Below are 57,671 nucleotides of genomic sequence, written 5' to 3' on the forward strand. Positions count from 1 at the left end.
ACGGCCTGCAGCGCATTCGTCCGGGCGTGGTCGTAGTACCGCAGCCCGTAACCGAAACGCTTGCAAAAAATTGATCGCAGCAGTGCGCGCCTGAAGCGCGCATAAACGCAAACACTCAGCCTAAGCAACCCGCGAGAACACTTGTTCCCGCGGGCCGGGAGAGTCTTTGCCTTCCCGCTTAAGGGGGATAAACAGATGAATTTTTCACGCTTTTTCGTCGACCGCCCGGTCTTCGCTGGCGTTCTGTCGGTCCTGATCTTCGTTGCCGGTCTGATCGGCATGACAGGTCTGCCGATCTCGGAATATCCGGAAGTCGTGCCGCCACAAATCGTAGTTCGCGCGCAATATCCGGGCGCCAACCCAGCCGTTATTTCCGAAACCGTCGCCACGCCGCTTGAAGAACAGATCAACGGCGTCGAAGGCATGCTTTATATGCAGAGCCAGGCGACCGCCGACGGCGTCATGACGCTGACCGTCACGTTTGCGCTCGGCACCGATCCCGATCAGGCCCAGCAGCTGGTGCAGAACCGTATTTCGCAGGCCGAACCGCGCCTGCCGGAAGAAGTGCGCACCCTTGGCGTCACAACTGCCAAAAGCTCGCCCGACCTGACGCTGGTCGTTCACCTTATCTCGCCCGATGGGCGATATGACGTGAACTATCTGCGCAACTATGCCGTTCTGAACGTCAAGGATCGCATCGCCCGTATTCCGGGCGTCGGTCAGGTGCAGATATTCGGCGGCGGTGATTATTCGATGCGCGTCTGGATTGACCCGCAGAAGGCAGCCGAACGCGGACTTTCTGCAAGCGACATCGCCACTGCCATCCGCCAGCAGAACGTTCAGGCTGCTGCTGGTGTCATCGGCGCATCGCCGTCCGTTTCGGGCCTCGACCTTCAGCTATCCGTCAATGCGCAAGGCCGTCTCCAGTCACCGGAAGAGTTCGCGAACATCGTCGTGAAATCGGGCAGCGAAGGTGAAATCACCCGGCTGGGCGATGTTGCGCGTGTCGAAATGGGCGCCGCTGATTATTCCCTGCGCTCGCTGCTCGACAACAAGTCGGCTGTTGGCATGGGTGTGTTTCAGGCACCCGGCTCCAATGCGCTTGAAATTTCCGAAAACGTCCATGCCGCCATGGCCGACCTGAAGAAAACTATGCCGGAAGGCGTGGATTTCGACATCGTCTATGACACGACGGCGTTTGTGAAAGCCTCGATTGAATCGGTCATTCATACCCTGCTTGAAGCCATCGTGCTGGTGGTGATCGTCGTTATCATGTTCCTGCAGACATGGCGCGCCTCCATCATCCCACTGGTTGCCGTTCCCGTCTCCATCGTCGGCACGTTCGCGGTCATGTATGTGTTCGGCTTCTCCATCAATGCGCTCAGCCTCTTCGGCCTCGTGCTTGCCATTGGCATCGTGGTCGATGACGCCATCGTGGTGGTGGAAAATGTCGAGCGTAACATCGAACAGGGACTGTCGCCGGTCGAGGCAACCTATCGCGCCATGCAGGAAGTGTCCGGGCCGATCATCGCCATCGCGCTGGTGCTGGTTGCGGTCTTCGTGCCGCTTGCCTTCATCACCGGTCTGACCGGTCAGTTCTACCGCCAGTTCGCTCTCACCATCGCGATCTCGACGGTGATCTCCGCCTTCAACTCGCTGACGCTTTCGCCTGCTCTGGCAGCTCTGCTGCTGCGCGGTCACGATGCGCCGAAGGATCGTCTGACCCGGATCATGGACAGGCTGTTCGGCTGGTTCTTCCGTGGCTTCAACCGTTTCTTTGGTGCAAGTTCAAACGCCTATGGGCGCGGCGTTGGCAGCATTCTCTCGCGCAAGTCGCTGGTGATGGGCCTCTATGTCGTGCTGCTCGGCGTCACCTTCGTGCTGTTCCGTGCAGTGCCCGGCGGCTTCGTTCCGGCGCAGGACAAGCAATATCTGATCGGCTTCGCGCAATTGCCGGATGCGGCAACGCTCGACCGTTCGGAAGATGTGATCCGCCGCATGAGCGACATTGCCCTCAAGCATCCGGGCGTGGCCAATGCCATTGCCTTCCCCGGTCTGTCGATCAATGGTTTCACCAACTCGTCGAACTCCGGCATCGTTTTCGTGACGCTGAAGCCGTTCGAGGAGCGTAAATCGCCGGAACTTTCGGCCAATGCCATCACGGGAGAACTGAACCAACAGTTCGGCGCCATTCAGGATGCTTTCATCGCCATGTTCCCGCCACCGCCCGTTCAGGGCCTCGGCACGACAGGCGGTTTCAAGCTCCAGCTTGAGGATCGCAACGGGCTTGGCTTCAAGGCGCTGGACGATGCGACCAAGGCGTTTCTCGCCAAGGCCTATCAGACACCCGAGCTGGCTGGTCTCTATTCGAGCTACCAGATCAATGTGCCGCAGCTTTATGCCGATCTTGATCGCACGAAGGCACGGCAGCTGGGCGTGGCGGTGACCGATGTGTTCGAAACCCTGCAGATTTATCTGGGTTCGCTCTATGTCAACGACTTCAATGCCTTTGGACGTACCTACAGCGTGCGCATTCAGGCCGATGCGAATTACAGAAGCCATGCCGAAGATATCGGCAAGCTGAAAGTGCGTTCGCAGTCGGGCGAGATGATCCCGCTGTCGGCCCTCCTGAAAGTCGAGCAGACCGTGGGTGCGGAACGCGCCATCCGTTATAACGGCTTTCTTTCCGCCGATATCAACGGCAACCCGGCTCCCGGCTTCTCGTCCGGGCAGGCACAAGCTGCCATCGAACGGATCGCGGAAGAAACCTTGCCTCCGGGCATCGCTTACGAGTGGACCGATCTGACCTACCAGCAAATTCTCGCCGGCAACTCAGGCTTCCTCGTCTTCCCGCTGGCGTTGCTGCTCGTCTATCTGGTTCTGGCTGCGCAATATGAAAGCCTTGCCCTGCCGCTGTCGATCATCATGATCGTGCCGATGGGGATCATGGCTGCACTCACCGGTGTCTGGCTGACAGGAGGTGACAACAACGTCTTCACCCAGATCGGCTTGATAGTCCTTGTGGGGCTATCGGCGAAGAACGCGATCCTGATCGTGGAATTCGCCCGCGAGCTGGAGCTGTCCGGACGAAGCGTCGTACAGGCGGCGGTCGAGGCAAGCCGGTTGCGTCTGCGCCCGATCCTGATGACCTCGATGGCCTTCATCATGGGCGTGGTGCCTCTGGTGATGTCGACAGGTGCCGGCGCGGAAATGCGCTCAGCCATGGGCGTCGCAGTCTTTGCAGGCATGATCGGCGTGACGGCCTTCGGCATCTTCATGACGCCGGTGTTCTATGTGCTGATCCGCAAGCTCTCCGGCGAACGTCCGTTGAAACATGCAGGCGCAAAGATCGAAGCCCCGCATCTGGCGCCGGGGGAATAGCCCCGGCATCACCTCACGACCTGACCAGAAGGGCCGGAGCAATCCGGCCCTTTTCATGTAATCAGCGGATTTATTTTCTTCGCGTCGCGATATCGCCCGAATCTGTTTCTTAACAGGGAGCTTGTTCGATGCATGAAGGAGAAGATTGTTGCAAAAGTCCGGTTTGCTTGCCCTCGCCCTTGTTGTCACTGCGCTAACAGCGTGTTCCGAAACAACGCCCGGCCCGTCGGCAAGTGCCGCTCCTGCAAAACGGCCTGTCGATCCGGCACCCATCACCGGCAACTGGTGCAGCTCCGATGGCCAGCGGTTCTCCATTTCCGGCGAGCGTTTTGACAGCCGCGACAGCCAGTGCTCCGTAACACGGATCAACAATTACGAAGGCACGTTTACCGTCGCCATGTCCTGCACCGCCAACGGTCAACAGTCGAACGAAAACATCACTATTTCACCTGTCGGCCAGTCGCTGCATATCTCGTTCCTGTCCATGGGTGGCAAGCGGGCAGTGGTGAGCCGCTGCACCTCCTGACCGCCCCCAAAAACACATTAAGGCATAACCATGATTTGGCGCGATTTTCGCGCCAGATGCGTTTTTACGAGCAGAAGCGTTGCGTTTTCCCGACGGAAATTACGGCGAACGCCCGACTAAATCATGGCCAAAATATGGCAGATGTTATTCCGGGACAATGTGATGCGACAGGGCGATCCCGCTCTGCTAAACTTGCCGTTGCAATGCCACACCCAAACTGAAGGGAGACAGACATGAAAGTCGTATTCGTGACTACAGCTGTCCTCGCTCTGTCGGTTACAGCTGCGATGGCAGACTGCACTTATCATAATGCTCAATCCTCCACGAAGATGGAGAAGCCTCAGACAACTGCAAGCATTCAGACAACGGCACCGGAACAAAAATAGCTGCCGGAATGTTTGAAGCTGAACTGCCATATCTTCATTTGTGACGATCGTTGCCATAAGCAACCATCGTCACAAATTTTTATAGGAGCATTTCCAGCAAAACCGCTTCGCACTTTTGCGCAGGATAATGCGTAAAAATAAATAGATAGAGCGGTTCCATGATTCAGTTTAATTGGAACCGCTTTAGAACTTCACGTTGAACGAAGCGTTGAAGCCGTTCCGCACCGCTCCATCACCGAATTGCCCCTTGTAACCGGCAGCAAGTGAAGCATTTTCACTGAACTGGAAGTTCAACCCTGCCTCGATAAGGGCTGCGTCTTCGGCAATCGGTACACCTGCCACACTGAAGGGTTCCGAACCGGCGAAGGCATGACGGGCAACGGGTGTGATGTCACCCGCCGCATGTTGCCAGCCAAGCGTTGCGTGCAATGTCGAGGCTAAACCGCCAAGCGTCAGATCGGTCGCGGCTCTGAGACCCAGCGTCGTATAGGTGACGTCGCTATTGTCGCTGTCGCTGTGAAGGCCAGCGACGCCATCCCCATCATAACCGTCAGTATGAAGCCGCACATGGGCCAGATTGGCAAAAGGCTCGAAGCTCGCGCGACCGGCCTGCATCTTGTATCCGGCCTCGCCGAACAATTGCAGCGCCTGTGCATCATACGAAGTTTCTTCCACCGCTTTGAAGCCGGCAAAGGAAATCGAGCGCCCGGTGTCGATATTGTACCAGCTATGGGTCGCGCCGAAACGAAGCCCGATATCGCCTGCACCAACCTTTTCGATCACAGTTCCGGCGTAGGCACCCAGCGTATAGGAGTCTACATCGGCGCTTGAAAAGCGGTCATCCGCATCGAAGGAAGAATTGCCATAGCCCGCCATCAGACCGGTACGCCAGCTGCCGACCGGAATGTCGGTACCGATCAAAACACCGCCTGCAGAACCGGAAAGTTTGGCAGCATTGCCGTCGCCATCGTTGGAGCCCCAAGCGCCATAACCTTGCAGCCAGAAGGCCGCATCGGCGGTATTGGCACAAGCCTGACCGTAGGCTCCGGCGCTGCCTTTGCCGGTCCACACCGGATTGCCCGCCTTGCAATTTGCATCGAACGAAGCGCGCAAACGGTCGCCGATGGCGTCACGTGCAAACCGGCTTTCATCAATCAGAGCGCCTTTGACGCTGGCATGGATTTCGCCCGACAAGGCGTCGAAACCTGCCCGCGCTTCGGCAGCACTCAAGCTGACGAGCGCATTGTAAACCTCGCCACGGCCCAGCCTGTCGGCAGCGCCCGCCACCGCTTTCTGGTTGCGCGTCTCGCCGACGCTGGCAAAGCTGGTGTCGTTGCGGTCAAGACGGAGATCGAGTGTTGTCGCGCCATAAGTCAGGCTCGGCGTCAGGAATGCCAGATTGCTGTCGATGGTCGCAAAGGTCCCGCTGATGCCACCCGCTGAAGTCAGGATCGTATAGTTGGTCTGCGGTGACCAACTGCCATTTTCGCCAATGATCGAAAGACCACCCGCAAGCTGCGCAGAACCGCCGACCACGAGCTTGCTGGCCTCTCCCGCAGGTGTGGTGTCGATCTGCAGGACGCTGTTTGCCGTCTGCACCAGATTGCCATTGATGGTCAGCGTTCCGACGGAACCGCCCGGACGCAAGATGCCCTGATTGGTTACCGACCCGAGAATGACGCCGTGACCGCGCAAGGTGCCGCCTGTCCCGATGGTGACATCGCCACCCAGAACCGCAGCGGAAGGGTCGGCATCGCCGACCTTGAGCATACCGTTTTCGACGACTGTGGAACCGGCAAAACCTGCACCGTTGCCGTTGAAAACCAGCATGCCCGAACCCTGCTTCACAAGGCTTCCGCTACCGGAAAGGCTACCTGTGAAAATGCCATTGCTCTGCTGATCGAAGACAAGCTGCGCATTGTTGGTGATATTGCCCTGCAGGCTTGCCGTATCGCCCAGCAAGGTGCCGCCGCTGACAAGCGTGCCGCCGCTGTAGCTGTTGGCACCCGAAAGGACCAATTTGCCACCGCCCGATTTGACAAATGTGCCAGTGCCGGACAGATCGCCTGCAAATGCGCCGTCGCTCTGCTGGTCGAAGACGAGCCGCGCATTGTTGATGATATTGCCCTGCAGGCTTTCCGTGTCACCCTGCAAGGTGCCGCCGTTGACAAGCGTGCCGCCGCTATAGCTGTTTGCGCCTGACAGCACCAAGGTGCCGTCGCCGGATTTGACCAGAGCGCCGCTGCCCGAGAGAGCCTGCGACACCGTAAAGCGTGCCGCAGCGTCGGCAATGTCAAAGCCACCGCCATTGCCAGTCATGGTCACGCTGCGGGCTGTTTGCGAGAACCCTGTTCCCGTAATCCGCAGCGTTCCGCCATCAAGGATGAGGCCATCGCTGACAAAGCTCATATTGCTGTCGTTCGATACAGAAAGTGTGCCGGCGCTGATCCGTGTGCCGCCGCTATAGAGATTGCTGGCATTGAGAACGAGCGTCCCCGCGCCGGTCTTGGTGATACCCTCTATACCAGCGATAACGCTGTCGATGGTTGCAGTCCAGTTTGCGCTTGCAGCCGAACCGTCACCCACGCGAATTTCAGGCATTGTCGCGTTCTGGCTCTGAAGGATCAGAATATCGCCGTCTAGCCGATAGCCGTCGCTGGCAAACTGCATTCCAAGCGCGCCAACCGTCCCGGCGTTGTCATCAACCGTGACGGTGCCCGACGCTCCACCGAATATTGCAAAACCCGGTTGCGGAGTCATAGGCCCCGTAAAACTGCCCTGACTATCCGTCCAATTCGCGTTGGCAACAGACCACGTACCAGAGCCGCCGCCCATCTTGGAGGGACCCGCCAGGCCGTTTGCATTCCAGAAATTGAGTTCGACCCCGGGGGTCATGTTGACCAGATTGATCTGCTTGGTACCGGTGAGAATTTGGATAGCACTTCCCGCAGGCGGAAAGAACCCACCGCCATTGAAACTGAGAGCCCCACCATAGCTGAACAGATTGTATAGACCCGGCCCCATGCCACCGCCGTTGATGACATTGAGGACAGAAGCGTTTACGGTCAGATCGCCTCGGACACTGACACTGTCACTCTGACCGAAAGTCGCGAAATTTATACCCGGCGCGCCAAACTCGAAATCAAGCTGGCTGCCCTGCCCAATCGTGAGATTGCCGTCGACCGTCAGGGTTCCGATGCTGGCGCCAGGGCTTAAATGACTGCCCGAGGCGAGGGTCAAATCACCACCAATGCGACCATGCCCGCCAATTGTTGCGCCTGCACCAACCGTAACATTGCCCGCAATCGATGCACTCGTGCCTCTTGTATCTCCGATGATGAGACTGCCAGCCATGACACTGGTAAATCCGGCATAGGTGCTGACGCCGTTGAAAACCTGCTGTCCGCTGCCTTGCTTGACAATGCTGCCCGTACCGCTGATCGCCCCAGCAAAGGTCTGATTGGTCGCATCGCCGAATGTCAGTGTGTTGCCACCGAGCGCTATGGTCGATCCAGCCACACCGCTCAATGCGCCGATGGTTTGGCTGCCTGCTGCACTAATATCGAAACCGGCGCCTGCTGAGCCGAGATTTACAGAGCCGCCTGCCACAAGCGATCCACCGCCTCCAAGTGCCAGTGTGCCTGCATAGATCGTCGTGCCGCCAGTATAAGAGTTGTGGCCGGTGAGTGTCTGCGTGCCCCACCCCGTTTTCGTGATTCCGCCCATGCCGCCGATCGTTCCGCCGAATGTGGCGTTTGCGGCACCACCTAATGTCAGGGAGTTCGCTCCCAGGCTGATCTGGGTTCCTGCCGTTCCGGCAAGCACTCCAATCGATCCGGACGAACCGGCCTGGCTGATATCCAAACTTGCACCTGCGCCTGCGAGGTTCATCGCGCCGCTGCTTGCAAGCGATCCACCGGCGCCCAGCACCAGTGTACCCGCGTTGATTGTCGTGTCGCCACTATAGGTGTTGGGACCATTCAGCCTCAGTGAGGCGGCGCCGTTCTTCGTCAGTCCACCGCTACCTGAAACCACGCCGCTCAAGGTCATGGCGTTGGAGCCATTAAATGCAAGCGTTGCACCACTAATCAGATTTATACGGTTTGAGATATCAAGAGATACACTGCCGTCAAGTCTGGCATTCCCGCTGACGGTAATGCTGCCGCTTCCAAATGCGAGGTTGTTGCTGGCCACTATTTTGCCTGCAACAAGATCTGTGCCACCGCTGAAAGTATTGGAGCCGTTGAGAGTGAGCGTGCTGTTGCCGTTCTTCTTAAGCGAGCCGCCACCAGAAATGACGCCACTCAAAATGAGGTCATTCACGCCGCCGACGTTCATCCCCCCGGCTCCGGCGACAATATCATTGGGAAGCATCAATGCCGGGACCGCCGACATTATATGCCCGCCAGAAAATGTAATCTGGCCAGTACCCAGAGATACAGCACTATCGATAGTTACAATAGCGCTGGCGCCAATGCTGGCACTGGAGGCACTCGATGCCCCTGATATCAGCCAGGACCCGCTTCGAGCATTGAGCAGGTTGAAATTGATGTAACGGCTGACGTCGATTGTGCCAGCTGATGATCCAGCTTGCTGAAGGGTTAGCGTATTGTTCCCACCGGCTCCGCCATCGACATATCCCGTTCGGGCGTAACCGAAATTGCCTTCGGGCACGCTAACGGCTACAGCCCCCTCAGTGCCGCCCGCTGAATTGACCGATGAACCCGTGTTGGCGATGAAATGATTGGCGCCCCCAACTCCCAGCGACACGCTGCCATCAATTGTTCCGGAGTTTGTAAATGTGTTACCTGATGCCGAAGCGCCAAACCCGATGCGCCCAGTGATGGTTCCGAAATTCTCGAAATTGACCTGCCCGCCGCCATAGACCGCAACTACACCTGCGTCAGCCGGATTTATTGTTGTCCCCGAAACAGGCTTGGCTCCAATCGTATGATTATTGGTAATATTGACGCCGCCGCCGCTGCCGCTCTTCACCATAAGCGCCAGACCTTGGGTGGGATCAGATGACGTGCTCCTAACACCATACAGCGAACCGTTATTGGTGATCTTGTTAACACTGGAATCGAAATTACCGACCACAAGTCCAGAAGACACAATACTCAATTGCCCCAGAAGAGCGGGATCGATTGTACCGTTATTCGTGACAGTGAGGTTGCCGCCTGTAAGCCTCATCGCGTCGCCACCAAGACCCAGAAGCACACCTACGCTGGCACCGGATAATACAGTGACATTCAGATTGTCATCAGCGTTCAAGTAGTTGGGTGCCAATGGATTTGCAGCACCTGAACAGGTCACTACCGTCCCGTTGGCCGAGCATGCCGCGTGCGCGGAAGATGCCGCGCACAAACTGGCCACTGCCGTCGTCATCAACAGTATGGATTTGTGACGCAATACGCCTGTCATGTGAATCCCCCCGGATATCCGCCAGCAGTGCATAGATTTTACTGAACGACGCGAACGCGCTTTTTCGCTTTTACATTGCGAATTGCAGAAACAAAAGATGAAACTACAATTTTCTGCGAGTAATATTGGGTTTATTCGATAGCGCACCCCGATGTACTTGCAACCAATAGATGCAGCGGCGCACAACCGAGAATTCGCGAAGCATGACCAAAAAACATTATGCGCTTCAGCGAAACGCCAAAAAAAAGCGCGCCCTCCAGATGAAGGACGCGAAAGAGGTGCAAGCTCGCTCTGATCGAGGAACCCGAACGGCAGGTTCACAAGGCTCGACCAGATGCCAGTCGGCCATTCTTCCCGGAAAGCAACAATGATTGCAGGATCGGTTTTTATTCGTAGCTCGAAACGCATCGCTCCGAGAGTAACCGTTATCGCCGCTTCCGCGCTATCCGGACTGGTTGGCTGCCTATCGACCCCGACTCCCCGCGGTCGATAAGCAGCCCCCGCCCAATTTTTGCGCCAGCCTCCTAAGCCCCAACAGGCCGGCGATCATTTAGTGAACGCTCTAGTAGCGAAAAACAATTCCCCTATTCAGGGGGATAGCTCACAAAGAAAAACCAACCATTTTATCTAAAACTGACGTGTAACCGCCGGTAGAGATTAAAAAATTTCGTGAATCAGTTTGATATTTATTTGGAATTGGACCAAAATTTTTTAGTGTTATGTGTGAATTATCGCTTTTGAAGGGGAATTTCGCTCGGCAAACTCAAGAGAATCTTGAAATTGCGCGCGTCCTCCCGTTTAAGCTTGGATACATTCGCAATTTTTCGCTTCTGGAGATGCCTCACGTGTCATGTGCAAACTGGATGTTCGCTTTCCAGCGTCTTCTGGCGTTCAGGGCACTGATCGCGCTTTTCGCCATCTGCCAAGTCATCCATTTCACTGGCCCGGCTGATGCCGCACCACCCGCTGCGGCAACCATCACACTGACTATTGTCGCTCCGAATGGAACGACGCGCGTGCTGAGCAGCGATGATTTCACGAAACTGCCGCAGAACAGCTTGCAAACCAACACCGCATGGACCGAAGGGCCGCAGAACTTCGACGGCGTATTGCTGCGCGATGTGCTGGCGACGGTGGGTGTCGACGGAACAGAAGCAGGCAGCCACTCGATTACGGTGCTTGCGCTCAACGATTACAGCATCAGCATTCCGCTGGAAGACGCCTATAAATACGACGTCCTTGTCGCGCACAAGATGAACGGCAAGGAGTTGAACCGGCGAGACAAGGGGCCATACTGGATCGTCTACCCGCGCGACCAGCATGAGGAACTGAACGATTCGCGCTATGATCACCGCTGGGCATGGCAGCTGAAGCAGATCGAGGTGAAATGAGATTAAAGCGGGGCTACATTCTTTCCGGCCTAGTCATGGTGGGGTTTGCTGCCCTGCTCGCTTATGCTTTCATTCAGCTTCTCGTCATCCAGAAATCGCTCGCTACCTATGTCGGCGAAAACATGGTCTGGGCCATCACCCAGACCGAGCGTGACGCCGGGCGTCTCGGCGAAACCGCACTGACCCTGCCAAGCGGCAACACAAACACCGCCGATCTCTCACTCCGTCTCGACGTTCTCTACAGCCGTTTTGCGCTGCTGGCCGATGCCCCGCAGAAGAAATATTTCGCCCGCATTCCGGGCGGCGCCCAAACCATCCAGCGCAATGCGGACCGGCTTCCCGAGATCGAGGCGATGATCGATGCGGAGCCTGACAAATTCGATCCGATTACCATCTATGAAGCGCTGGTTCCCATGCGCGAGGAACTGACCAAAGTTGCCAATGATGCGATGATACTGGAGCGTGACCGCGGCGGCGCGCAGCGCGACCAGCAATTGCAGTCGATCTATCTGATCATGTTCGCGGTACTGGGCATCATGGCCACTGGCGCCATTCTGTCATGGCAGGTATTTTCCAACATGCGCAAGGCCGAACGCGCCCACAAGGCGCTGCAGGAATACAAGCAGCAACTGGAACACACCGTCGCTGACCGCACCGCCGCCCTGCGCGAGGCACTGGAGAGTGAACGCAAGGCCAAAGAACTCTACAAGAGTTTCATCACCACGGTGTCTCACCAGTTCCGCACACCCGTATCGATCATCGACATCATCGCCCAGCGTTTCATCCGTCGCGCCGACGAGTTCACGCCCGAAATCATCGTCGACAAGGCAAAGCGGATGCGGAACGCCAGCCGCCGCCTGATCCTGCTTCTGGAGAGTACCGCCAATGCGGAGCGTCTTGATGAGAACGGATTTCAGATCAACCGGCAACCAGTCGATTTTTCGGAACTGGTTCGCAATACCTGCGCCTATCATCAGGAATTGCATCCGGAGCTGGAGCTGGTCACAAACATTCAGGACAGCGAGACCTTCTGTTATTGCGACGGCATTCTGGTCGAGCAGATTCTGGTCAACCTGCTTGGCAATGCCACCAAATATTCCCCTGCCGACAAGCCCATCGAGGTAACCACCGAAGAAGACGAGAACGGGTTCAGATGCATCGTCCGCGATTACGGTATCGGCATACCGGTAGAGGATACCGACCGTATATTCACGCGCTTTTTCCGCGCCAGCAATGCATCGCACATGGCAGGCACCGGCCTTGGTCTCAGCCTGTCGCGCGCTTTGGCCGAATTACACGGCGGAACGCTTGTCTTCACTTCGGTTGAAGGACAAGGTACGGTGTTCATTCTGACCCTACCAAAGGTGGCCCCGCATGCGACTACCTGAAACCCTCCCCATGCCGACCGTCCTCTGCATCGAGGACGAAACCCATATTCTGGAAGAACTGATCGATGAACTGAGCACTTCGGGTTTCAACGCTATCGGCGCGGCCAATGCAAGCGAAGCGCTGCGTATGCTGGACACGACGACGCCCGACATCATCATCTGCGATATATTAATGCCCGGCACCAATGGCCTGCAGTTTCTGGAACAGATTCGCGGCGCTCGTTCTGACCTTGCGGGAACGCCATTCCTGTTTCTGACTGCGCTCGCTGACCGCAGCCACGAGCTGACCGGCAGGGAGGCCGGCGCTGACGATTATCTGACCAAGCCAATCGATTTCGACGTTCTCATCCTCACAATCCGCGCGAGGCTCAATCTGGTCGCTCGGGTGAAAGCCATATCCGCCCATCCGGCGGCAATGGAACTGGAAGGCGAGTTCATCCATCTTTCGCGCCGGGAAACCGAAGTGCTGAAGGAGATCGGGGACGGGCACAAAAATGGTGAAATCGCCCGCAAACTTGGACTATCGGAACATACAGTCAGCGACTATGTGAAGGCCATCTATCAAAAGCTGAGCGTCTCTTCTCGCGCCGAGGCAACCCGTGAAGCAATAAGGCGCGGTCTCGTCGACATGAGATAAGCGAGCAAGTTCAAACATATTTGTTTGGGGATGACCGGCAATGATCTCGACAATCAGAAACCCCCAAACTACGGTTTGCGCATGAAGCAACCGGTTCGACGACGCGCTGTCTTCTTCATTGGCGGCTATGACCCTAAAACGCCCAAGGCGTTTTTTGGTCGATTGAATAGAGAAATCAAAAGGTTCGAGGCACTCTGGGGCGTTCGTTCCGATGTTTCGGATGTCAGCATCTCGCCTGATTGCGAAATCGGCTCCGTGTCGATCAAAACGGTTCCTGCCGACGACGATTGGGACACCGAAACCGACTTTAATTTTCTCGTTCTGGACAGAATAGTGCTGGCGGATTTCGACCGCCCCCTGCCTGTCAGGCTGGCCAAATATCTTGTCGCTTTCGGCGATTTCGTCGTAACCGGCACAGCCTTTCGTTTCTTTGCGAAAGCCTGGCGCTTCGGGCTCTATTTCCTCTACCCGTTTCTCGTGCTCGCTTTGTTTGCAGCAGCAGGCTATGCCGTGGCGCGATGGACTGTGCAATGGCTGGGCGCCGTCAGCTGGCTCCTCGGCCTGGTGGTTTTTTCCGCAGCGCTCGCCGTTCTCGGCAAGCGGTGGTCAACTAACCATCTGATGGACCTATGGTCGTTTTCGCTCAATTTCATTCGGGGGCGGCGGCAGGACGCCGAATCCCTGATGCAGCGCTTTGCAGCCGGTATCGTGGAGCGCATCACCGCAAAACATTACGACGAAGTCATTCTGATCGGTCACAGCACCGGCGGCATGCTGATGCTGGACGTTGCCGCGCGCTGCCTTGCCATCGATCCGGAGTTCAGCAGCCGCGCGCCCAAAGTGACGGTCCTCACGCTTGGTTCAACCGCGCTCAAGGCAGGCTATCACCCTGCAGGCGGACATTTTCGCGAAGGCGTGCAACGGCTCGTGGACGACGGCAAGATCGACTGGGTGGAAATCCAGTGCCTGACCGACGCGATCAACTTCTACAAGACCGATCCTGTGGCCGAGATGGGCCTGAAGCGGGAGCCGCAACGGCCCTTCCCTGTCACAAAGACCGTGCGGATGAAGGAAATGCTGCAGCCGGAAATCTACAAGCGTGTGAAGCGAAACCTTTTTCGCGTGCACTATCAATATGTATTCGGAAATACAAAACCCTATTGGTATGATTTCTTTCAGATTTGCTGTGGTCCGATCTCGCTTAGAGACCGGACGGATGACCGAATAATCGGCGCCCTGCCAAAGAAGGAAACTATTGCCGAATGACACCGACACTGGCCGCAATCGTCTGGGCTATCGGGCTTGTCGCCTGGGTCGTTATCCGCATTCCGCATCAGCGGCGCGCGCGCAAGATCAAGGTTGCTAACAATGCAAAAACGCTGGCCGATCGGCTGGCGCTGGGTGCGGCGAGCGTCGGCCTGTCGCTGGTCCCGATTGTCTATGTCGCAACCGGCTTTCCCGCCTTTGCTGACTATGCTTTCCAGCCATGGCTGGCCTGGATCGGTCTGATTGTCGAGATCGCATTCCTCTGGCTTTTCTATGTAAGCCATCGCCAGTTGGGCAAGAACTGGTCCGTCTCGCTTGAAATCCGCCGCGAGCACAAGCTGGTGACGGACGGGCTTTACAAATATGTCCGTCATCCGATGTATCTGTCATTCTGGCTGTGGGCGATTGCCCAATTCTGCCTGCTGCCGAACTGGTTTGCCGGTCTGGCTGGCCTTGTCGGCGTCGCTATCCTCTATTTCTATCGGGTCGATCACGAGGAGGCGATGATGCGCGCGGCATTCGGCACATCCTATGACGAATATGCAAGCCGGACAGGCCGTGTCATTCCAAAAATCAAGTTCTAGTGATTTGGCTGAAACGGATCGGCGCTCTAGATACCTGTTCCAGTATATCGCGTTCAAAGTCGTTTCATCGTTCTCGAACGTGCTCCAACGAGTAATCGAATATGACTTCAAAGCCGAACAGTTTGCGTCCGAAATCCCTGACCCGTCGCGGCCTGCTGTTTGCCGGGGCTGTACTTGCGCTCTATGGTAGCGCGGCACAGGCGGCACCCAAGACGCCTTCCAGAAGCTCGCCGCAAGCCGATGTCTATCTTCTGCGCGGTTTCGGGGACGTCTTCTCCACCGGCATCGATGAGATCGGCAAGCAGTTGCAGGCCAACGGAGTGGATGCGCATGTCGAGGGGCATCAGGCCTGGCGTTTCGTGTTGAACCAGATCCTCGCCGACCAGCGAAAGAACCCACGCGCACCCGTGGTGCTGATCGGCCATTCACTCGGCGCCAATGCCGTCATCGATATTGCAACCGCGCTCGAAAAGAAGGGCATTCAGGTCACTTATATGGCCACCTTTGCCGCCACGGCGCCAGCCCCTTTGCCCGGCAATATAAGGCGTGTCGTGAACTTCTATTTCAAGCAGCACGGCTGGGGCCTGCCGCTGGCTGCCGGTCCGCGTTTCAAGGGCAACCTCGACAATCGCGACTTCTCAGGCATGAAGGATATCGGCCATTTCAACATCGAGAAGCAGCGCCCGCTTCAGGACGAAGTGGTTCGCAATGTGCTGAGCATCGTACGCTCAAGATGACCTGAAAAGCCGATGGCGGAAGAGAATGGGAGTCGAACCCACCAAAGACCGTCTATCGGCCCCTCCCGGATTTGAAGTCCGGACATGCCACCGGGCATGTATCCCTTCCAGATATTGAATTCATTCCATAAATTCGTATCGGCACGCTGTAGCAACGGGCAGATTTCCAACCTGCTGCTACTCTTTCATTCGCTCCTCATTCCTACAGCACCAGCAATCATAGCGTCAATCTAGAGCATGTCTCCCGAAAGTGGGAACCGGTTTCGGGATAAAGACATGCTTAAAAACAAACAGATAGAGCATTTCCAACGATTCAGTCAAAACAGGAAATGCTCTAGACGGCTGGATCCAGTCGCCGGTCACTGAATGATGCAGGTTCCCGGCCATTCATTGCACGGTCGGTTGGCGCAGCCGCCAATGGCGGCCAGAACGAGTAACAGGCAGATAGTCGTCGACAGAGATTTCACTTCATTCCTCCGGTTGTCCCTGCTTCCCCTTGCGTGAAATCGCCGAACAAGTCCAGCTTGCGGCGGTTCAGGCGGCGCATGTCTCCACGCCTTATCGTGACGCTGTTGCGATCGAAGAATTCCAGTATCTGGATCGCCACCTTGCGACCGCTATCCACCCGGTCGCGAAACCGCGCCGCAATGAACCAGCCACTATCAAATGCCGCATCCATATCCGACAGGATGCCGATCATTTCAGCAATCGTTCCCCGCAGGAAAAAATGGTCGTGCGCCACTTCATGCACCCGGCCCATACGCCCGGAAAGCTTGAGCAGGCGGCGAAAATCTTCCTCCCGCTCATCAAGCAGACCCGCAATATCGCGCACGCGCGGCGGACGAAAACGAGCCTCACCGCCAAGCAGAGGTGCGATACGCTGCCAGAGCGCCTCGTCGGCATCGCTCATCGTCACTTCATGATCACGCAGGCGAAGCCAGGCGCCGTCCAGTCTCAGCAGGTCCGCCTCAACCAGCGCAGCGATGGCAGCGCGAAAGGCGGGCGCTGGCAGGCGCGGTTTCAACAACAGCCGCAGCCGTTCGACACCCATGCCGATCAGGTCTGGATTTTCGTCATGGAAGGTGGCCAGTCGCGCCAGAATATCGTCACGCAGAGCGTCCCATCGTTCCGGCAATAACAACAGCACGGAATTTGCCTGCGGGAGCATTACGGCATCGAGCGCGTGCGCCAAACCTTGCGGGTCGTCCGCCAGCGCGCGGTCGCGCAGGAATGCCGTCGCATCAAGATAGTAAGGTTCAGCAGCCAGCAGTGCGCGTGCCGATTCTACCGGGTCGTCAATGGAATGGGCGTCAAGCTGTGCCATGCGCTCCGGACTGCGGCGCTTGCGTTGCGGCGGGCGCAGATCGAGAAAACGTCCGCCGCCAATGGTGCGTTGTGCGGACACATCGCGGATGACGAAGCGGTCTCCGGCTGCAGCCGAGACAGGACGATCCAGCACCAGTTGCACCCGATCTTCGGTGCCCGGCTGGAGCTCTTCATCCCGCAAAAGCACGATGCGGGCACCGACTTCCGTCGAGGCATGATGCAAGCGAACCGGGAACCACTGACCAAGCGGCTTTTTCTCCGGGGACAGGATTTGCAACGATGCGTCGATGCGATCCGTCGGGCGATGAAGGCCGGGCGAAACCAGCGTGTCGCCGCGATGTATCGCCTCTTTCGATATGCCGTCACCTGCCAGATTGAGCGCGCAGCGATCACCCGCCTGCGCTATTTCGCTTGGCTGGTTCTGCGCATGAATGGTGCGGATACGCGCCTCCTTGCCAGACGGGCTGATGACCAGATGATCGCCAATGGCGGCCTTGCCGGACAGCACCGTGCCCGTGACCACTGTGCCAGCGCCCTTGAGCGTGAAGGAGCGGTCCACCGCAAGACGAAAGCGTCCGTTTGTCCGCCGCTCACCGAATGCATGCGCTTGCACTTCCAGCAGCGCCTTCAGATCGTCGATCCCGGCACCCGACACGGTGGAGACCGACAGCACTGGAATGTCGGCAAGTCCCGTCAGCGCCAGTTCATTGCGGATAGCGGTTTCAACCTCGGCAAGACGGTCAGGTTCGACAAGATCGGATTTGGTGATGACGGCGACACCACGCCGGATACCGAGCAGGTTGACGATTGCCAGATGTTCGCGCGTTTGCGGCATGATCCCGTCATCGGCAGCGACAACCAGCATGACGAAATCGATGCTCGCCGCACCGGCAAGCATCGTATGCACGAATTTTTCATGCCCCGGCACGTCAACAAAGCCGAGTATGTCCTTTTCGTCGCCGGACAAGGGCAGATAGGCAAAGCCGAGATCGATGGAAATGCCCCGCGCCTTTTCCTCCTTCAGCCGGTCCGTGTCGACCTGTGTAAGGGCGCGCACCAGCGAGGTCTTTCCATGATCGATATGCCCCGCCGTTCCGACGATCATGGCTTTTCGTTCAGCGCATTGCGCGCTGCCTCGATGAAAGGAGCGGCAAGCGTGCTGCCGCCCGCCTCAGCGCGCAGCAGATGTTCGTAAGCCGACGAAGGATCGCGCTCCACACCCATGCCAAGATGCAGCGCCGCGCCGAGCATGGCTTCGCCATCCGGATCGCCCGCAGCGGACGCATTCCGCCACCAGTAAACGGCCTGAGAGGGATCGCGCGGCACCCCGAGAGCATTATGATAAATCATGCCTAGCCGCGTCATGGCTGCGGCTATGCCGCCTTCCGCCGCCTTCAACGCCCATTCGCGCGCCTCAACCGGGTCGGCGGTCATTACCTCCCCTTCCATGAGCATCCAGCTCAGCATGTCCTGTGCCTGCGGGTCCCCTTGTTCTGCGGCAAGCCGGTAAAGCCTTGCGGCTTCCGGATAGTCGGCTTCAATGTCTTCTCCCTTGAACAAAAGCGACGCGAGATTGCGTTGGCCGGAAGCATCGCCGGCCGCGGCTGAAAGGACCAGCCAGCGTTGCGCAAGGACGACATCTTTCTCAACGCCCATGCCGCCCGCAAAGCAGGCGCCGATATTGTTCTGCGCGCGGGCATTGCCTGCACGCGCCAGCGGCTCCCAGATGGAAAGCGCCGCTGCGTAATCACCCGCCTTTGCAGCGACAAGCGCCTTTTCCAGCGCTTGAGCTGTCGTATCCGGCTTGGGCTTGCGGGTGAAAAGATCAGCGAGCCGCATAGGATGACAGGTTCCGAACGAAACTGGTCTCGTCATCAAGGCAGCGCAGATCGAGCACGAGTGCGCCCTTTTCGATCCGCCCGATGACCGGCAGAGGCAGTGCGCGCAATGAACCGCCGAGCGCTGTCAGCGCGGAGCCGCTACCGTCTTTCGGCACAATCGACAATCCGGCGCTTGGAACGGTCGAGAGCGGCAATGCGCCGGAGCCGATCTGGCTGGCGCAATCTGTCATCGCCACAACGAAAGCCGGGCCGAGTATTCTCTCCAGCTCCGGCTTGAGCCGTGCCGCCTGCGCGGCAATTTCGGTCTGCGGACGCGCCAGATAGCGAATAGTCGGCAGCCTTTCAGAAAGTCGTTCCGGATTACGATAAAGTTTCAACGTCGCTTCAAGTGCTGCGAGCCTGATTTTGTCCACCCGCAAAGCACGCTTCATCGGGTTCTTGTTAATACGGGCGATCAGATCGCGTCGCCCGACAATGAAGCCCGCCTGTGGTCCACCGAGAAGCTTATCGCCGGAAAAGGTGACGATATCTGCACCTTCGGCGACCGCTTCGCGCACTGTCGGCTCGTGTGCGAGACCGAAGGAAGTCAGATCGGCAAGTGTGCCGGAGCCAAGGTCATTGACCAGCGGGACGCCCTTGACCTGCGCAATGGCGGCCAGTTCCGCCGCTGAGACTTCCCGCGTAAAACCTTCAATCCGATAGTTTGACGTGTGGACCTTCAGTACCAGCCCTGTATCGGGGTTGATTGCATTGTCGTAGTCACGCGGATGGGTGCGGTTGGTGGCGCCCACTTCGACAAGCCGCGTACCGGCGCGGGTCATGATGTCCGGCATGCGGAATGCGCCGCCGATCTCGATCAGTTCGCCGCGCGATACAATGGCCTCCCTACCTGCAGCAAGGCTGTTCAGCACCAGAAGTACAGCAGCAGCATTGTTGTTGACGACGGTGGCATCTTCCGCCCCCGTCAGCTCACAGACAAGCGCCCGCAGATGATCATCGCGCTCGCCACGCCCGCCCGATGACAGGTCAAATTCGAGCGAAACCGCCTGCCGCATGGCTTGTGTGGCAGCCTCGACGGCGGCTTCGGCAAGAATGGCTCGCCCCAGATTGGTGTGCAGGACAGTTCCGGTCAGATTGAACAGCGGACGCAGGCTCGATCGCCCTGACGCTTTAAGCAAGTGGAGAACCCGCTCAGCCAAATGCGTGTTAATGGAGAGCGAGGCGCCGGATTTCACCGCCTCGCGCTCATCGCTCAAAACCTTGCGAATAGCCTCAGTCACCGACGCACGGCCAAAACTCTCCAATGCCCCGGAAAGCTCCGCCATTTGCAGGATGGCATCCACGGACGGCAGGTGGCGCAGCGAAGACTTGATCTGGTCCATGCTTCCTCACAGTCCGGCAAGAAGCGGCGAGAAGCCGCCTCGCCTGTAAGGCGTCTCGCGCATCAATATATCAAGGCCGAGGCTCGCAACATCGTCGGTCATAGGATCGGCATCCGCCGATAGCTGCTGATAGATGATCTTGACCCAGCGCTGGCATTCATCGCAGGTTTCAGCCTTGATAATGCCGCCACCTTCCTCGACTTCCTTGTAGCCGATACCCTTTGTCGAGCCGCAGCACACACATTTGACCCGGACATAGTGCCAGAGCGTGTTGCAGACGGAACAGGAGCAGAAACGCGCGCCATGCGCACCGTGCCAGCCCACGACCATCGAGCTTGACGGAATGCTGCCGCAAGTCGGGCAGACGCCATCGGCAACGGGTTTCAGCGACTTCGGGTCAAGCGCCGCTGCAAGCCGCGTGAAATGGAGCTGCAAGCCTGCCCAGATATAGATATGTTCAGCAATTGCTTCCGGCGGCAGAATACCGGCGAAAACTGCCTCGATCATCCGGCGACGCGCACCCGCATCGCTGTTCGCCACACGTTCCAGCGCATCGGCGGCATCTTGCGGTTTGGCGATCGTGCGGGCATGCTCGAACAGCCGGTCGAAGACAGTCCCGAGTGCTGGTTCCGATATGGCATCCGCACGATCGATCGCTGGCATGCCGAATTCCCGTCCCCGGTCGTTGCCGTGTCGCGCGGCGACAGGACCGAGACCAGCCGCTATTTCAGACTGTGCCTCGCTCAAGTCGGCAATGAACTCCAGATAAGGTTTCAGCGGGCTGACCGAACCCAGAAAACGCAGACGCTCTGCTCTTCTGGCAAAAAGCGCGCCGGGGTCCGGCAATTGCACGAAGGGTGGGGCCGATATTTCGCCGATGACCGTCGGGTCCGGCACCAGATCTTTCTTGCCTGCCATGTCACTCCTCACGAACCCAACGGGTCACGTAAACCACGGAATATTATTACCCTCTAGGACGCCGAGTAAGTTCAGGCGGCAGGCTTGCTGCCGTCCTGCTTCACTTTCTGCTTCGATGTCAGTTCGCGCAACCACTTGCGGTGATGTCGCCAAGCCCAGCCACCGGTAACCGTGCCGCGTGTCATCGCATTGATCGTGCCCTTGACCCAGATCGCGGCATAGACGTGCACGATCCAGACACAGATCGCCGCCACCGCCGCCATGGAATGGACAAGCAGGGCCCAACGCTGCTGATTGATGCTGGTATAGGAGCCAAAATATTCGTTCCAGATCATCACGCCGGAAACAATCAGGATGATGATCAGCAAGGACATGGACCAGAAAACGAGCTTCTGACCGGCATTATATTTGCCGACTTCAGGCAGCTTTTCCTCATTGCCGGAAATCACGTCATTGGCATGTGCGAGCCATTGGCTGTCTTCGCGCTTCCAAAGATTGGCGCTCCAGAAACGCACGAAAAGCCCCAGAAAGCTGAAGAACAGCACCACGCCAATCCATGGATGGATGGCGCGTGTCCATTGTCCGCCGCCGAACAGGCCCGACAGGAAAAACAGCGATGGGTGGAACATCGCAAGGCCGGACAGGGCCAGCAGCACGAGACTGATGGCGGTGATCCAGTGATTGATGCGTGCGCCACCGGAATAGCGATGCACCTTGACGGGCTTACCGAGTTCTATCCCGTCACCGCGTTCAACATCGTCAAAGTCGGTCTTGCTCATGAGCTTTTCTCTCCCGTGAGCTTTTCGGCCTGTTCCTCGTCATGCTCTGTCACGACGTTCGGACCCTTGAAGATATAATGCAGCAGACCTGCTGCCGCAGCCAGCCCCATTGCGGCCATGCCTGCATATTTGGACACACCCTTCCACGCTTCGACAACCGGGCTGATGCGCGGATTGTTCGGCAGGTTGGCGTAGATTTCCGGCTTATCGGCGTGTTGCAGCACATACATGACATGCGTGCCGCCAACGCCCGGCGGATCGTAGAGCCCGGCATTTTCGAAGCCGCGCGATTTCAGATCCTTGATGCGGCCATCGGCCCATTCCTTCATCTCGTCCTTGGTACCATAGACGATGGCCTGTGTCGGGCAGGCCTTGGCACAGGCCGGTCCCTGTCCCACCGCGATGCGGTCGGAGCAGAGCGTGCACTTATAGGCCTTGTGGGTTACTTCCGAAACACGCGGAATGTTGAACGGGCACCCCTTGATGCAATAGCCGCAGCCGATGCAGTTATCGTGGATAAAATCGACGATACCGTTGGAATATTGCACGATTGCGCCTGGCGCGGGACATGCCTTGAGGCAGCCGGGGTCTTCGCAATGCATACAGCCGTCCTTGCGGATCAGCCACTCCAGATTGCCGGTGTCGGGATTGTCCCACTCGGTAAAGCGCATCAAGGTGAAGGTGTTCGGCGTCAGATCGTGCGGATTGTCATAGACACCCACATTGATGCCAACCTCCTCATGCGTGTCGTTCCATTCGGCGCAGGCCGACTGGCAGGCCTTGCAGCCGATGCATTTCGACACGTCGATGAGCTTTGCCACCTCAGTCTGGCGCTCGGCAGGCGGCGTCACATTCGACGCCGACCGCCTGATCAGGTCCTTGTCACCGAAACGCGGCTGTTGCGGCTGGACGCTAGGATTGGGAACGGGTGGAAACATCTCTAGTCCCTCCTAAGCTACAGGCGCGCTTGAGCGCTCGATATTGACCAGAAACGCCTTGAACTCCGGCGTTTCGATGTTCGCGTCGCCGACGAAAGGTGTCAGCGAGTTCGGACCGAAGCCCTTACGGGCAGCCCCCATGAAGCCCCAATGGAGCGGGATGCCGACCACATGCACCGTCTTGCCGTCGCAGATGAGCGGCTTGATGCGCTTGGTCACCACGGCCTTGGCCTTGACCGAGCCGCGCTTCGACCACACCCGCACCCAGTCGCCCTTGGCAATGCCCTTTTCCTTCGCCAGCTCTTCCGAGATTTCCACGAAGAATTCCGGCTGCAGAACGGCATTCACTGTGACGTGCTTCGTCCAGTAGTGGAAATGCTCGGTCAGGCGGTAGGAAGTCGCCGCATAGGGGAATTCCTCCGAGGCCGTTTCCGCGAACTGCTTGAAGTCGTCGTTGAAGACGCGTGCCACCGGATTGCCCCGAACCTTCGGCGCGATCACATTGGCGACAGGCGATTCAAACGGCTCGTAATGGGCCGGGAACGGACCGTCACGCATCATGCCGCGGCTGAACAGGCGCGAAGAGCCTTCCGCATTCATGATGAACGGACCGACCTCGTTCGGCTTGGCGGTCGGCGCGATGTCTGGCACGTCATAGCCCGTCCATTTCGAACCGTCCCATTCGATGAGCTTGCGGCTCGGGTCCCACGGCTTGCCGTTGAGGTCGGCGGAGGCGCGGTTATAGAGAATGCGACGGTTTGCAGGCCACGACCAAGACCAGTTGAGATAGGCGCCTGTCTCGTCCGGATCATGGTTGTCGCGGCGGGCCATATTGTTGCCAGCCTCGGTGAAGCAACCGGAATAAATCCAGCATCCCGATGCCGTCGAACCGTCGTCGCGCAATGCCGCAAAGCCGGACAGAAGTTTGCCAGCCTCGGCAACCACCTTGGTCGGATCGGTTGGATCGGTCACCGTGCCAATCGCACGACCATTCAGTTCCTTGGCCAGTTCTTCAGCCGTCGGTTCGCCCTCATCCTTGTAATCCCACACGAGATTGAGGATCGGATCGGGGAAAGCACCGCCTTCCTTACGATAAAGCTCCTTCAGCCGCAGATATATCTGCGCCATGATCCAGTTGTCGGTCTTCGCGTCGCCGGGCGGCGTAGCACCAGGCCAGTGCCATTGCAGCCAGCGTCCGGAATTGGTGAGCGAACCCTCATCCTCTGCAAAGCAGGTGGAGGGCAGCTGGAACACTTCCGTCTGGATGGAAGCCGAATCCACATCGTTGAATTCACCGTGGTTTTCCCAGAAACGGGAGGTTTCCGTTTCCAGCGGGTCCATCGTCACGAGGAATTTCAGCTTCGACAAAGCATCGGTCAGCTTCTTGCGGTTCGGCACCGCCATCAGCGGATTGAAGCCCTGACAGACATAGCCGTTGACCTTGCCTTCATACATCATGTCGAAGATACGAAGCATGTCGTAATTCGGCACGTCCAGCTTCGGCAGCCAGTCATAGACGAAGTCGTTTTCGACAGTTGCGGCACTGCCCCACATCGCCTTCTGGAAACTGACAAAGAACTTGCGATAGTTCTGCCAGTAGCTCGTCTGGTTCGGGCGCAGCGGCTTGAAACCGCGTGTCGACATATAGATTTCGAGATCGGTTTCCTTTTCAACCGGGATATTCATATAGCCCGGCAGAAGATTGGACATCAGACCGATATCGGTCAGCCCCTGAATGTTGGAGTGACCGCGCAGCGCATTCATGCCGCCGCCACGCACGCCGATATTGCCGAGGATCAGCTGCAGCATCGCCATGCAGCGAATATTCTGCGACCCCTTGGAATGCTGCGTCCAGCCGAGCGCATACATCGACGTCATCGTCTTGTCGGGCGCCGAGCATTCGGACATCATCTCGGCCGCTTTCAAGAATTTCTCCTTCGGCGTGCCACAGATGCGTTCCACCATTTCCGGCGTGAAGATCGAAACATGCTGCTTCAGCAGGTTCCAGACGCAGCGCGGGTTCTGCAACGTGTCATCGACAACCGCATAGCCGTCATCGCCGATCACATAGTCCCAGCTCGAGCGGTCATAATCCCGCTTTTCCTCATCATAGCCGGTAAACAGCCCGTCCTTATATTCGAAGCCATCCTTGATGATGTAGCTGGCATTGGTGAAATGCTTCACATAATCCCACTGCACCTTGTCATTCTGGATGCAGTAATTGATGACGCCGAGCAGGAAGGCGATATCCGAGCCCTGCCGGATAGGCGCGTAGAAATCCGCCACGGAAGCCGTGCGCGTGAATCGCGGATCGACGACGATCAGCCTGGCACCGCGGTTGGCCTTGGCCTCCGTCACCCATTTGAAGCCGCAAGGATGCGCTTCCGCCGCATTGCCGCCCATGACGACGACGAGATCGGTGTTCTTAATATCGGTCCAGGAGTTGGTCATTGCTCCGCGGCCAAATGTTGGGGCGAGACTCGCCACCGTCGGGCCGTGTCAGACGCGTGCCTGGTTATCGAATGCAACTATGCCTGTGCTGCGCACCACCTTGTAGGTGAGAAACGCCGTTTCGTTGGTGGTTGCCGAAGCCGCAAGGAAGCCTGTCGAGGTCCAGCGGTTGACCGTTGTGCCCGCCGCGTTCTTCGCGATGAAGTTGGCGTCGCGGTCGTCTTTCAGATGCCGCGCGATGCGGTCAAGCGCATCTTCCCAGGCAATCTGTTTGAACTCGGACGAACCCGGTTCGCGTACCTGCGGATATTGCAGGCGGGTCTTCGCCTTGACGAAATCCTTCAGTGCCGCGCCCTTGGGGCAAAGCGTGCCGCGATTGGTCGGGTGATCCGTATCACCTTCAACGTGGATCAGCTCGGCCTTTTCGCCTTTCCTGACATCACCCTTGGAATAAAGAATAATACCGCAGGCGACCGAGCAGTAAGGGCAGGTATTTCGGGTTTCGGCCGTGTTGGTCAACTTGAATGGGCGAATGGATTCGGCATAGGCGCTTTCCACTGCACCAAAACCGAAGGACCCAAGCGCCGAAGCCGCCACTACCGCCCCCGTTCCGCCCAGAAACTGGCGGCGTGAGAGCTCCACATTCATTGCGCTGCACCTCCCTGATCGTCAGAAGAAAAACGCCGAAGCATATTCTTCTTTAAATTGGACTTGCCTGACATCAGTTCACCGCAATAAAACCAAGTTGTCAACCGAACAGCAGGCTAAAAAAATTAACAATAAGGTGCATTTATCAATAACATGACTTTAATTGTCATGTATTAATACATGGACTTCATCACGAGAATGACTTGAAAACGCGCTGGCTGATTGACGTTCCTGTGTAAAAACGCCAGACTGATGTCGTGGCTTCTTTTGTTGCTCCCGAGTTTCGGGGCCTGAATTTTGAGTGGCTCTTGCCTCGCGTCGGCTTCTTTGACCCGGTGCGACGGTGTTGTGCGGCCCTCAGCTCAGGCTCTCTTCAATCGAGCAAAGCTGCATCCAGATTTCCTGCAATCGCTGCATACCTGCCGCTTTCCGAACCGAAGGCGGCGGAACGATGTTTCTCGCGCAATCGCAACAACAACAATTCAAAGCAAAAAGGGGATCGTCATGAACCGTCGGGAAGTTCTTAAATCCGGTGCGGCCTGCGCCGCTTTCAGCATGCTGCCGAATTTTGCATCTGCAGCCGGTAACACATTCGCACCGCAACCGTCGGGCTGGCGCAGCTTCGAGATTACCACCAGCATCACGCCCGCCGCTTCGGGGGAAGTCATTCGTGTCTGGGTTCCGATGGCCGGGTTCAATGGCAATGACTGGAACCGTCCCGAAGGCAATCGCTGGACGACAAACGCCAAGGTCGCGCGGCTCGATCGCGATCCGGCCAGCGGCACCGGCTTGCTTTACCTCGAATGGGACGCAAACGAAGCGAAACCGCAAGCCGAAGTCATCAGCCTCATCTCCACCCGAGACCGTGCAAGCAATCTCGATGCGTCAGCAAAGGCCGTGCCGCTGACCCACGCAGAACGCGAACGCTATCTGGCCGGGACGCGCCTTGCACCCGTTGATGGTATCGTCAAACAGACCTCCGACAAGATCATTGCGGGTGCCGCCACCGATCAGGAAAAGGCGCGCCTCATCTATGACTGGGTCGTCGCCAACACCTACCGGCGCGCCTCGACACGAGGCTGTGGCGACGGCAATATCGTCGCCATGCTTGATAGCGGCGATCTCGGCGGCAAATGCGCCGACCTCAATCCGCTGTTCGTCGCTCTGGTCAGGGCGGCGGGAATTCCGGCCCGCGACCTTTATGGCGTGCGCGTTGCGCCTTCCGCCTTCGGCTACAAGAGCCTTGGCGCGAAGAACGAAGTCATCACCAAGGCCCAGCACTGCCGCGCCGAAATCTATCTTGACGGCATTGGCTGGGTCGCAACCGATCCGGCGGATGTGCGCAAGGTGATGCTGGAAGAGGAAAAGGATGGCCTGACCGCCGACGATCCGCGTGTCGCAGCCGTGCGGCAAAAGCTTTTCGGTTCATGGGAAGGCAACTGGATCGCCTTCAATGATGGCAGCGATATCGCCTTGCCTTCTGCTCATGGCCCGGAACTCGGTTTCCTGATGTATCCGCAGGCCGAAGTTGCCAGCGCCCGTCTGGATTGTCTCGATGCGGATGCTTTCCGCTACACGATGACCGCGCGCGAAATAACAATTTAGCTTGAGGAAATAGCATGGATATCGCATCGCCTATTCGTCTCAGCACGCTTGCCCATGGCGGCGGCTGTGGCTGCAAGCTTGCTCCCGCCGTCCTGCAGGATCTGCTGGCTGACCAACCGACCATGCAGCCTTTCAGCCAGCTTCTCGTCGGAACGGAAACCGGCGACGATGCCGCGGTCTGGCAACTGGATGACGAAAACTGCGTGATCGCCACCACCGACTTCTTCATGCCGATGGTGGACGATCCGTTCGATTTCGGATGCATCGCAGCCACCAACGCGATATCCGACGTTTATGCCATGGGCGGAACACCGATCATGGCGCTGGCGATCCTCGGCATGCCGGTGAACAAGATGCCCGCCGAAATGATCCGCGAAATCCTGAAAGGCGGCTCCAGCATCTGCGCTGAAGCTGGCATTCCGGTCGCGGGCGGACATTCCATCGACGCGCCGGAGCCGATCTACGGATTGGCCGTTATCGGCACTTGCAAGCTTTCCAGCCTGCGCAAGAACAGTGGCGCGTGTCCCGGCGATACCTTAATCCTAACCAAGGCAATCGGCGTCGGTATTTATTCCGCTGCCTTCAAGAAGCAGGAACTCGACAGCGCCGGTTACGATGAAATGATGGCGTCCGTCACCTTGCTGAACCGGGTTGGCGCCGAGCTAGGCAAGGATGACGCCGTCCACGCAGTCACCGACGTCACCGGCTTTGGCATTCTCGGACATGCACTCGAAATGGCGCGCGGTTCGAATGCAGGTATCAGCCTCGACTATGCTGCGCTGCCGTTGCTCAAGCACGCCGAAAAGTTGACGCAAGGCGGTTTCGTGACCGGAGCCTCCACCCGCAACTGGGCAAGCTATGGACATGATGTGCAGTTGCCGGACGATTATCCGCTCTGGAAACAGCAATTGCTGACCGACCCGCAGACCTCCGGCGGGCTTCTGATATCCTGCGCACCGGAGGAAGCCGAAAGGCTTTTGAACAGCATCCGCGGCGCCGGTTATCCATCTGCCCGCATCGTCGGAAAGGTGACAGACGATGCAGGCCGCGTGACGGTGACAGGATAGGAATTGTTGAGTCGGCTCATCAACAGCTCGCTTGCCGTTTGGGCCTTTCTTCTCTGGAAATCGCCGCCATGAGGCGATAAAGGCAACAGGATAATATTTTCCAGAGGGACATCATGGGCTATTTTCCAAGTTGGCGTTTGACATCAAACGCCGTCGTGCTTCCTGACGAGCGCCTGCCAGCCGCCGCCGCCATACCGATGGGCGTACAGCATCTTCTCGCAATGTCGGGCTCGACCATCGTCGCCCCACTGCTGATGGGTTTCGATCCCAATGTGGCCGTCTTCTTCTCCGGTATCGGCACGCTTCTGTTCTTCGTGCTGACGGCAGGTCGTGTGCCAAGCTACCTCGGCTCGTCCTTCGCATTCATCGCGGTCGTGATCGCCGCAACCGGCTATAGCGGTTCCGGCCCCAATCCCAATATCGCCATCGCGCTCGGCGGCATCATTGCCTGCGGCGCGCTCTATGCCCTTATCGGCCTTGTAGTCATGGCCATCGGCACAGGCTGGGTCGAACGACTGATGCCTCCAGTCGTCACCGGCGCCATCGGCGTTTCCATCGGCCTTAACCTTGCGCCGGTCGCCGTCGGCCAGTTGAAGGGAAGCGGCACGCATATAACCATCGCGCTGCTCACTGTTCTCTGCATGGCGATGATCGCCGCCTATGGACCGCGTGGAACCAAGCGCCTGTCGGTGCTCTTCGCACTGCTGTTCGGCTATCTTCTGGTCCTGATCCTCGGCAACGGTCTCGGCATCGTGCCCGGCATCGATTTCACCGCCGTCAGCAATGCAGCCTGGTTCGGCCTGCCGCATTTCACCACGCCGGAATTCAACTGGCAGGCGATCACCCTCATCGCGCCGGTCGCCGTCGTTCTGGTGGCTGAAAATCTCGGTCATATCAAAGCACTCGGCTCCATCACCGGCCAGAACATGGATCGCTACATCGGTCGCGGCTTCCTCGGTGATGGCATCGCGACCATGATTTCCGGCTCGGGCGGCGGCACCGGCGTCACCACCTATGCCGAAAATATCGGCATCATGGCGATGACCAAAGTTTATTCGACACTGATCTTCGTCATTGCGGCCGTCATGGCACTGATCCTCGGCATGTCGCCGAAATTCGGCGCGATCCTGCAGACCATCCCTGCCCCGGTTCTGGCGGGTCTTGCCGTTTCAGTGTTCGGCCTGATCGCCTCGGCAATGGCCCGCATCTGGATCGTCAATAAGGTGGACTTCGCGGATTCCCGCAACCTCTTCACCGCTGGCGTGGCGCTGATTTTCGGCGCTGGCGACTTCACGCTGAAGATCGGCGATTTCGCTCTTGGCGGTATTGCCACCTCAACGCTTGCAGCCTTGGTCTTCTACCAGCTGCTCGGCATTGGTCGCAGCGAGAAGCCTGCCGCATAAGACAAAGGGGAGCGGGCGCTTGTCCCGCTCCTTCCATGCTGAAGCAGCTCATACTTGATCGACATCAATTACTGTATTTTTATATTCGTCTATGTCTGTGAACGAAGATCATCCGGATGAGACGGGCTCATGTTATCAGACCTTTTCGAACATAACCGGCAATGGGCAGCGGAAAAGCGCCAGGAAGACCCTGAATATTTCAGCCGGCTGTCATCGATGCAGCGTCCGGAATATCTCTGGATCGGATGTTCGGACAGCCGTGTTCCGGCCAATGTCGTCACCGGATTGCAGCCGGGCGAAGTCTTCGTACACCGCAATGTCGCCAACCTCGTCCATCGCGCCGATCTGAACCTTCTGTCGGTGCTTGAGTTTGCCGTCGAGGTGTTGGAGATCAAGCACATCATCGTCTGCGGCCATTACGGATGCGGTGGCGTGCGTGCTGCCATGGCCGGATATGGCCACGGCATCATCGACAACTGGCTCCAGCCGGTTCGCGATATTGCGCAGGCAAACGAGCAGGAGCTGGGCGGTTTTGCCGATCCCGAAGAACGTCTGAACCGGCTTTGCGAGCTGACCGTCGCCTCGCAGGTGGAAAGCCTGTCGCGCACGCCGGTTCTGCAATCGGCCTGGAAACAGAACAAGGATATCGTCGTGCATGGCTGGATTTACGGCCTCAAGGATGGCCTGTTGCGCGACCTCGAATGCGATTGCACGAAAAGCGTGCTGCGTTTTTCGTGTCAGCCAGCGGGATAATCCGCAAGCAGCTTTTCGGCCCTGACACGCATGTCCGGTCCGAGCTCGGTCGAACGTCGCGCAATCTTGTCGAAACAAACCGTAGTCGTCTCGTTGACCGCGCGCAGTTCACCGTCCAGCGAACCCACCATCATCTGGCGAAAGATGATCGACGAGCGCCCGACTTTCAGCACATGCGAACGGATCGTCAGCAGGTCTCCGGCTGGCACTTCCTGCTTGTATTCGGTTGTCGCGCGCACATCTGCCCAGCCGAAGCTGTCATCGGGAATTTTCCCGGCGATATGGCCCAAAAGCTGAAAGCTCGCATCATCGAACATCCCGGCATAATGCCGGACATTCATGTGTCCCATGACATCGCACATCCACGGATGCGCGACGCCAACAAAGGTAACAAGACCACTCATCGCGCCACCGATTGATAGCCACCGAGGAAAGCCGTGAGGTTATCGCCCAGCGCATCGCAAAGATAGCCACCTTCCTGCACGATAACGGTTGGCAGCCGAAGCTTCGCGATTGCTTCGGCAATCCGGCCAAAACCGCCAGTGGTGACCGACAATCCGCCGAACGGGTCGCCTTCAAACGGATCAAGGCCAAGCGCCACCACCAGCGCATCCGGCGCAAAGGCTTCGATACGGCGGAAGGCCGTGTCGAGTGACGCAAGGAATTCGGCATCGCCGGATTTGCGCGGTAGTGGCAGGTTGAGATTGTAACCAAGCCCCGCACCCTCGCCGCGCTCATCGGCATGGCCCCAGAAAAATGGATAGAAGCGCACCGGATCGGCATGGATCGAGACGGTCAGTACGTCGGGACGGGCATAGAATATCCCCTGCGTCCCGTTGCCATGATGCAGATCGACGTCGAGGATTGCCACGCGCTCCGCTTTCGAGCGCAGGCGCTGGGCTGCGACCGCTGAATTGTTGACGAAGCAGAAACCGCCTGCCACATCGGCAAAGGCATGATGCCCCGGCGGACGGCAAAGCGCATAGGCCGCGACCTCGCCTGCAAGCACCGCATCGGCGGCATCGACCGCGCCCCATGCGCTCCAGCACACGCTTTCCCATGTATGTTCAGCAATCGGGCACGCCGTATCGGCCATGTGATAGCCGACCTGCCCGACTGCGGATGCCGGATAGCGGCCATCACGCGCCAGCGGATGAATGTTCGGGATCACCTCTTCCGAAGCTTCATCGATACGCCGCCAGCGGGCATAGATGTGCTGGAGGAACTCCAGATATTCCGGCGTATGCACGGCTGCAATCGGGCCAAGGCCATGATTTTGCGGACGGATAATCTCACAGCCTGCAGCCTTCGCACCCGCGAGCAGGCGCTCGACACGCTCAGGCTGTTCGGGGTTCGGCTGCGGCGCACCGCTGGAAAGAAAGGCTTTCGGGTCGTGGCGCTTTTGCTCGACAGCGTAAAAGGCTTTCATGATTACTCCCTGATTTGATTGATACGTGCCAAGCGGGCGAAATCATCGCCATAGGCACCATGATCGCGGTCGGCTTCGATCCAGCCGATACCCAACCGGTCATAAAATCTTTGCGCGGCAACATTGTCCCGATCCACGGCCAGCCGCAGATAGACGCCGCCCCGCGCCATCGACCAGGAGGCGACATGGCGCAAAAGCACCTCGCCGATCCCTCTGCCGCGAAAGGCTTCATCGACATAGAGGTCCTGTACGTAGACGCCGGGCTTGCCATACCATGTCGAGAAAATCGGGAAGAACAGGGCCAGCCCGGCAAATACCTCGTCCACCTCGGCAATCAGGCTGGTGAAAGCAGCATAGGGACCGAAACCGTAACGACGGAAATCCTCAACCGTGCTGGAGATTTTGTCTGTAGCGCCGAGTCCTGCGCCCATCGTGCAGATTGCTGCGTGAATCTGTTCGGCATCGGCAAGTTCGCCAAGCCGAACCACGACGCCGGTTTTACTGTCCAACACGATCTTCGGCATCAGAGCATTTCCTGTTTTGATTGAATCATTGGAAACTCTCGATCCTTTTGTTTTTACGCATGTCTTTATCCCGAAACCGGTTCCCACTTTCGGGAGACATGCTCTAGAACGCCACCCTGTCTCCACCTTTGAGACCCAGATATTCACGCGCCTCGTCAGGCGTTGCAACGTCCAGCGACAGGCCGTCGAGGATGCTGCGGATGCGACGAACCTGATCGGCATTGCTCTTGGCCAGCTGGCCGCGCCCGTCATAAAGGCTGTCTTCCAGCCCGACGCGGACATTGCCGCCCATCGCCGCCGCCATGGTAATCATCGGAATCTGGTGCCGTCCTGCCGCCAGCACGGAGAAGGAATAGTCGTCCCCGAACAGCTTGTCGGCGATGCGCTTCATATGCATGAGATTGTCCGGATCGGCTCCGATACCACCCAGAACACCGAAGACGAACTGGATGAACAGATGGCCGGACACCAGCCCCCGGTCGCGGAAATGCGCCAGCGAATAGAGATGGCCGACATCGTAGCATTCGAACTCGAAGCGCGTGCCGCAGCCCTGCCCGAGGCTGGTCAGAATGCCTTCCATATCCGCAAAAGTGTTCTTGAAGATCGAATGGCGCGTGGCTTCCAGCAATTCCGGTTCCCACGCGTGTTTCCATTCACGCGGCTTGTCGAGTGCCGGGAACAGCGCGAAATTCATTGAGCCCATGTTGAGCGAACACATTTCCGGTTGCGCCTTAAGCGGCGCCGCCAACCGGTCTTCCAGTGTCATCAGCGACGAGCCGCCGGTAGAAATATTCACCACCGCCGCGGTCGATTGCTTGATGCGCGGCAGGAACTGCATGAACAGGTCCGGGTTGGCGGACGGCCTGCCGTCGCGTGGATCGCGGGCGTGAAGATGCAGGATGGATGCGCCCGCTTCCGCCGCCGCAATGGCTTCGCTCGCAATCTCGTCGGGCGTCACCGGCAGATGCGGCGACATGGAGGGCGTATGGACGGAGCCTGTCACCGCGCAGGTGATGATCACCTTGCGACGCGTCTTCTTCTTGTCGGTCATGATCCGGTTTCCTTACGCATTCACAGGCAGTTTGAGTTCACGCGCCAGAACCTCCAGCGTATCACCGAGGATGGCGGTGATCTCGTCGACCTGTTCGCGGTTCACGATCATCGGCGGGCAAACGAGGAAATGGTCGCCCTCGACACCGCCGCGCGTGCGACGCGAATAGATGATGAGCCCGCGTTCATAGGCGAGATCGACCATGCGCTGATGGGCGTTCAGTTCCTTCGGCAGCGGCTTCATGGTTTCGGGGTCAGAAACGAATTCTGCAGCCAGCAGCAGGCCTTTGCCGCGTACGTCGCCGATGAAGGGGAAGCGTTTCGCAAGCCCCTCCAGTTCGCCCTTCAGTGCATCACCCATGCGAGCGGCGTTGCCAACCAGATCGAGACGATCAATCTCCTGCAATACGGCCTTGCCCGCCGCACAGGCCAATGGATTGCCGGCATAGGTGAAGCCGTGCAGGAAGCCACCTGCATCCAGAACCGGCTGGACGATGCGGGCCGGCGCCGCCATGGCGCCAAGCGGGCAATAGCCGGAGGCAAAGCCCTTGGAAAGCGCTATAAGGTCGGGTTTGCAGTTCCAGTGATCGCCGCCGAGAAACTTGCCGGTGCGCCCGGCACCGCTCATCACCTCGTCGTGGATCAGAAGGATGCCATAACGGTCGCAGATTTCGCGGATGCGCGGATAATAGCTGTCGGGCGCGACCAGCGCGCCGGTGGATGCGCCACCGATCGGCTCCATGATGAAGGCAAGCACGCTTTCGGGGCCTTCTTCCTGAATCTTCTCCTCCAGCATGTCGGCATATTTCTGGCCGCGTTGTTCCATCGTGAGATTATCGCGGTCGAGATAGGCGGTCGGTGCCGGGACTTTCGGCATTTCGCGCATGATGGGCGCGAAAGGTTCGCTCAGTGCCGCATAGCCCGTGACAGCCAGCGCGCCAAGCGTGCCGCCGTGGTAGGATGGAAAGCGCGAAATCACTTTCCAGCGCTCGCCCTGCCCGATTGCGACCGCCCATTGGCGGGCGAGCTTGATGCAGGATTCGACGGCTTCCGAACCGCCGGAAACGAAGAAAATCTTGTCCAGCCCCTCCGGCATACGCTCGGCGGCCATGCGTGCCAGATCTTCCGCTGGTTCGTTTTCAAAGTGCAGGCGATAGGCGAAGGTCACGCGGTCCATCTGCTCTTTCATGGCATCGAGCACGTTGCGATTGCCATGGCCGATATTGACCACCATCGCGCCGCTCGACCCGTCGATGACACGACGTCCGTCCTGATCCCAGATATAGATGCCTTCGGCACGATCCACCAGCGGCCTGCGCAGGCGTGACTGGTAAAAAAGATGCGATGCCGGGCGTTCGTTCTGTGTTTTTGTGTTGAGCATGGCGTTACTCTGTCAGCGCTTGAGATATTGGTTGAGAACATTGGCGGTCACACGCTCGACCATGCGGTCGCCGCGTTTGAGAGCCGCTACCCACTCGCAGCTTCCGGCGTGGAAGACCTCGCCCTTGCCGCGTGGGAAATTGACGATCATGCCGCAGCCGCGCTTAATGCGTTCGACGGCTGCATCACCATTGTCGCCGATCAGCGTATCGGCAACGAATTTGGCATCGGCATCGGAGAGGAACTGGTCGTCGGCTGGAATATCCGCACTCTCCTCCTTGAGAGACGACATGCCGAGCGCCAGAATCTGCAATCCATCGGGAGCGCCACTGTCCTCCTCCGGCTCCGGCAATCCTCCCCGGATCACATAGTCGAGCCCGTCAACCTCATAGCCGAAGGCATGGCCTTCCGCGCCCAGAAGATCACCGTAATAGATGCCGGTTCCTGCAAAGGCCCAATGCTCGGGGCGATAGACCGGGAAACCGCGCACGCCGCGCGGGGCGCAACCACCCCAGCCGACATAAAGCCCGCGCAACGCATTAAGGCCGAAAGTTTCGGCAGCAGGCCGTCCGGTTTCAGTCGCTTCCCAGCACCCGCTGGTGCGACGCGGATCAGCGGAGCGATAGACCGGGTCTTCGGCGCGGGCGCGATATTTATAGCAGGTCTGGCGCTTGCCATTGTCCTCAAGCCGTGTCTGCCACATGAAATTGCCTGCAAAACGGGCCGCACGACCGCCGCCATCGACATAATTATCGACGGCATCACGCATTTCCCACGTCCAGTATTCGTCGTGACCGACAAAGGCAACGCAGTCATAACCCTCGAGGATTTCCGGCGAGAAATGCAGCTCATGCTGGCTGGCAAGATCGACCGCATAGCCTTCCCGCTCGGCCCAGCGGAAGAACAGGCTGTCATAACTTGCCCAGCCGGAAGAGGTATATTTCTTGGAATAACCGTTGGCATAGGCCCATTCCATATGCGGATAGCGCGGCGGCGCGGCAGGCGGCGTCACAATTTCCAGCGGAACACGAGGCGCATCGGACGGCAGGACAACAAAGCCACGGCAGAACGGGCGCTCGATGCTCACCGTCGTCGCATATTGATCGCCATTCGGCCCGGTGATGCCCTGATAATGGTTGGAGCCGCCCCAGGTATTATAGGCCGTCCATGTGCCGGTTGCAGCCACCTGCAGGATACGACCCGGCTTACGGCCCGCTGCGGGTCGTAGAATGAACAGGTGATGGCAATGGATCGGCTGACCGTCATTGCCATGCGCCTTCAACGTGATGCGATAAGCGCCGGAAGGCCAGTTCTCATCCGTCTTGAAGGCAAATGTCGTTTCCCAGCCGCAACCGACAACCGAACATTGCGCTGGTGTTTCCTGCCATTTGCAGTCGATCCCGCGTTTGGAGAAGACCGGCGTTTCCACCGCCCCGTCCCGCACAATCTCGATATCGAAACGCGAGGCAGTTGCGCTCACCTGTAGATGAACCGTCGCACCCGGAAGATAGGAATAGGCATCGGTATAGCACCAGATTTCGCCGCGAGGCCCATCCATGCCAGGATATTCGTAATAATGGCCAAGCACGGCTTCACGCCGCTGCGCCGGGGTCAGCCCGAAATCGGGAAATTCGTTGAGGTGTCTCTCGCTCATTCTGATACCTCAGGCAGCCAGATATTTCTTGAGGAAGGAGCGGGTACGCTCCTGCACCGGATTGCTCAAAATCTGATCCGGCGGTCCCTCTTCCACCACCACGCCGCCATCCATGAACAGAATGCGGTCGGCAACCTCACCCGCAAAACGCATCTCGTGCGTGACGATCAGCATCGTCATATGTTCAGCGGCAAGCTGCTTCATGACGGCATTGACTTCGTCCACCAGCTCGGGATCGAGCGCCGAAGTAGCCTCGTCGAACAGCATCACCTTCGGCTGCATGGCGAGCGCACGCGCAATGGCCACGCGCTGCTTCTGACCGCCCGACAGGCGCGAAGGATAGACATCGATCTTGTCGGCAAGCCCCACCTTCGACAAAAGCTCCAGCGCCAGTGTGCGGGCCGCGTCCTTGCCCATGCCTTTCAGCTTGATCGGACCGAGCGTGATGTTTTCCAGCACCGTCAGATGCGGGAACAGATTGAAGTGCTGGAACACCATGCCCATCTGCTGGCGCACCGCATTGATGTGCTTTTCGAATGCCTGTCCTGCCAGTGGCTGGTTGACCTGCACGCCGTCGAGCCAGACTTCACCGCCATTCAGTGTTTCCAGATGATTGATCGAACGCAGAAGCGTGCTTTTGCCGGAACCGCTGGGACCGATGATCGCCACGATCTGGCCGCGCGCCACTGAAAGGTCGATGCCTTTCAGAACTTCCAGCGCGCCGTAAGCCTTGCTGGCATCCTTCACTTCGACCATCGGTTTTGCAGATTTGGAGCTGCTCATCGCGTGACCTCCACTTTTCTTTCAATGCGCCGCAGGCCTGCCTCGAGGACGAGATTGACCACATAATAGATGGCCGCGACGGTGATATAGAATTCAAACGGGCTGAAGGTTTCGCTGATGGCAAGCTGGGCGCTGTGCACCAGTTCCGCAATGCCGATGATCGAAACCAGCGACGTGTCCTTCAGAAGAACGATCATGTTGTTGCCAATCGGCGGGATCGTGTTGCGGATCGCCTGCGGAATGACAACATAACGCAAAGCCTGACCGTGGCTGAAACCGATGGAACGGGCGCCTTCCATCTGGCCGGGATCAACAGCCACAATGCCTGCCCGGATGATGTCGGCATTATAGACCGCGAAATGCAGGCTAAGGCCGATAATGCCGGCGCCGAGGGCGGGAATATTGATGCCGATCTGAACCAGTCCGAAATAGATCAGGAACAGTTGCAGCAGAAGCGGCGTTCCCATAAACAGCCACATGAAGAACCGTACCGGCCATGCAAGAATGGCAGGCGCATAAAGCACCACCAGCGCAAATGCGATCCCGAGCACGAAGCTTAAGGATGCGGAGGCGACGGTCAGAACCAGCGTCCACCAAAGGCCGGTCAGAAGCAGATCCGTATAGGGAGTGACGATGCTGAAATCGAGAGCTTGCATCCAGTCCTCCCTCACTGCGCCGCGAAGCGCTTGTCGAGGAAATCGACCCCGCGCGCCACGATATAGATGATGATCATGTAGAGAACGGCTGCAACGCCGAAAATCTCGAACGGTTTGTAGGTCGAACCGATAAAACGCTGCGCCGTATAGGTCAGCTCAACCACCGAAATGGTGGAGACCAGCGCCGAACCTTTCAAAAGGGCAATAGCGTTGACGCCCAGCGGACGGATCATGAGGCGAGCGGCCTGCGGCAGCACGACGAACCGCATGGTCTGGCCACGCCCGAAGCCGATGGAGCGCGCGGCTTCGCTCTGGCCGCGATCGACGCTCTGGATCGCTCCACGGATCGATTCCGACATATAGGCACCGATGTTCAGCCCAAGCCCGATAACGCCAGCAGCAAATGGTTCCAGATTGATGCCGATCTGCGGACCGCCGAAATAGAGAATGAAGAGCTGCACAAGGCAAGGCGTGCCGCGAAAGACACTGACATACGCAGCTGCAAGTCCCCGCAAAATAGGGGAGCGGGACAGGCGGCCCGCCACGAGTATTGCAGCCACCGCAAGGCCCAGGATCAGGGCCAGCGCGGAAATTTGCACAGTTATCCATGCCGCCTCCAGAAAGAACGGGAGGACGCGCTGCATCAACGCAAAATCCATCGGAAAACTCCGGTCAATCGGTTCTCAACCGGCCCGGACATGTGCCGGGCCGGGATGACGACATATCAGCGAATGTCGCTGCCGACCCATTGCATCGAGATCTTCTCGTAGGTGCCATCGGCCATGATCTCGTCGAGAGCTTTCTGCATCGCTGCCTTCAGCTCGGGATTGTTCTTGCGAATGGCGATACCGATTGCAACGCTGCCGCCTTCAATGTCCGGCGTATCGAGCTTGCGGACTTTCTGTCCGGTTTCCTTGATCGCCACCATGACCGGGATGTTGTCGACGACAATGGCGTCGACACGACCCGAATTCAGTTCAAGCATCAGTTCCGGCAGACCCTTATAGGTGCGAATGGTCCAGCCACCCTGTTCACGCGCCCACTTCTCATGGGTTTCACCAAGCGTCACGCCCAGTGTCTTGCCCTTGAGATCGTCGAGCTTCTGAACAGCGGAATCTTCCTTCACGAAAACCGCGCGGCCCGCGTGATAATATGGTCCCACGAAGTCCACTGCCTTCTCGCGTTCCGGCGTAATCGTCATGGAGCCGACCACCGTATCGAACTTGCCCGCCCGTAGACCGGCAACGATACCGTCCCAGGCCGTGGTGATGAGCTGCGGCTTCAGCTGCATGCGCTCGGCAATCGCCGAACCGATGGAGGCATCGAAACCCACGACTTCGTTCTTCTCATTGACGAAATTGAACGGCGGGTACTGGCCGCTCATGGCGATCTTCAGTTCGCCCGATGCCTTGATCTTTTCAAGATCATCCGCCTGTGCGGGTGCAACCGCAAAAACTGCGGTGGCGGCAATCGCAGCAGCGGCAATGAAACCCGTGAATTTGTTAAACATGCTGTTCCCGACTTCCTCTTGTTTGTTTTTCTTGAGGCTATTTGATGCCTCCCAATTTTCATGATTGCTTTTATGGATGCATTTCGCAAATAGATAATGGGAATGGATTGCATAGATTTCATGAATGGATAAAGCCATGTCGCTGCACCGCCCCGAGCGCCTTGTCTGGGATCTGGACTGGAACCTTCTGCGCAGTTTTGTGGTGATTGCTGAAGTGAAAAGCATCACCCGCGCTGCGGAACGGCTCAATCTCAAGCAACCAAGTGTGAGCAATGCGCTGCGCCGGCTGGAAGACCGCATCGGCCAGCGACTGGTGGAGCGTGACGCCACCCATTTCGAGCTGACCGAAGTCGGTAAACTGCTCTATGAACAGAGCATCGAAGTCTTCGGCGCTATTTCGCAACTGCCGCAGCTTGTGCGTGGGGTCGGTGACGATGTAACCGGCCATGTCACCATATCGGTGGCCAGTCACATTGTTTCGCCGATCTTCGACCGGGCACTTGGGCTTTTTCATGAACAGCATCCGCGAGCGACGCTGACAATCAATGTATCCGCCAGCACCGAAGTTGCTCGACTGGTTCGAGAGAAGCGCGCTTCTTTCGGTCTTGGGCTGGTGAGCAATCGTGATCCGGCGCTCGACTACACCATGGTCTATCGCGAATTCTTCGGCTTTTTCTGCGGGCCCCGGCACCGGATGTTCGGCCAGTCCGGACTGACGCTTGCCGATCTGAAGGGAGAACCGTCGGTTTCATTCCAGACCGACCACATTGCTGACGCGCTGCGCCCGGTAGCTCTGCTGCGCAGTGAGGCGCGGCTTTCACCGGATGTCGTCGGCACCTCGTCGAGCCTTGAAGAAGTGCGCCGGATGATCATTACCGGCCTTGGCATCGGTCCGCTTCCGCTGCACGTGGCGCGACGCGAGATTGATGACGGCCTTCTCTGGCGTTTGCCGCCTTACGACAACCCGCCCGCCATCGATGTTTTCCTGATCCACAATCCGGAAACCAATCTCAACAAGGCCGAGAAAGCCATGCTGGCCGGATTGAAGGGATTGATCGCTTCCACACCGCTGGAAAACCGTATTTACGGAGATTGACGAGCGGGCCTTACCCGCTCGTCCCTATCTAGCTACTCTGCCGCTTCTGCTACGCACAGCGCGTCGCATTCGGCTGCTTCCCGCGTGCCGGACAGGCTGACTTGACCAAGCGCGACGGTTGCAACCACGCTCAGGCTGGCGACAACAGAAACCCAGAAGCCGTTTGCTGCACCGAAATTGTCGACCACCCAACCGGAAACGAACGCACCAAACGCCATTCCGATGCCGATGCCGGTCATGACCCAGGTAATGCCTTCCGTCAGCATCGTCTCAGGCACGCGGCGTTCGATAAGGCCGAAGGCCGTGATGAATGTAGGAGAAATCGCAACGCCGCTGACGAACACCGCCACGGCAAGAAGCGTGGTCGATGTGCCCGCGAAGGGTAATGGCAAGGCAGTCAGTGCCAGCACGCTGACGGCAATCATCAACTGGCGCTGCAGGGGCATACGAAGCGACAATGCACCGAGCGTTATCCCCACAAGAAACGAACCGATGGCATAGACACCGATCACAAGGCTGGCCGCACCGGGCTGACCAAGCTCGCTTGTGATCGCTACAGCACTGACTTCGGCTGTCGCAAAGGTCGAGCCGACGAAGATAAGTGCCAGCGTGATGATCTGAACGGGACGCGACCAGATAGCGGAACGTTGCGGGCTATCCTGATCGAGCGCACGAACCGGCGGTTCACTGGAACGCTGCAGGAGGAAGGCGATCGTGCCCACGGCCAGAAAAGCCGTGCTGATCAGCATCCCCGCTTCGGGGAACAGGGACACCGCCAGCGCCACGGAAAGGGACGCGCCTGAAATATAGACCAGTTCATCCGCTGCCGACTCGAACGCGAAAGCGGTGTTCAGTTCGGGGCGGTTGCGGAAAATTTCCGTCCATCTTGCCCTTACCATGGCCGGGATGCTGGGCATGGCACCGGCAAAAAATGCCGAGACGAACAATGTCCAGTTTGCCCAGCCCTGATTTGTCGCTACGAGCAGAAAGGCGAAGGCTATCACCGAAACGACCGTGGCAGGCATGACGATGCGGCTTTGTCCGTAACGGTCGACAAGGCGTGAAATCTGCGGCGCTATGAATGCATTCGTGAGCGCGAAAGTGGCAGACACCGCGCCCGCCAGCCAATATTCGCCGTGCGTCTGCGCAAGCATGGCCACGATGCCGACAGGGGCCATCGCGATGGGAAGACGGGCGAAAAAGGCCGCCGCCGAAAAGCCGATAGCGCCTGGGGCGCTGAAAATTTCTCTATATGGATTGGACATCGGAGTGGGTCCTTGAAAGGGGAAATTACAACACTTGCATACGGTCCGTATGTTAATTAAATAATTGATACGCGGCGTATGTCAACTAATATACGCAGCGTATGCAAATAAAAGGAATCATGATGCGTAAACCGCGAAGCGAAATGATTGCTGAAACGAGGACGAAGCTAATGGCTGCGGGCCGCAAGGCTTTCGGAACCGTTGGTTACGCCGAGGCTTCGATGGATGATTTTACTGCCTCCGCCGGACTGACACGCGGCGCGCTCTATCATCATTTCGGCGACAAGAAAGGCCTTCTGCAGGCCGTGATCAACGAAATCGATTGCGAGATGGCCGCGAGACTGTGCACGATTTCCGCCAAGGCACCCGACCGCTGGCAGGGCTTTGTCGACGAGAATACGGCCTATATCGAAATGGCATTGGAACCGGAAATCCAGCGCATCATGTTTCGCGACGGACCGGCGGTTTTCGGCGATCCCTCCAGCTGGCCGAGCGCCAATGGCTGTATCCGCACGATAACGACCAGCCTCGCCGCATTGCATGAAGAAGGTGTCATCGTCGATATCGACTCGGAAGCCGCCGCGCGGTTGATCAATGCGGCGAGCAGTGCTGCGGCCCAATGGATTGCCAATTCAGACGATCCAGAAGCCACATCGAAGCGGGCCGTCAAGGCATTCCGGAAGCTTCTGGAAGGCCTGCTGATCCGAAAAAAATGAACTAGCCCGACACAATCGACGTGAAGTCGGTTATGCCCGCGAAGCGCGCGGCGCGGACCTTGCCATATTTGCTCTTGTCGACGACGAGATGTTTTTCGACAGCGCGCTGCATCGCCATCTGCTTGATCGGTACTTCATGGAAGTGTGAACACGTAACCCCGTGCTGCTCGTCGACGCCGCCAGCCGACAGGAAAGCTTTGTTGATGTTGACGCGCTTCAGGACGTCGATCCCCTCATCCCCTGAAAACGACGCCGCTTCCGGGTGATAAAGTCCGCCCAAAACAATAAGTCGCACATCACTGCGCTGCGACAGGATTTCCGCAATGTTGAGAGCGTAGCAGACAACCGTAATATGCTGGTTCTGCGGTATGCGGTGGGCAAGGTGCGGCATCGTCGTACCGCAATCGATGAAAACCGTGTCATAGGGTTCGATCAGCGCAGCCGCTGCCACGCAAGCCTGCGCTTTGGCATTGGCATGACTGTCTTTTTCAAAGTCGAAGACGTAGTCGCTACCGTTCGAGCCGTCCTGGGTCGGGATAATGTAACCACCCAAACAATTCAGCATTCCGCCATCGCTGCCGATATCACGACGGATCGTCATTTCCGACACGCCAAGACGCGCTGCCGCATCGCGCAGACGAAGCACGCCGACTTCCTCGACCAGCGCCGCCAGTTCGGCAATCCGCTCTTCTTTCCGGCTGATTCTGCTCACGCTGTCCCCATTTCTTACGGCTCTCTCACCCCTTTATACGTCCGTCACATTTCACGCAATTGCGATCATCCCGTCTTGACAGGCCGAACATAAGTGTGAAACGATCCAAACATAATGATCGGATTGTAACATTATAATTCGCATTGTTGGGAGGATATGACAACAGGGTTCTGCACGAGCCGAACAGAATTCCATTCTTCGGCCAGCAGACCGGGGAGCGTCAGATCGGCGGGAAGACAGATTGATTTTTCGCCCGGCCGGGAAGCCGGGCATGGAGGAGAACGCCGACGCACCCACCGTTCCGGAGTTGCGTCGGCGTAGCAGCAGTTGTGCCTGTCTGAGCCATCAAGGGCGGACGGCAGAGAATACCCAGGGAGGAAATACCGGTGAAGAAATTTCTAGCATCCGTGGCGATTGCCATGTCCGTTGCCGTTCCGCACGCTCTTGCGGAAGGGGTCGTTGACACTTCGAAGATCAACAAAGAGCTGATTACCACTGCCAACGACAAGAAATACACCATCGCAACCGTCGTGAAGGTTGACGGCATTGCCTGGTTCGACCGCATGCGCGACGGCGTAGACCAGTTCAAGGCTGACACCGGCAATGACGTCTGGATGGTAGGCCCGAGCCAGGCGGATGCCGCAGCACAGGTGCAGATCGTCGAAAACCTGATTGCGCAGGGGGTGGATGCCATCGCCATCGTGCCCTTTTCCGTCGAAGCAGTTGAACCTGTTCTGAAGAAGGCGCGTGAACGCGGCATCGTGGTCATCAGCCATGAGGCATCCAATATCCAGAACGTCGATTACGACATCGAAGCCTTCGACAACAAGGCCTATGGCGCCAATCTCATGAAGGAACTTGGCAAGTCGATGGGTGGCAAGGGCAAATATGTCACCACCGTCGGCAGCCTGACCTCCAAGTCGCAGATGGAATGGATCGACGGTGCCGTCGAATACCAGAAGGCCAATTTCCCGGAAATGTCGGAAGCAACCGGCCGTCTCGAAACCTATGACGATGCCAACACCGACTATAACAAGCTCAAGGAAGCGATGACCGCCTATCCGGACATCACGGGCATTCTCGGCGCACCAATGCCGACCTCTGCCGGTGCCGGACGCCTGATCGCCGAAGGCGGGCTCAAGGGCAAGGTCTTCTTCGCAGGCACCGGCCTCGTTTCGGTCGCAGGCGAATATATCAAGAATGACGATGTTCAGTACATTCAGTTCTGGGACCCTGCCGTTGCAGGCTATGCCATGAACATGCTGGCCGTCGCAGCGCTTGAAAAGAAGAACGACCAGATCAAGGCCGGTCTCAATCTGGGTCTGCCGGGCTATGAAAGCCTGCTGGCGCCTGACGCTGCCAAGCCGAACCTGCTCTATGGCGCAGGCTGGGTCGGCGTGACCAAGGAAAACATGGATAAGTACGACTTCTGATATCCATGGCTGCCTGACGGGAGGGGCTTCCTGCCCCTCCTATCGGACAAATCGCATTCCAGCCTTGCACGAGGCCCCCATATGAGTGAAAACCTGATCGAACTGCGCCATATCGGAAAACGCTTCGGTGGTGTCAGGGCACTGGACGACGTTTCCTTTGCCATAAAGCCCGGCGAAATCCACTGCCTCGCAGGTGAGAACGGCTCCGGCAAATCCACCATCATCAAGGTCATGTCGGGCGTCTACACGCCGGAAGACGGCGAGATACTGATCGACGGCAAGTCCGTCGGCAAGCTCGATCCCGTCAAGTCGGTTCATCACGGCATTCAGGTGATCTATCAGGACTTCTCGCTGTTCGGGAACCTGACCGTTGCCGAAAATCTGGCCATCAATACTTTTCTCATCGAAGGCCGCAAGGGCGTCGACTGGAAGCGCGTGCGTGACCTGGCACAGAAGGCGCTGGCGCGGCTCGACGTCAGCATCGACCTCGATGCGGATGTGGACAGCCTGCCGACATCGGGCAAGCAGATCGTAGCGATTGCGCGCGCCGTCATGGCTGACGCCCGCCTTATCATCATGGACGAACCGACAACCGCACTAACGCGGCATGAAGTCGACGCGCTGTTCAAGATCGTGCGCGATATTCAGGCACAGGGCATCGCAGTACTCTTCGTCAGCCACAAGATGCGCGAGATGCTGGAAATCAGCGAAAGGCTGACCGTCTTCCGCAATGGCAAGAAGGTTGCCGAAGGCCCGATTTCCGATTTCGACGAACCGTCGATCACCCGCGCCATGACCGGTCAGGAACTCACATCGGACCATTATCACTGGACCCCGCGTGAAGGCGCTTCGGCCAATCCGACCCTAGAAATCACGAACCTTTCTGTTCCTGGCTCTGTGGAAAATGCCAGCCTCGCTCTCAATGCGGGCGAGATCGTCGGCATATCCGGGCTGATCGGCTCCGGTCGCACAGAACTCGCACTCGCGCTCTTCGGCATGAAGCCGGATTTCACCGGCACTGTTCGTATCGACGGCAGGCAAGTTCACCCGAAAACCGTGCAGGAAGGGATTGCCTGCGGCGTCGCCTATGTGCCGGAAGATCGCCTGACGGAAGGTCTGTTCCTGACGCAATCGATCGAGCGCAACATCATCGTCACATCCATCGAGAAATTCGTGCGCGGCCTCTTCATCGACCGCAAGAAGGCCGACACCACGACCCGTGACATGTTTTCGGCGATGCACATCGTTGCCCCCGGTCCGCATACGCCGGTCAATCACCTGTCAGGCGGCAATGCGCAGCGTGTGGTGCTGGCACGCTGGCTTTTGACCGGCGCGAAAGTGCTGATCCTCAACGGACCGACTGTCGGCGTCGATGTCGGCTCCAAGGCGCAGATCCACAATATCATCCGCAAACTTGCCCGTGATGAAGGTCTCGCCGTCCTGATGATTTCCGACGACGTGCCCGAGCTGGTGCAGAACTGCAATCGTGTGCTGGTGATGCATCGCGGACGTTTCGTCGACGAACTTTCCGGTGAAACCATGACCGAAGATGCCGTCAATGACCGGCTCAAGACGCTGAATTGAGGAACCGGCACATGAAGTTCTTTCGCAGTACCGAATTCATCATTGCCTGCGTGCTGTTCGCGGCGATGGTTATTATCGGCCTCATCAATCCGGCATTCTGGTCGCTGGACAATATCTTCGGCCTTCTGCGCTCCAATGTCGTGATCGGCATCATGGCGCTTGGCGTTCTGCTGGTGATGATTTCCGGCGGCATCGACGTCTCCTTCACCGCTTTTGCCATCGCGGCCATGTATCTGACCGTCCGCGCCATGGTTTATCTCGGCTATGACGGCGTGTTCATTCCGTTCGTGGCAGCAACGCTGATCGGCCTGCTGCTTGGCGCATTCAACGGCTTCATCATCCATCGTTTCAAGATGATCCCGCTGATCGTGACACTCGGTACCGGTTCCATCGTGCGCGGACTGGTGCTTGGTCTGGTGGGTACAAGCACCGTCAACATCAACAAGATGCCGAAGGAACTGATCGAATTTGGCAAGACGGATGTTGTTTCGCTGACAAATGCTGCAGGAACAGCCTTTAGCCTGACCGCAATGTTCCTCGTCTATCTGGCGCTGGCGCTGCTGATCCACCTGATCCTCAATTATACGATGATCGGGCGCAGCGTTTATGCCTATGGCGGCTCGCCGGAAGCGGCAAAGCGTGTCGGCTTCAATACGCGCCGCACCATCTTCTTCGTCTATTGCGTGGCCGGAGCGCTCGCAGGTTTCGCGGGCCTTCTGCATTCCTCGATGATCTGGCTTGCCAATCCGCGCGATTTCGTCGGGCTTGAACTGGACGTGATCGCAGCCGTGGTTCTGGGCGGCGCATCGATCTTCGGCGGACGGGGCACGGTTCTCGGTACGCTTATGGGCGTCTTCATGCTCGTCATGGTCAAGAACTCGCTCATCATCATGAAGGTAGACACCACGTGGCAGCGCGTCGTGGTCGGCCTCATCATCATCGTCGCCACAGCCATCACCGCATGGCGTGACCGCAAAAGTATCGCCTGAGAGGAGAACGCGACATGAAACAGTCTTTCGACATGCGCCGCATCCTTGGCGGAGACAACAACATCATCCAGCTCATCGTCATCACCGTACTGGTCTTTGCGCTGATGACCTGGATGAACCCGGACAAGTTCCTGCGCTATTACAACTTCGAATCCATCAGCTACATCATGCCGGAGCTGGGCATCCTCTCCGTCGCCATGATGATTGCCATGCTGACAGGCGGCATCGACCTTTCGGTGGTGGGCATCGCCAATCTGGCAGGTATCATGGCCGGAGTTTATTTCCATTCCTCCATGGTGCAGGCGGCGCAGACGTCCGGTTCCGGCATGCTGTTCTACACCATCATCGGCATATTGCTTGCCGTGCTGATCGGGCTGGTATCGGGACTGGTCAACGGCCTGCTGATAGCCAAACTCCGCATCACACCGATCCTTGCCACACTCGGCACCGGGCAGGTCTTGATGGGGCTGGCTCTGGTTCTGACAGGCGGCCCGGCAATCGTCGGCTTTCCCGATGCGTGGAACTGGGTCGGCAATGGCAAACTGTTCGGCATCGCCACGCCATTCCTGCTCTTCATCGCCGTATGCATCGTCGTGGCAATTCTCCTGACACGCACGACGCTCGGCATCAATCTCATGCTGATCGGCACCAATCCGCGTGCTGCGGTCTTTGCCGGTATCCGCAAGGATCGGATGGTCCTCTATTCCTACATGCTCACCGGCGTACTTGCTTCCATAGCCGGGATCATCCTTTCGGGCCGCACCAATGCCGCCAAGTCGGACTATGGCGCATCCTATCTGCTGCAGGCCGTGCTGATCGCCGTTCTCGGCGGCACCAATCCGGCAGGTGGAAAGGGACGTGTTGTGGGCGTCGCTATCGCGCTGATTGCTCTGATGCTGCTTTCATCCGGCTTCCAGATGATGCGGTTCTCCAACCACCTCATCGATTTCATCTGGGGCGCTTTCCTCATTCTCGTCATTGCGATCAACGCATCGCGCAATCAGGGCAGGTGATCCCTTATGCAGGACATCGAATTTCATCTTCGCCGTCAGGATTTTGTCCAACAGCCGCATGTCATCGCCAATACTTACGGTCTCAGCGTCACTGCCTTTCGCTATCCAAGCGGTATCGAGGCGCTGCTGGTCGAGAACGAACGCGGCAATCTCATCGTGCTGCCCTTCATGGGGCAGATGATCTGGGGCGCGGAATTCGACGGCATCGATCTGACAATGGGCAACAGCTTCTCCATGCCGCGTCCGGCAACCACCATCGTCGAGACCTATGGCTGCTTTGCGTTCCATAGCGGCATCCTGCGCAATGGTTGTCCTTCGCCTCAGGACAATCATCTTCTGCATGGCGAAATGGCCTGTGCACAGATGGACAAGGCCGGTCTTCTCTTCGGTCATGACGAGCGCGGTGCCTTTGTCGAAATCACTGGCGAATATGAATATGTGATGGGCTTCGGTGCACATTATCTGGCGCGGCCAAGCGTGCGGCTTCATGCGGATGAAACACTGTTCGACATCACCATGGATGTCGAGAACCTTTCATCCGCTCCGATGGAGCTGATGTATATGTGTCACGTCAATTTCGCTTATGCAGAAGGCGCGCGGATCGTCCAGCCGGTGCCCTATACGCCGGATCATGTGCAGGTGCGCACCGCCGTTCCCGGCCACGTTACGCCCAATGATGATTACCTGTCGCTGATTGATGAACTGGCCACCGATCCAGCTGCGATGGAAGTGCTGGACGAACCGGAGCGCTACGATCCCGAGCAGGTCTTCTATATTCGCGGACTGCCGAAAGATGCCGAAGGCAACACCCATCTGATGATGCAGCTTCCCGAGGGCGACGGATTTGGCATTTCCTACCCGACCGAAATCTTCCCAAAAACCGTGCGCTGGATTCTCGTGAACGGCGATGCCCAGGTTGCAGCCTTTGCCCTGCCCTCGACCTGCGAGCCGGAAGGCTATCTGGCGGAAAAGGCCAAGAACAATGTGCAGGTGCTGGCATCGGGCGAGCGCGCCATTTTCCCAGTGCGCGTCGGCTATCTCGATACAACCGCCGCCGAAGAATTCGAAGCCTCGATCAAGGCACTCTGAAATTTCAAAGGAACATCTCATGACCAGAAAGATCGGAGTGGTCGGCTCCAACATGGTGGATCTCATCACCTATGTGAACCGTATGCCCGGCCCCGGCGAAACGCTGGAGGCCCCGACATTTGAAATCGGCTGTGGTGGCAAAGGCGCCAATCAGGCCGTCGCTGCTGCACGCCTTGGCGCAGATGTGATGATGGTCACCCGTGTAGGCGACGATATTTTCGCGGACAACACCATCCGCAACCTGAACGAGTTCGGCGTCGATACGCGCCATGTGCGCAAGGTTTCCGGAAAATCGAGCGGCGTAGCCCCCATCTTCGTCGAGCCATCGGGTGAAAACTCGATCCTGATCGTCAAGGGCGCCAATGCCGATCTTCTGCCCGCCGAAGTCGACAAGGCTGCGGACGATCTGAAAGCGTGCGGCCTCATCCTGATGCAGATGGAAGTTCCGGTCGAGACAGTCTACCACACCATCGCTTTCGCCGCTGAAAACGGCATCGAAACCATTTTGAATCCTGCGCCTGCTGCCGCCGATCTTGACCCCGAACTGATCCGGCAGGTGACTTTTCTCGTGCCGAACGAGAGCGAGCTTGCGATCCTCTCCGGCCTGCCGACCGGCACGGACGATGAAATCGTCACCGCTGCGCGTTCGCTCATCGCGCGCGGCATCCGCACCGTCATCGTCACGCTCGGCGGACGCGGTGCGCGCATGATTACGGCAAGCGAAATCGTCAATATTCCACCAGTCAAGGTCACACCGAAAGACACGACAGGCGCGGGTGATGCCTTTATCGGCTCCTTTGCCCGCTTCTATGCCGGGACCGGCAATGTGGAAGCCTCGCTTCGCAAGGCCGCTCTTTATGCGGCCCATTCCATCACCCGGCCGGGCACGCAGAAAGCCTATGCCAGCCAGGAAGAATTCGAAACGTTCTGCCGCGATCACGCCCCTTCGACCGAACGTGCCTGATCGCACTTGAACGTAATTGAACCCACGAACGGACAATGAAATGACCGAAGCCCTCCCCCGCAATAACGGGACACCGCTCAAGCCGGAATGGTTTGAGGATGTATCCGTCAATCGCAGCGCTTCCGAGCGCCGTGCCGCTACGATTAGCGCCCGCCGTTCGGTGAAAAAGGAATATCAGGCGGCGTGGCTCATCCGCGCCATCCAGTGCATAGACCTCACCACGCTTGCAGGCGACGACACGGCGGGCCGCGTGCGCAGGCTCTGTGCCAAGGCGCGCCGTCCGGTGCGCGAGGATATTCTGGAAGCGCTCGGCCTTGCAGATGCGGGCATCACCACAGGCGCGGTCTGCGTTTATCCCACCATGGTGCCCCATGCCGTGAAGGCGCTTGAAGGTTCCGGCATTCCGGTTGCCTCGGTGGCGACGGGCTTCCCCGCCGGGCTGACGCCGCTGCCGCTCCGTCTCGCTGAAATCACCTATGCCGTCGAACAGGGCGCACATGAAATCGACATCGTGATTACGCGCGAGCATGTGCTGACACAGAACTGGTCGGCTCTCTACGACGAGATTGCTGCCATGCGCGAAGTCTGCGGGGATGCACATATGAAGGCAATCCTTGCCACTGGCGATCTCAATACGCTGACCAATGTTTATCGCGCCTCGATGGTGGCGATGCAGGCGGGCTCCGATTTCATCAAGACCTCGACGGGCAAGGAAGACGTCAACGCCACCTTGCCAGTGAGCCTGACCATGGTGCGGGCGCTGCGCGATTATGGCGAGCTTTCCGGTCAGAGCGTCGGTTTCAAACCCGCGGGCGGCCTCAAGACCGCAAAGGACGCGCTCGCCTGGCTCACACTGATGAAGGAAGAACTCGGCAATCGCTGGCTGGAGCCCGACCTGTTCCGCATCGGCGCATCGTCGATGCTTGGCGATATCGAACGACAATTGGAGCACTTCGTGACCGGGCGCTACTCCGCCGCCAACCGTCACGCTGCTGCATAAGGAATTGATTCAAATGCGACCCATCAAGGACATCCTGAAGACCATGGAATATGGACCTTCCCCCGAAGCAAACGGCGATGTGAACCTGTGGCTGGAACAGCATGACCGTTCCTTCGGCCACTATATCAACGGGACCTTTGTCAAACCGGAAGGCCGCAAGGCAATTGCGGTTGCCAATCCGGCCAATGGTGACAAGCTCGCCGAAATCACCTGCGGCAACGCGGAAGATGTCGATCAGGCGGTGAAAGCCGCCCGCACCGCTTTTGGCAAATGGTCCAAACTTTCGGGCTATGAACGGGCCAAGTATCTCTATGCCATCGCGCGCCATATTCAGAAGCGCGAGCGTTTTCTGGCCGTGCTGGAAACCATGGACAACGGCAAGCCGATCCGCGAAACCCGCGACATCGACATTCCGCTCGCCGCCCGTCACTTCTATCATCATGCAGGCTGGGCCGAGATGGTGGAAGATGAGTTCAAGGGCTTTTCGCCCGTGGGCGTCTGCGGTCAGGTCATTCCGTGGAATTTCCCGCTTCTCATGCTTGCCTGGAAGATAGCACCCGCTCTGGCCGCCGGTAACACGGTCGTGCTGAAGCCCGCCGATCTGACGCCGCTTTCGGCCATTGCCTTTGCGGAAATCTGCCATGAAGTCGGCCTGCCCGCCGGGGTCGTCAACATCGTGCAGGGCGATGGTAGCACCGGCGCGGAAATCTGCGGTCATGATGGCGTGGACAAGGTGGCCTTTACGGGCTCGACACAGGTTGGCCGTGTCATTCGCGAGCAGATTGCCGGATCGGGCAAGAAGCTGTCGCTGGAATTGGGCGGCAAGTCGCCCTTCATCGTCTTTGAAGATGCCGATCTTGATGCCGCAGTTGAAGGCGTGGTCGATGCCATCTGGTTCAATCAGGGCGAAGTCTGTTGCGCAGGTTCGCGCCTGCTCGTGCAGGAAGGCATTGCCGAGCGCTTCTATGCCAAACTCAGAAAGCGTCTCGAAAGCTTACGCGTCGGCGATCCGCTCGACAAATCCACCGATGTCGGCGCCATCGTTTCACCCGGTCAGGTGAAGCGCATTTCCGATCTTATCCAAAAGGGTATCGACGAAGGCGGCGAGCTCTGGCAGACGCCGAACCCGCTTCCCGCCAAAGGCAATTATATCGCTCCCGGCTTCTTCACCGATGTGGATCAGGCATCAACCGTTTGTCAGGTGGAAATTTTTGGGCCGATTGCGGCAGCAACAACCTTCCGCACTCCCGATGAAGCCGTCTCGCTCGCCAACAATACACGCTACGGGCTTGCCGCGTCGATCTGGTCTGAAAACATCAATGTCGCGCTCGATCTTGCTGCGCGGGTGAAGGCCGGTGTCGTCTGGATTAACTGCACCAACATGCTGGATGCGGGCGCAGGCTTCGGCGGCTACCGTGAAAGCGGGTTCGGTCGCGAAGGCGCACGCGAAGGCATGTACGAATATCTCGTCTCCGATTGGGAAAAGGCACTGTCCGCGACCAAGATTGCGGAAGCCTTCGTGCCATCAGCTTCGCCCTCCGGCGATGACAAGATCACCATCGACGGTATCGACCGCACGATAAAGAACTATATTGGCGGCAAGCAGGCACGTCCGGATGGCGGCTACAGCTATTCGGTCACGGGCAAGGGCGGCTCGGTCATCGGGCAGGCTGGCATCGGCAACCGCAAGGACATCCGCAATGCCGTGGAAGCTGCAAGCAAGGCTGGAAGCTGGGGCGCAGCCACTGCGCATAACCGGGCTCAGGTGCTCTATTATCTTGGCGAAAACCTCGATGCACGCCGCACGGATTTCGTGGCACGGCTGATCGAAAGCACCGGCATCAGCGAGAAAAAAGCGGAAGAGGAATTTGAAACCGCGCTGCGTCGGATTTTCTATTATGCCGCACAGGCCGACAAGTTCGATGGTGCAGTTCATTCCACCAAGTCGCGTCATGTGACACTGGCGATGAACGAACCCTGGGGCGTGATGGGCATCGTCTGCCCTGATGAAGCGCCGCTTCTTTCGCTTGTCTCTCTGGTCTTGCCAGCAATCGCCATGGGTAACCGAACGGTCGTTGTACCATCGAGCCGTCATCCGCTGATCACAGGTGATTTCTATCAGGTGCTCGACACATCCGATGTGCCCGGCGGCGTGGTCAACATCGTCACTGGCGAGCGTGACCTTCTGACGAAGACGCTTGCCGAACATGATGACGTTGCTGCGCTCTGGTATTTTGGTTCACGCGAAGGCAGCGCAATGGCCGAAAAGGCGTCAGCAGGCAACCTCAAGGCAACGTGGGTCAGCAATGGCCGCTTGCCGAACTGGCTCAACAAGACCGAAGGACAGGGCCGGGATTATCTGCGCCGTGCCATTCAGGTGAAAAATATCTGGGTGCCATACGGGGCATAGATCAGAACCAAAAGGCCCGCTCCGGCGGGCCTTTTGATGCAGGGTTTTCGCGCTTATTGCGGCACCCACAAAATAGTGTCTGGATTGATCCCCAACAGGAGGGCCTGTGCGACCGCTCGCGCCTTCAGTTCTCCGCTTGCCTCGGGCTCGCGCGAAAGTACCCAGAAATAGCTCCGCGTCGAACCGACAATGATCGACCACTGGTAATCGTCTTCATCGATATCCACGATATTATAGCCCCCGTAGAAGGGGCCGAAGAATGAAACTTTCAACGCGCCTTCATCGGCAGATCGCACAAAACGGGCGGTTCCTGTGGCTTGTGTCCAACGCGCTTTCCATGGATCGAAGCCGCGATTGACCACTTTTACGGTTTGATCGGGATGCAATGAATATTCCGCCGTCGTCCGGGTTAAACCGCGCTCGAAGCGGTTTTCAAGCCGCCCGATCTCGTACCACTTGCCGAGATAGCGCGTGAGATCGAAGGGTTTGACCGGCACGATACCCTGCGGGATTTGCGGCGAACTTGCCCGTGTCAGCGCATATCCTACCGCCAATCCTGTCAGACCAAGAGCAAGTTTTCCAAATCTCATCGTCTTCCCTTCCTTTGTCGCATGAAGGGACAAACCGATGCGATGGCGATTGGTTCCCAACGGTAAACAAGATGAGCTTCCGCAGCGTCATGCCACTGTCATGCAATCGGAATAGAAGCTCCCAATCTATTTGGATTGTGGGAAAATGTTGCATTCCTCGAATATTAAAGCGGATGTCGCCGTTCGGGCCGAAGGGCTGAATCTGGCCTACGGCACAGCCACCATCTTGAAAAATATCGATCTTTCACTGCCGAAGGGACAGACGCTCGCTTTGCTTGGGCCATCCGGTTGCGGCAAGACAACACTGCTCCGTCTCGTGGCTGGCCTTCTCGCCCCGACCAAGGGCTCGATCACAATCAACGGCGTCACCGTCGCCGATGCCAAGACAGGATCGTTCATTCCGCCTGAGAAGCGCCATCTCGGCATGGTGTTTCAGGATTATGCGCTCTGGCCGCATATGACTGTTTTCGGCAATGTGTCCTTTCCGCTCGAAATGCGCGGCCTCGGCCGTGCAGAGCGCGAAAAGCGTGTTGCCTCGGCACTCGACCGCGTCGGTCTTTCGGGCTTCGGCGAGCGTGCCATCAGCGATATGTCGGGCGGCCAGCAGCAACGCGTCGCCATTGCCCGCGCCATCGTCGCCGAGCCGGGACTGGTATTGTTCGACGAGCCGCTTTCCAATCTCGACCGCGAACTGCGCGAAAACATGGTCACCGAGATCGGACAGCTTGTCGCCAATCTCGGCCTGACCGCGATCTATGTCACCCACGACCAGAGCGAAGCTTTCTCGCTTGCCGATCAGGTGGCTGTCATGCGCACCGGCGTGATTGAGCAGCTGGCTGCACCGGAAGCACTCGTCGCAGAACCGACAACACCGGAAGTCGCAGATTTTCTGCGGCTCGGCTGTGTCGTCCCTGTGGAGCGGTGCGAAAACGCCTACAGGATTGCGCGCACCGGTATCCACATCGCCCGTGGCTCTCATGCGGGACAGGCAACGCATGTCTTGTTGCCGTCGCGCTCGGTTCGCAGCGGGCCCGTCCATGAAGCTGCAATCCCGGCAACGGTCCTGCGCTCGCAGTTTCGCGGCGACGGTCATCTGACCACTGTGCGTATCGGCTCGCAGCAGGACGGTCACGAACTGACCTATCTCGACAGCATCCGTCTTTCACCCGGCGTTCCGGTCGGCATTTCCGTCGATGCCAGCCAGCTGCGTTGGTTCTCAAAATAGACCATTCCATCAGGAATATCTCAGGAGGCAAACATGAAAAAATCCATTCTCGGCGCGGGGCTTGCGCTTGTCACCGCTTTGCTGGCCAGCACTGCGGCCTATGCAGATATCACGGTTTACTCGGCTGGTCCGGGCAGCCTGATCGAAAAGCTTGCCGCAGGCTTCACCGCCAAGACCGGTGCGAAGGTCAATGTTTTTCAGGCAACGACCGGTAAGGTCATGGCGCGCATCGAAGCGGAAGCCGCTAATCCGGTTGTCGACGTTCTGATCTCGGCCTCGTGGGATACGGCAACCGACTTCGCCAAGCGTGACTGGTTGGTCGCCTATACCAGCCCGAACGCCGAAAAAGTGCCGGATTTCCTCAAGAATGAAACGGCGGTCGCGCAGGGCGTCTCTGCCCTCGGTATCGCGTGGAACCCTGCCAGCAAGACGCCGAAGCCCGCCGAATGGGCGGATCTCGCCAAGCCTGAATACAAGGATCTCGTCAATCTGCCGGACCCGGCACAGTCGGGAGCGACCTTCGAGCTCGTTGCCGCCCTTCAGGCGCAACAGGGTTGGGACCTGTTCCGGAACCTGCACGAGAACGGCGCAACTGTCGCCGGTGCCAACGCAGAAGCTTTGAACCCCGTCCTTCAAGGCGCCAAGGCCGCCGTGTTCGGTGCCGTCGACTACATCTCGCTCGCGGGCAAGGCCAAGGGTGAATCCATCGACGTCATTTTCCCGACATCCGGCACAGTGATTGCACCGCGACCGGCCATGATCCTCAAATGGTCGAAGAACCAGGACGAAGCCAAGCAGTTCATCGATTATATGCTGTCCGACGAAGGCCAGAAAATGGTTGCCGACACCTATCTGATGCCGTCGCGTACCGACATTCCGGCCAATCGCCCGCTGATCGGCGACCTGAAAATCCTGCCGATCGACGCCAAGGAAGTCTATGGCAAGCGCAACGATACGCTGAAGGAATTCGGTGCCGCTTTCGCCGCCAGCAACTAACTCTTGAAGGATCAGCAGACATGAAGACAGGCAGTGCGGCGGCTGGCAATCCGCTCGGATTCGTTGCGGTCGCCGGGCTCGCATTCATCGTCGCGGTGCCATTTGTCTTCATCGTCCTTCAGGCAATCTTTCCGCAACTGGGGAGAGGCTCGCTGGCCGAGCCTTTCCTGCATCTCTCGGCCCTGTTTGAAGACCCGAAGCTTTTGCGCATGAGCGGCAATACCGTTCTGCTCGGGCTTTCGGTGGTTGTGCTTTCTGCCCTCATCGCCGTACCGCTTGCAGTTTTCCGGGCACTCTACAAGGTGCCGTTCGCCATATTGTGGGACGTGCTGATGCTCGTGCCCTTCATGATCCCACCCTATATCGCCACGCTTGGCTGGATAATGACCCTGCAGCCGCGCGGTTATCTTGAACAGCTCACAGGTTTCAATCTGGCTCCATTCCTGTTTTCTGTCGCAGGCATGAGTTTCGTCATGGCGCTGAACACGTTTCCGCTCGTCTATTTTGCGGTGTCGCGCACGATTGAAGCAGTTGGCGCTCGCTATTCCGATGTCGGACGGGTGTTCGGGGCCTCGCCTTGGCGTTCCTTCTTCCGCATTACCCTGCCGCTGGCGACGCCGGGCCTCGCGGCAAGTCTTCTTCTGGTTTTCGCGGCAGCTATCGAGGAATACGGTACGCCCGCAGCCCTTGGACGCCGTTCCGGCTTTGAAGTTCTGGTGACGGAAATTGATCTGCGCATTTCCGACTGGCCCATCGACCTTGCAGGAGCTGC

Annotated in this window: 47 protein-coding genes and 1 tRNA gene (2 of these 48 only partly in view); 26 read left to right on the forward strand and 22 right to left on the reverse strand. The window is 58.1% G+C overall.

The genetic code is table 11. The features are described 5' to 3' along the window. The 3 genes from ABDF71_RS18135 to ABDF71_RS18145 form a co-directional block, all read left to right on the forward strand. A protein-coding gene (locus ABDF71_RS18135) for an efflux RND transporter periplasmic adaptor subunit (RefSeq protein ID WP_258124515.1) crosses the window boundary here: on the forward strand, positions 1–74 show its 3' portion. Its footprint begins 1,117 nt before the window's first position; the window shows 74 of its 1,191 coding nt (coding positions 1,118–1,191); the start codon falls outside the window, past its left edge; the stop codon is at positions 72–74. Between the two features lie 121 nt (positions 75–195). Further along, positions 196–3,381 (forward strand): efflux RND transporter permease subunit, encoded by a 3,186-nt coding sequence (locus ABDF71_RS18140; protein ID WP_258124516.1) that lies wholly within the window; start codon positions 196–198, stop codon positions 3,379–3,381. Positions 3,382–3,529: 148 nt separating this feature from the next. Then, complete coding sequence (locus ABDF71_RS18145; RefSeq protein WP_029928164.1) at positions 3,530–3,907, forward strand: hypothetical protein; 378 nt, start codon at positions 3,530–3,532, stop codon at positions 3,905–3,907. A gap of 569 nt (positions 3,908–4,476) precedes the next feature. Here ABDF71_RS18145 and ABDF71_RS18150 read toward each other — a convergent pair. Then, complete coding sequence (locus ABDF71_RS18150; RefSeq protein ID WP_258124518.1) at positions 4,477–9,717, reverse strand: autotransporter domain-containing protein; 5,241 nt, start codon at positions 9,715–9,717, stop codon at positions 4,477–4,479. 836 nt (positions 9,718–10,553) lie between these two features. On the opposite strand from ABDF71_RS18150, the gene ABDF71_RS18155 reads away from it, so the two are divergent. From ABDF71_RS18155 to ABDF71_RS18180, 6 genes are all read left to right on the forward strand, one after another. Continuing rightward, the gene (locus ABDF71_RS18155) at positions 10,554–11,108 is read left to right on the forward strand and encodes a putative pterin-binding protein (RefSeq protein ID WP_235691851.1); all 555 of its coding nucleotides are present in this window, start codon (positions 10,554–10,556) and stop codon (positions 11,106–11,108) included. Beyond that, positions 11,105–12,496, forward strand: coding sequence for a sensor histidine kinase (locus ABDF71_RS18160; RefSeq protein WP_258124519.1), 1,392 nt, complete (start codon positions 11,105–11,107; stop codon positions 12,494–12,496). Before ABDF71_RS18155 ends, ABDF71_RS18160 begins: the two co-directional genes overlap by 4 nt. Then, entirely contained in the window at positions 12,483–13,133 is a 651-nt protein-coding gene (locus ABDF71_RS18165; protein ID WP_258124520.1) for a response regulator transcription factor, read from the forward strand. The genes ABDF71_RS18160 and ABDF71_RS18165 overlap by 14 nt, the downstream gene beginning before the upstream one ends. Before the next feature lie 81 nt (positions 13,134–13,214). Next, positions 13,215–14,399: an alpha/beta fold hydrolase gene (locus ABDF71_RS18170; protein WP_258124521.1), complete on the forward strand. Its 1,185-nt coding sequence runs from the start codon at positions 13,215–13,217 to the stop codon at positions 14,397–14,399. Continuing rightward, on the forward strand, positions 14,396–14,983 hold the full coding sequence (locus tag ABDF71_RS18175) for a protein-S-isoprenylcysteine O-methyltransferase (RefSeq protein ID WP_258124522.1): 588 nt from the start codon (positions 14,396–14,398) through the stop codon (positions 14,981–14,983). The genes ABDF71_RS18170 and ABDF71_RS18175 overlap by 4 nt, the downstream gene beginning before the upstream one ends. 101 nt (positions 14,984–15,084) lie before the next feature. Next, a complete protein-coding gene (locus tag ABDF71_RS18180; protein ID WP_258124523.1) occupies positions 15,085–15,720 on the forward strand; it encodes an alpha/beta hydrolase family protein in 636 nt (211 codons plus the stop codon). Positions 15,721–15,733: 13 nt separating this feature from the next. On the opposite strand, the gene ABDF71_RS18185 is transcribed toward ABDF71_RS18180, so the two are convergent. The 8 genes from ABDF71_RS18185 to fdnG form a co-directional block, all read right to left on the reverse strand. Continuing rightward, positions 15,734–15,829, reverse strand: a tRNA-Sec gene (locus tag ABDF71_RS18185). 354 nt (positions 15,830–16,183) lie between these two features. Further along, positions 16,184–18,151 carry a selenocysteine-specific translation elongation factor gene (gene selB, locus ABDF71_RS18190; protein ID WP_258124524.1) on the reverse strand — a complete coding sequence of 656 codons (1,968 nt, stop codon included), beginning with the start codon at positions 18,149–18,151 and terminating at the stop codon, positions 16,184–16,186. Beyond that, the gene (locus tag ABDF71_RS18195; protein WP_094515022.1) at positions 18,148–18,885 is read right to left on the reverse strand and encodes a tetratricopeptide repeat protein; all 738 of its coding nucleotides are present in this window, start codon (positions 18,883–18,885) and stop codon (positions 18,148–18,150) included. Before ABDF71_RS18195 ends, selB begins: the two co-directional genes overlap by 4 nt. After that, positions 18,872–20,269, reverse strand: a complete 1,398-nt coding sequence (gene selA / locus ABDF71_RS18200; protein ID WP_258124526.1) for an L-seryl-tRNA(Sec) selenium transferase — start codon at positions 20,267–20,269, stop codon at positions 18,872–18,874. The genes ABDF71_RS18195 and selA overlap by 14 nt, the downstream gene beginning before the upstream one ends. A 6-nt stretch (positions 20,270–20,275) precedes the next feature. Beyond that, on the reverse strand, positions 20,276–21,187 hold the full coding sequence (gene fdhE, locus ABDF71_RS18205) for a formate dehydrogenase accessory protein FdhE (RefSeq protein WP_258124527.1): 912 nt from the start codon (positions 21,185–21,187) through the stop codon (positions 20,276–20,278). A 71-nt stretch (positions 21,188–21,258) separates the two neighbouring features. Further along, entirely contained in the window at positions 21,259–21,966 is a 708-nt protein-coding gene (locus tag ABDF71_RS18210; RefSeq protein ID WP_151665203.1) for a formate dehydrogenase subunit gamma, read from the reverse strand. Further along, a complete protein-coding gene (fdxH, locus tag ABDF71_RS18215) occupies positions 21,963–22,904 on the reverse strand; it encodes a formate dehydrogenase subunit beta (RefSeq protein ID WP_010660824.1) in 942 nt (313 codons plus the stop codon). The genes ABDF71_RS18210 and fdxH overlap by 4 nt, the downstream gene beginning before the upstream one ends. A gap of 12 nt (positions 22,905–22,916) precedes the next feature. Beyond that, entirely contained in the window at positions 22,917–26,003 is a 3,087-nt protein-coding gene (fdnG, locus tag ABDF71_RS18220; RefSeq protein ID WP_258124528.1) for a formate dehydrogenase-N subunit alpha, read from the reverse strand. Between the two features lie 504 nt (positions 26,004–26,507). Between fdnG and ABDF71_RS18225 the strand changes: the two genes are divergently transcribed. From ABDF71_RS18225 to can, 4 genes are all read left to right on the forward strand, one after another. Next, positions 26,508–27,608, forward strand: coding sequence for a transglutaminase-like domain-containing protein (locus tag ABDF71_RS18225; protein ID WP_043061593.1), 1,101 nt, complete (start codon positions 26,508–26,510; stop codon positions 27,606–27,608). Between the two features lie 14 nt (positions 27,609–27,622). Beyond that, on the forward strand, positions 27,623–28,675 hold the full coding sequence (selD, locus tag ABDF71_RS18230; protein ID WP_036582424.1) for a selenide, water dikinase SelD: 1,053 nt from the start codon (positions 27,623–27,625) through the stop codon (positions 28,673–28,675). 113 nt (positions 28,676–28,788) lie between these two features. Further along, a complete protein-coding gene (locus ABDF71_RS18235; protein WP_258124529.1) occupies positions 28,789–30,078 on the forward strand; it encodes a solute carrier family 23 protein in 1,290 nt (429 codons plus the stop codon). Between the two features lie 129 nt (positions 30,079–30,207). After that, positions 30,208–30,831: a carbonate dehydratase gene (can, locus tag ABDF71_RS18240; RefSeq protein WP_010660818.1), complete on the forward strand. Its 624-nt coding sequence runs from the start codon at positions 30,208–30,210 to the stop codon at positions 30,829–30,831. On the opposite strand, the gene ABDF71_RS18245 is transcribed toward can, so the two are convergent. The 10 genes from ABDF71_RS18245 to ABDF71_RS18290 form a co-directional block, all read right to left on the reverse strand. Then, positions 30,816–31,235 carry an acyl-CoA thioesterase gene (locus ABDF71_RS18245; protein WP_036587101.1) on the reverse strand — a complete coding sequence of 140 codons (420 nt, stop codon included), beginning with the start codon at positions 31,233–31,235 and terminating at the stop codon, positions 30,816–30,818. The genes can and ABDF71_RS18245 overlap by 16 nt on opposite strands. After that, complete coding sequence (locus tag ABDF71_RS18250; RefSeq protein ID WP_258124530.1) at positions 31,232–32,260, reverse strand: histone deacetylase family protein; 1,029 nt, start codon at positions 32,258–32,260, stop codon at positions 31,232–31,234. Before ABDF71_RS18250 ends, ABDF71_RS18245 begins: the two co-directional genes overlap by 4 nt. A 2-nt stretch (positions 32,261–32,262) precedes the next feature. Then, positions 32,263–32,784: a GNAT family N-acetyltransferase gene (locus ABDF71_RS18255; RefSeq protein ID WP_258124531.1), complete on the reverse strand. Its 522-nt coding sequence runs from the start codon at positions 32,782–32,784 to the stop codon at positions 32,263–32,265. A gap of 103 nt (positions 32,785–32,887) precedes the next feature. After that, positions 32,888–33,835: a 3,5-dioxohexanoate:acetyl-CoA acetone transferase gene (gene kce, locus ABDF71_RS18260; protein ID WP_010660814.1), complete on the reverse strand. Its 948-nt coding sequence runs from the start codon at positions 33,833–33,835 to the stop codon at positions 32,888–32,890. A gap of 12 nt (positions 33,836–33,847) precedes the next feature. Next, the gene (locus tag ABDF71_RS18265; RefSeq protein ID WP_258124532.1) at positions 33,848–35,215 is read right to left on the reverse strand and encodes an aminotransferase family protein; all 1,368 of its coding nucleotides are present in this window, start codon (positions 35,213–35,215) and stop codon (positions 33,848–33,850) included. A 12-nt stretch (positions 35,216–35,227) separates the two neighbouring features. Then, on the reverse strand, positions 35,228–36,868 hold the full coding sequence (locus tag ABDF71_RS18270; protein ID WP_258124533.1) for a N,N-dimethylformamidase beta subunit family domain-containing protein: 1,641 nt from the start codon (positions 36,866–36,868) through the stop codon (positions 35,228–35,230). A gap of 9 nt (positions 36,869–36,877) precedes the next feature. Further along, positions 36,878–37,624, reverse strand: coding sequence for an amino acid ABC transporter ATP-binding protein (locus ABDF71_RS18275; protein WP_258124566.1), 747 nt, complete (start codon positions 37,622–37,624; stop codon positions 36,878–36,880). 23 nt (positions 37,625–37,647) lie between these two features. Beyond that, positions 37,648–38,307 (reverse strand): amino acid ABC transporter permease, encoded by a 660-nt coding sequence (locus ABDF71_RS18280; RefSeq protein WP_036587096.1) that lies wholly within the window; start codon positions 38,305–38,307, stop codon positions 37,648–37,650. 11 nt (positions 38,308–38,318) lie between these two features. Beyond that, a complete protein-coding gene (locus tag ABDF71_RS18285; protein ID WP_258124534.1) occupies positions 38,319–38,966 on the reverse strand; it encodes an amino acid ABC transporter permease in 648 nt (215 codons plus the stop codon). Between the two features lie 65 nt (positions 38,967–39,031). Further along, a complete protein-coding gene (locus tag ABDF71_RS18290) occupies positions 39,032–39,817 on the reverse strand; it encodes an ABC transporter substrate-binding protein (RefSeq protein WP_029376193.1) in 786 nt (261 codons plus the stop codon). 136 nt (positions 39,818–39,953) lie between these two features. Here ABDF71_RS18290 and ABDF71_RS18295 point away from each other — a divergent pair, with 136 nt between their 5' ends. Then, on the forward strand, positions 39,954–40,913 hold the full coding sequence (locus ABDF71_RS18295) for a LysR family transcriptional regulator (RefSeq protein WP_094515013.1): 960 nt from the start codon (positions 39,954–39,956) through the stop codon (positions 40,911–40,913). Positions 40,914–40,945: 32 nt separating this feature from the next. On the opposite strand, the gene ABDF71_RS18300 is transcribed toward ABDF71_RS18295, so the two are convergent. Next, positions 40,946–42,178 carry an MFS transporter gene (locus ABDF71_RS18300; RefSeq protein ID WP_500061698.1) on the reverse strand — a complete coding sequence of 411 codons (1,233 nt, stop codon included), beginning with the start codon at positions 42,176–42,178 and terminating at the stop codon, positions 40,946–40,948. Positions 42,179–42,300: 122 nt separating this feature from the next. Here ABDF71_RS18300 and ABDF71_RS18305 point away from each other — a divergent pair, with 122 nt between their 5' ends. Next, positions 42,301–42,894 (forward strand): TetR/AcrR family transcriptional regulator, encoded by a 594-nt coding sequence (locus ABDF71_RS18305; RefSeq protein ID WP_151607081.1) that lies wholly within the window; start codon positions 42,301–42,303, stop codon positions 42,892–42,894. Between the two features lies 1 nt (position 42,895). Here ABDF71_RS18305 and ABDF71_RS18310 read toward each other — a convergent pair whose 3' ends face one another. After that, positions 42,896–43,606, reverse strand: coding sequence for a DeoR/GlpR family DNA-binding transcription regulator (locus ABDF71_RS18310; protein WP_258124536.1), 711 nt, complete (start codon positions 43,604–43,606; stop codon positions 42,896–42,898). 386 nt (positions 43,607–43,992) lie between these two features. Here ABDF71_RS18310 and ABDF71_RS18315 point away from each other — a divergent pair, with 386 nt between their 5' ends. The 8 genes from ABDF71_RS18315 to ABDF71_RS18350 all read left to right on the forward strand — a co-directional run bounded on the left by ABDF71_RS18315 (position 43,993) and on the right by ABDF71_RS18350 (position 54,088). Next, the gene (locus ABDF71_RS18315; RefSeq protein ID WP_258124537.1) at positions 43,993–45,039 is read left to right on the forward strand and encodes an autoinducer 2 ABC transporter substrate-binding protein; all 1,047 of its coding nucleotides are present in this window, start codon (positions 43,993–43,995) and stop codon (positions 45,037–45,039) included. Between the two features lie 81 nt (positions 45,040–45,120). Then, positions 45,121–46,623 (forward strand): sugar ABC transporter ATP-binding protein, encoded by a 1,503-nt coding sequence (locus ABDF71_RS18320; RefSeq protein ID WP_258124538.1) that lies wholly within the window; start codon positions 45,121–45,123, stop codon positions 46,621–46,623. 11 nt (positions 46,624–46,634) lie between these two features. Beyond that, positions 46,635–47,612: an ABC transporter permease gene (locus ABDF71_RS18325; protein ID WP_094541899.1), complete on the forward strand. Its 978-nt coding sequence runs from the start codon at positions 46,635–46,637 to the stop codon at positions 47,610–47,612. A 14-nt stretch (positions 47,613–47,626) separates the two neighbouring features. Further along, complete coding sequence (locus ABDF71_RS18330; RefSeq protein WP_258124539.1) at positions 47,627–48,625, forward strand: ABC transporter permease; 999 nt, start codon at positions 47,627–47,629, stop codon at positions 48,623–48,625. Positions 48,626–48,631: 6 nt separating this feature from the next. Beyond that, a complete protein-coding gene (locus ABDF71_RS18335) occupies positions 48,632–49,714 on the forward strand; it encodes an aldose 1-epimerase family protein (protein ID WP_258124540.1) in 1,083 nt (360 codons plus the stop codon). Positions 49,715–49,733: 19 nt separating this feature from the next. Further along, positions 49,734–50,678 (forward strand): ribokinase, encoded by a 945-nt coding sequence (gene rbsK / locus ABDF71_RS18340; protein WP_258124541.1) that lies wholly within the window; start codon positions 49,734–49,736, stop codon positions 50,676–50,678. A gap of 40 nt (positions 50,679–50,718) precedes the next feature. Next, positions 50,719–51,678, forward strand: a complete 960-nt coding sequence (gene deoC / locus ABDF71_RS18345) for a deoxyribose-phosphate aldolase (RefSeq protein WP_029928241.1) — start codon at positions 50,719–50,721, stop codon at positions 51,676–51,678. Positions 51,679–51,691: 13 nt separating this feature from the next. Further along, on the forward strand, positions 51,692–54,088 hold the full coding sequence (locus tag ABDF71_RS18350) for an aldehyde dehydrogenase family protein (protein ID WP_258124542.1): 2,397 nt from the start codon (positions 51,692–51,694) through the stop codon (positions 54,086–54,088). Between the two features lie 53 nt (positions 54,089–54,141). Here ABDF71_RS18350 and ABDF71_RS18355 read toward each other — a convergent pair whose 3' ends face one another. Continuing rightward, complete coding sequence (locus ABDF71_RS18355; protein ID WP_258124544.1) at positions 54,142–54,678, reverse strand: lipocalin family protein; 537 nt, start codon at positions 54,676–54,678, stop codon at positions 54,142–54,144. A 145-nt stretch (positions 54,679–54,823) separates the two neighbouring features. Between ABDF71_RS18355 and ABDF71_RS18360 the strand changes: the two genes are divergently transcribed. The 3 genes in view from ABDF71_RS18360 to ABDF71_RS18370 are tightly spaced (at most 33 nt apart) and all read left to right on the forward strand, a layout consistent with a single transcriptional unit that may run on beyond the window. Continuing rightward, a complete protein-coding gene (locus ABDF71_RS18360; RefSeq protein WP_258124545.1) occupies positions 54,824–55,903 on the forward strand; it encodes an ABC transporter ATP-binding protein in 1,080 nt (359 codons plus the stop codon). A gap of 33 nt (positions 55,904–55,936) precedes the next feature. After that, positions 55,937–56,899, forward strand: a complete 963-nt coding sequence (locus tag ABDF71_RS18365; protein ID WP_258124546.1) for an ABC transporter substrate-binding protein — start codon at positions 55,937–55,939, stop codon at positions 56,897–56,899. A gap of 20 nt (positions 56,900–56,919) precedes the next feature. Continuing rightward, positions 56,920–57,671, forward strand: the beginning of a protein-coding gene (locus ABDF71_RS18370; protein ID WP_258124547.1) for an ABC transporter permease. 928 nt of this gene lie beyond the right edge of the window; only the first 752 of its 1,680 coding nucleotides appear in the window; the start codon lies at positions 56,920–56,922; its stop codon lies off the right edge, out of view.

Origin of the sequence: Ochrobactrum sp. WV_118_8, from assembly GCF_039631535.1 — a bacterium.
GTDB classification, from domain to species: domain Bacteria; phylum Pseudomonadota; class Alphaproteobacteria; order Rhizobiales; family Rhizobiaceae; genus Brucella; species Brucella anthropi.

Coding starts and splice junctions, on each gene's coding strand:
- ABDF71_RS18140 (WP_258124516.1), top strand. CDS start 196: ATGAATTTTTCACGCTTTTTCGTCGACCGCCCGGTCTTCGCTGGCGTT.
- ABDF71_RS18150 (WP_258124518.1), bottom strand. CDS start 9,717: ATGACAGGCGTATTGCGTCACAAATCCATACTGTTGATGACGACGGCA.
- ABDF71_RS18155 (WP_235691851.1), top strand. CDS start 10,554: ATGCCTCACGTGTCATGTGCAAACTGGATGTTCGCTTTCCAGCGTCTT.
- ABDF71_RS18160 (WP_258124519.1), top strand. CDS start 11,105: ATGAGATTAAAGCGGGGCTACATTCTTTCCGGCCTAGTCATGGTGGGG.
- ABDF71_RS18165 (WP_258124520.1), top strand. CDS start 12,483: ATGCGACTACCTGAAACCCTCCCCATGCCGACCGTCCTCTGCATCGAG.
- ABDF71_RS18170 (WP_258124521.1), top strand. CDS start 13,215: ATGAAGCAACCGGTTCGACGACGCGCTGTCTTCTTCATTGGCGGCTAT.
- ABDF71_RS18175 (WP_258124522.1), top strand. CDS start 14,396: ATGACACCGACACTGGCCGCAATCGTCTGGGCTATCGGGCTTGTCGCC.
- ABDF71_RS18180 (WP_258124523.1), top strand. CDS start 15,085: ATGACTTCAAAGCCGAACAGTTTGCGTCCGAAATCCCTGACCCGTCGC.
- selB (WP_258124524.1), bottom strand. CDS start 18,151: ATGATCGTCGGAACGGCGGGGCATATCGATCATGGAAAGACCTCGCTG.
- ABDF71_RS18195 (WP_094515022.1), bottom strand. CDS start 18,885: ATGCGGCTCGCTGATCTTTTCACCCGCAAGCCCAAGCCGGATACGACA.
- selA (WP_258124526.1), bottom strand. CDS start 20,269: ATGGACCAGATCAAGTCTTCGCTGCGCCACCTGCCGTCCGTGGATGCC.
- fdhE (WP_258124527.1), bottom strand. CDS start 21,187: ATGGCAGGCAAGAAAGATCTGGTGCCGGACCCGACGGTCATCGGCGAA.
- ABDF71_RS18210 (WP_151665203.1), bottom strand. CDS start 21,966: ATGAGCAAGACCGACTTTGACGATGTTGAACGCGGTGACGGGATAGAA.
- fdxH (WP_010660824.1), bottom strand. CDS start 22,904: ATGTTTCCACCCGTTCCCAATCCTAGCGTCCAGCCGCAACAGCCGCGT.
- ABDF71_RS18225 (WP_043061593.1), top strand. CDS start 26,508: ATGAACCGTCGGGAAGTTCTTAAATCCGGTGCGGCCTGCGCCGCTTTC.
- selD (WP_036582424.1), top strand. CDS start 27,623: ATGGATATCGCATCGCCTATTCGTCTCAGCACGCTTGCCCATGGCGGC.
- ABDF71_RS18235 (WP_258124529.1), top strand. CDS start 28,789: ATGGGCTATTTTCCAAGTTGGCGTTTGACATCAAACGCCGTCGTGCTT.
- can (WP_010660818.1), top strand. CDS start 30,208: ATGTTATCAGACCTTTTCGAACATAACCGGCAATGGGCAGCGGAAAAG.
- ABDF71_RS18245 (WP_036587101.1), bottom strand. CDS start 31,235: ATGAGTGGTCTTGTTACCTTTGTTGGCGTCGCGCATCCGTGGATGTGC.
- ABDF71_RS18250 (WP_258124530.1), bottom strand. CDS start 32,260: ATGAAAGCCTTTTACGCTGTCGAGCAAAAGCGCCACGACCCGAAAGCC.
- ABDF71_RS18255 (WP_258124531.1), bottom strand. CDS start 32,784: ATGCCGAAGATCGTGTTGGACAGTAAAACCGGCGTCGTGGTTCGGCTT.
- kce (WP_010660814.1), bottom strand. CDS start 33,835: ATGACCGACAAGAAGAAGACGCGTCGCAAGGTGATCATCACCTGCGCG.
- ABDF71_RS18265 (WP_258124532.1), bottom strand. CDS start 35,215: ATGCTCAACACAAAAACACAGAACGAACGCCCGGCATCGCATCTTTTT.
- ABDF71_RS18270 (WP_258124533.1), bottom strand. CDS start 36,868: ATGAGCGAGAGACACCTCAACGAATTTCCCGATTTCGGGCTGACCCCG.
- ABDF71_RS18275 (WP_258124566.1), bottom strand. CDS start 37,624: ATGGTCGAAGTGAAGGATGCCAGCAAGGCTTACGGCGCGCTGGAAGTT.
- ABDF71_RS18280 (WP_036587096.1), bottom strand. CDS start 38,307: ATGCAAGCTCTCGATTTCAGCATCGTCACTCCCTATACGGATCTGCTT.
- ABDF71_RS18285 (WP_258124534.1), bottom strand. CDS start 38,966: ATGGATTTTGCGTTGATGCAGCGCGTCCTCCCGTTCTTTCTGGAGGCG.
- ABDF71_RS18290 (WP_029376193.1), bottom strand. CDS start 39,817: ATGTTTAACAAATTCACGGGTTTCATTGCCGCTGCTGCGATTGCCGCC.
- ABDF71_RS18295 (WP_094515013.1), top strand. CDS start 39,954: ATGTCGCTGCACCGCCCCGAGCGCCTTGTCTGGGATCTGGACTGGAAC.
- ABDF71_RS18300 (WP_500061698.1), bottom strand. CDS start 42,178: ATGTCCAATCCATATAGAGAAATTTTCAGCGCCCCAGGCGCTATCGGC.
- ABDF71_RS18305 (WP_151607081.1), top strand. CDS start 42,301: ATGCGTAAACCGCGAAGCGAAATGATTGCTGAAACGAGGACGAAGCTA.
- ABDF71_RS18320 (WP_258124538.1), top strand. CDS start 45,121: ATGAGTGAAAACCTGATCGAACTGCGCCATATCGGAAAACGCTTCGGT.
- ABDF71_RS18325 (WP_094541899.1), top strand. CDS start 46,635: ATGAAGTTCTTTCGCAGTACCGAATTCATCATTGCCTGCGTGCTGTTC.
- ABDF71_RS18330 (WP_258124539.1), top strand. CDS start 47,627: ATGAAACAGTCTTTCGACATGCGCCGCATCCTTGGCGGAGACAACAAC.
- ABDF71_RS18335 (WP_258124540.1), top strand. CDS start 48,632: ATGCAGGACATCGAATTTCATCTTCGCCGTCAGGATTTTGTCCAACAG.
- rbsK (WP_258124541.1), top strand. CDS start 49,734: ATGACCAGAAAGATCGGAGTGGTCGGCTCCAACATGGTGGATCTCATC.
- deoC (WP_029928241.1), top strand. CDS start 50,719: ATGACCGAAGCCCTCCCCCGCAATAACGGGACACCGCTCAAGCCGGAA.
- ABDF71_RS18350 (WP_258124542.1), top strand. CDS start 51,692: ATGCGACCCATCAAGGACATCCTGAAGACCATGGAATATGGACCTTCC.
- ABDF71_RS18355 (WP_258124544.1), bottom strand. CDS start 54,678: ATGAGATTTGGAAAACTTGCTCTTGGTCTGACAGGATTGGCGGTAGGA.
- ABDF71_RS18360 (WP_258124545.1), top strand. CDS start 54,824: ATGTTGCATTCCTCGAATATTAAAGCGGATGTCGCCGTTCGGGCCGAA.
- ABDF71_RS18365 (WP_258124546.1), top strand. CDS start 55,937: ATGAAAAAATCCATTCTCGGCGCGGGGCTTGCGCTTGTCACCGCTTTG.